The organism is Candidatus Poribacteria bacterium (genome assembly GCA_028820845.1).
GTDB lineage: Bacteria > Poribacteria > WGA-4E > WGA-4E > WGA-3G > WGA-3G.
This window is the reverse complement of sequence record JAPPII010000116.1, coordinates 1-52,659: the sequence shown is the minus strand read 5'-3', so window position 1 is coordinate 52,659 and position 52,659 is coordinate 1. Positions and strand designations below refer to the sequence as shown.

Here is a 52,659-nt window from a genome sequence, read left to right as displayed (position 1 = left end):
AACCGCAGTCGCTATGAAACCGAAGCCCCTACCTTTAGGTAGTGGGTGCTATCACTAAGTGAACAAACAATTGTAGTGTAGACCTTTTGGAGGGGACCCCTCTACATCATTATTTCAGACAAAATCCTCCAAAAATTTATGAAATTCTTTAAGGGAGAAATTTCTGATGGAAACACAAATTTTGATGTCAAAATGTCTTGTGTTAATGTTTATAGGTATTTTAATGAGTTTTGGGATGCAGGGTATGAGTTACGGTGCCCCCAACGGGGTCTGTGAAGTTGGAGATGTGCTGTCCCCAGGTCAGAGTTGCACCTACCCTGATACAGATGTTAAATTTTCAGTTAACAACGACGGAGCCGCGCAAATGAGCAATCCGCCCCAAGGATTGCCCTGGTTTCTCGAATGGCTGTTTGGAGCAAAACTGAATGATTCAGTCAATTTTGAAGCAGACATCAATGGTAAGGCTTATAACTTTGCTGCCAGTAAACGCGTTGATGGGAACTGGGAAATAGAAGCAGTTAGCGGCGAAGGTGGAGAACAACCCGATCCACCTGACGCTCAAAATGACCTCGGCCAGGAAAACAACGAAATAGACGAAGACAAAAACGCTAAGAATGAGCCAATTGAGGTAACAACCGCAACCCCTGTTCCGTTAACAGAAGCCACCTTAGATGGAAGCGTCGTCACACTGACACTCAGTGGGCGGACTTACGCAAGTTCTATCTTTGACATCAGAGATGCCGTTACAGTATCCGGCATTAATGGCGTGACGATGCCTTGGCATCAACCTAAGCGGAAAAGCGACACCGAAATTACAATTGAACTTGAATTTGATGGAAACATCAACACCGATAGTTCACTCACCTTCATTGTTAGCGCAGATGCTATTGCTAACTATGACGGCCCCGCACTGACGGCGCAGATCTCCGTTTCTGCCGGCACAGAAACACTTGAGGTAACAACCGCAACCCCCGTTCCGTTAACAGAAGCCACCTTAGATGGAAGCGTCGTCACACTGACACTCAGTGGGCGGACTTACGCAAGTTCTATCTTTGACATCAGAGATGCCGTTACAGTATCCGGCATTAATGGCGTGACGATGCCTTGGCATCAACCTAAGCGGAAAAGCGACACCGAAATTACAATTGAACTTGAATTTGATGGAAACATCAACACCGATAGTTCACTCACCTTCATTGTTAGCGCAGATGCTATTGCTAACTATGACGGCCCCGCACTGACGGCGCAGATCTCCGTTTCTGCCGGCACAGAAACACCCAAACAACCCAGCAGAGACCCAGGTGGCACCCAACAACCCACAGCATCTAAACAACCTGAAACACCAGAAGAAGATTCTGAACAGGACTATATCCGAGGTCCTTGGCTATGGATGGTTGTTCCTACTCGCCCGGAAATTGGACAGGGTATATCCACAGAGATCGATTCCCTTGCTGATGCAAGCGGTGGGGCAGTTACAGAGGCACATGTTGCCCAAAATGGTGTAAGCGAAGGGGATTCCGTCGGGCAGTTGCGATGGACAAACAGTGAGATTCATTGGCCAGGACATCAATGCAATAAATACAATGTGAAGCGTACACCAAATCCTCTACTACAAATCCTAACCATAGGATTATTACAGGACGAGTGTATTGACCCGACCGTCTGTTGGGCAAATAACATCAGTAATGTCGTTAGTACCCTTGGAATGGATATGGGGCTCGACTCAGGTGCGCGGACAGCGTATGCCTTGATTAACCTCATCTCGCCGAGTGAACAAAGAGATGTCATTTTGAGGGCGAAGAGTGGGGATGCTATCAAAATTTGGCTCAATGGAAACGTGGTTCATAGAGAAGCGGCAGCGAGTCTCGGTTGCCGGAAGGTCAATGTTATTCTAGCTTGCGATCCAGAGGTATGTAGATCAGATCCCGCGGTTCAAGAATCCAAAACGAGTTCCTTCTCCGTGACTCTTAAACCCGGCAATAATCTCCTTTTGGTTAAGGTCCGACAGCATGGTGAATATTGGGATATGCGGGTCGGACTTGCTGCGGATTTCACCACGGCGATCCCAAAAACTGGAACGAATGTGGATTTGCCCCCTTCAACCACGCCAGAAACATCACCCATCGGTAGCACGCTAAGCATCTTACCCGCCTCAGTTGTATCTCCTGGCATCGGAGAACAGTTAGCACTTAATCTGAACATTGAAGGCGGCGAATCAGTCGCAGGTTATCAAGCATCTGTGCGGTTCGATACAACTGCCCTTCGCTTCGTCTCAGGGGTAAATGGTGAATTTCTACCTGCGGGTGGGTTCTTTGTGCAACCAAAGGTGGAGGGAAATCTTGTAAAGCTGAACGCTGCATCTCTCGCTGGAGAAAGCAATGGAGATGGTACACTCGCCACACTTACCTTTGAGGTTATCGCTGTGAAGGCATCCACTTTGACGTTATCTGACGTACTTCTCTCCAACAAGGCAGGAGACAGTTTTGTTCCACAGGTTGAAAATGCTCAGATTACTGAACCAACCGGACTCAAGGAGGATGTAAATAGTGATGGTATTGTAAACATCCAAGATTTAGTGTTGACCGCATCTAGTCTCGGGCAAACGGGGGAAAACAAAACAGATGTAAACAGCGATGGCATTGTAAATATTCAGGACCTTGTCCTCGTCGCTGGTGTATTAGGCACAAGTGCCGCCGCTCCGTCCCTGTTTTCTCAATCTCTATCAACCCTCACCGCTGCAGATGTCAAACTGTGGCTATCTCAAGTACAGCAAGTAGATTTGATAGATACAACGTCTCAAAGAGGTACCCTCTTTTTAGAACAACTCCTAGTAGTGTTAACTCCGAAGGAGACAGCACTGTTAGCAAATTACCCGAATCCGTTCAATCCAGAGACGTGGATACCGTACCAATTGTCCAAACCTGCGGATATCACACTGCACATTTATGCTGCAAACGGACGAGTGGTTCGGACCTTAAGCTTGGGACATCAGCCTGCAGGTATGTATCAGAGTCGCAGCCGCGCCGCCTATTGGGATGGAAAAAATGAGTTCGGTGAACAGGTCGCTAGCGGGCTTTACTTTTACACTCTCACCGCTGGAAACTTCACAGCAACGCGGCGAATGCTCATTTTGAAGTAGAGTCAACTACCTTGACTGATGGAAGTTAATAATTTAACAGGGCTTATGCAAAACCACAGAATTCCGCGTATTCTCCTGCAGTGGGAGGTGGTTTCAAACTGCATCCACAAAGGAATTGCGTAAGTCCTATTTAATTTGAATAGCATGCGGTACTAAATTGTCAGAATCAAGATTTGCTGGCTGAAAGCGTATAAGTGAACTCAACACTTTCTTACGTCCACAACGTTTGGATCGTTGGATTTCGCTATATGTATTTACACGAATGTCTAAAATTTGGGTGATTTCGTTCAAGCAAGAGATCCTTCACCTGACGAAAGTCGTCATTTTCTCACTATAGGCATCTTTGATCCGTTGTACGTGGTTCAAAAGCAGATCTGATTCCTGTATCTCTTGATAGGAGAAATATCCGTATTCGGTTGTTTCGCAACTCAGCCGGAGTTCACCACCCACAATTTCCGCTTCAAAGCATAGTGCCACCAATTGGATTTTATTTCCGTCTCGGTATACAATCAATTCGTGTGGGGTTGTGTAAACGCCAATTAAATGTTTTACGACGACCTGCAAACCCGTCTCTTCTTCGACCTCTCGAACACATGCCTCACTTGCACTTTCATCCGGATCCATCCCCCCACCCGGTAGACACCACTGGTTGTTATCCTCGCGTCTTGTTAGCAGAATTTTTTCGCGATGCTCGTCAAAAATAACAGCCGAACATCCGACGCGAAGTGTGCCGTTTTCTCCAATCCGATGTCCTGTAATAATTTGAGCCATTCCGTTTCTCCATTTGTTGTTAAAAAATATGTGTTTGTGTAATAGGCAGGTTAAAACAGGTCGTTTGCTTCAATGAGAAATACACCTGCTTTCTCCGCTCGCTGTCTGAGTGCATTCGTAAAACCGTTAACGGAAAATAGGATGTATCGCGGGTTACGCTTCCACTGCTCAGGGACTTTTGCGGCATTTTCGATGAGAGAGTTCAGGACATTTTCTCCGACCGGTGCCTCCCACCACTTGCACTCGCCAAACCAGTGGCTTCCATCAACATTTTCTGTCAGGACATCAATTTCGAGATTTGATCCCCAGTGTGCACCGACCCGTCTGGGAGCGACTTTCAATGTCTCTCCCCAATAAAGACTGATATATTGACGACAAATATCTTCAAAAATTGCTCCCATATAGTGTGAAAGGTTCGGCGCAATGATCTGTTGATATACCAAATCTGCATTCCCAAATTCGATGAGACTTCGATTGGGTAGCACGAACCGGAACCAGAATTTGACGTAATTATCGGAGATTTTGTAAAGTCCTTTCCTGCTTTTTTGAGGTGCCCGTTCAGTGACAGGCGTTTCACGTTTGACTAATGCCAATTCCTGAAGCACACTAAGATATTTATTTGTATCTGTCGAACTCAGTTTAACTTGTTGCGCAATTTCGTTTAATCGCGTAGCACCACCAGCAATTGCGTGTAACACGCTTGCGTACGTTTTCGGTTCTCTGAGTTCCATGCGTAAAAGAAAATTGACCTCATCAAACAGGTAGCCTTGCGGCGTAAGCAATTCGTTTTTGATGTGTTGTTCAAATACCTCTTGCGGAATATCCTGTGAGCTGTTCAACGGATGTAACGCGAATCGGTTAAGATACGCTGGAACACCATCAAGGATGCCGTAAGCAGTGAGTTTTTCTTTGGCAGAATACGCTGAGAAAAAATCTCCGCTATCGCGATAGGACAACGGCATTAACTGAAGCTGACCGGTGCGTCGTCCGTATAAGGGTGATCGCTCCGCCAATACCTCTCGCTCCATGAAACTTATCTGTGAGCCACAGAGAATCAAGAAGAGTTTACTATTTTTCCCGTGTAGATCCCAGAAACGTTGGATCAGTGAAGGGAGTGCTGCATTATCCTCACAGAGATATTGAAACTCATCAAGGACCAAAACCAGCCGCTCTTCTTCCGCTTGTTGTGCAAAATAGATGAGTGCGGATTCCCAGTCATCAAAGATGATGCTTTGGAGCAGTGGGTCATTGATAACATGCCTTGCGGTTTCAGTGAGTTGACGGAGGTGATCTCGCTCTTTTAACTGACTGGCGAGGAAATAGATACTTCTTTTGTCTTTGCAGAACTGTAATAAGAGCTCAGTCTTTCCGACCCGTCTTCTGCCATATAACACGAAAAGTTCTGCTGTTTCTGACTGAAACATTCGATCTAAAGCTGCGAGTTCTTGGTGTCGATTGATGAACATAGGTTCCTCTCAAATGTATTTTGAAGTATTATACGCTAAAGTATTATACTCTAAAGTATAATTAAAATCCAATTTTAGAAAAAATGTTGACTTTGGTCAGCAATTTCGGTATAATGTCGGTGGTATGGTGCCGTATAAAAACAAAACTTTCAGGAGGCTTATTATGATGTTAAAGCGAAGTTTGGCATTCAGTTTCGGACTCCTGTTTTTTGGGGTCAATGCGTTTTGTAACGTGTGGTACAGTGAAAATTTTGACAACTTCAAAGATGGGGACATCGCTGGGCAAGATGACTGGAAAACAGTAATGAATCAAAAAACTTGCCAAATTGGAAGCGAGGTGAAGCGCGGGGATACAGGCAAAAGTATTCTGGTCACAGAAAACACAATGGTGGTCAGAAGTTTTGAAGGTACCCATGATGGAATTCAGTACGCTTCATTATTCACGCAGCGGGAAAAGGGCGCAGGCACAATGCTGTTCTATATCGGTGGAGATGCCATCAAATGGGGTGGTGCTGCCGTATTTAATATTTCGCCGGATGGTGCTATCAATGCGCTCGATGGCAACACAGGACAAAAGGTGACACAGGGAAAACTGGGAGAATGGCATCATTTCCGCATCGTGCTTGACTTTAAGGATAAAACTTATGACTTTTACGTCGATGATGAACAGGTTGTTGATGATTTCGGTTTTAGAGGCGAAGGGGGCAAAGGGGGCGTGAATCCGAGTCTCAGTTGGATCTTCTTCGGTTGGGACCACCCTACTGCTCTGACCGCTTATATTGATGACATTGAAATGGGAGACGGTGAGGGCGAAACGGCTGGCAAACCTCAAGCGGTTTCCGCTTCAGACAAACTCACAACTACTTGGGGAAGAATCAAGCAGCGATTGTAGCATTCATTCATGTGCTGGTCAAAGTCTGTAGTTGTGAGAGGGGTCGGGCTTACATCAACATAGCGAGTTGAGAATGGACGGCCAGTCTGGCATTGTCCAGACAGCAAAATGGAGGAAAGGTTCTGTAATGTCACAGACACTGTTATCACATTTAGACGGTTCAATGTACGTTCGCAAAGGTTTTATGAGCCTTATCATATTTCTGCTGGGACTCACTGTCGCACTGCAACCCGCCGACGCTGAAAAACTTCGGTTTGACCGTGATATTCGACCGATATTGTCGGATAAATGTTTCGCGTGCCACGGTCCCGATCCGGCGGTTCGTCAAGCGAATCTGCGACTTGACACAAAACAGGGTGCCTTCTCCACACCGAGTGGTTATCCAATTATCGTGCCGGGTGAACCGGAAAACAGTGAATTAGTTCTACGCATAACACACGAAAATATTGACCAGCGGATGCCACCGCAGATCTCCAATCGTCAGCCGACACAGGAGCAGATCGACACGCTCATCCAGTGGATTGCTGAAGGTGCGGAATGGGAAGAGCATTGGGTCTACAATCTTCCTAAACGCGTTGATCCGCCTCCCGTTAAAGACACGACATGGGTTCGGAACCCGATTGATGCGTTTATACTTGGAAGATTGGAAACAGAAGATCTCACGCCATCACCAGAAGCAGACAAACGGACGCTTATCCGCCGCTTACATTTTGATCTGACTGGGCTACTGCCTACGCCTGCTGAGGTGGAGCACTTCGTGAGGGATGAAACCCCGGATGCATATCAATCCCTTGTCAACAGGCTTCTGTCTGAACCGCAATACGGCGAGCGGATGGCAATGTACTGGCTGGATTTGGTGCGCTATGCGGATACGAGTGGTTACCATGCTGACGAAAATGTGAGTATCTGGCCCTATAGAGACTATGTAATCCAAGCGTTTAATGATAATATGCCTTTTGATCAATTCACAGTGGAAAATCTTGCAGGCGATCTCTTACCGAATACCACGGCTACACAGAAGATAGCTTCTGGTTATAACCGTCTGAATCAGACGACCTCGGAGGGTGGAGCACAGGCGAAAGAATATCTTGCCATCTATGCTGCAGACAGAGTCCGGACAACTGCGTCTGTCTGGTTAGGGGCGACGCTCGGTTGTGCACAGTGCCACGACCATAAGTTCGATCCTTATACCGCGGAAGATTTTTACAGTTTCGCGGCGTTTTTTGCTGATGTTGAGGGACCAGGAGTATATCCCGGTAGAAGTAAGTGGGAACCGACCGTGATGCTACCGACACCCGCGCAGAAATCGGTGCTCCAAGATATTGACGACGAATTGGCGAAATTGCAACAGGTCTTCAAGGCATCATCTCCAGGGTTGGAAGCGGAACAGAGAGAATGGGAGAACGAGGTGCTTTCGCTGCTCGATGCAACAGAAACGACCGATTTCGCGTGGATAGACGATGCCCAAGCAAACGGGGGTAGAACTGAAGGCACATGGGAATTTGTCGGTAAAAATGAGGCACCTGTTTTCAGTAAACGCTTATCGCGTCGGCAAACAGCGACACCTGAACAGATCGTCCAGCACAGTTTCCGCAGTGCAAATCGGACATTTACCTTAGCAGAGGGCGATCGGTTATTCGCTTATGTCTGGCTTGACCCCGAATCACCGCCAGAAACGGTAATGCTCCAGTGGAACGACGGCACTTGGGAGCACCGTGCATTTTGGGGTGAAGACAAAATTAACTTCGGTGAGATTGGGAGTGACACGCCTGCACATAAATCTATGGGACCGCTACCCGGAACAGCGGAATGGGTGCGTCTTGAGGTAGATCCCGCAGTTGTTGGACTGGAACCTGGAAGCGTTCTGAACGGAATGGCATTTGCGCAATTTGGGGGGACGACTTATTGGGACCTCGCTGGCATTGCGACGACTCGCGGCTCGGCGGTAAAACATACGCATACGGAGCAGGTTATTGCTGCTATTCAGGTGAATCCGTCTGTTAGGACGACGAGTCAGCGCGAACAGATTGCGGCGGAGTATCGCCGTATCACACCTGCGCTTGACGGCATTCGGAACCAGATTGCGAATTTACAGAAACAGAAAACTGACCTCGAAGCAGAGATACCCTTCTCGCTCACAACGGTATCTACGCTCCCACGGACGACCCGTGTGTTACCACGAGGCAATTGGATGGACGATTCGGGTGAGATTGTAGAACCAATGATACCGGCTTTCCTTGGGGACTTGAATATCAAAAACCGCCGTCCAAACCGCTTGGAGCTCGCGCGGTGGATAGTGTCGGCAGAAAACCCGTTGACTGCTCGTGCCTTTGTAAACCGTCTTTGGGCACTCTATTTTGGAACAGGATTGTCTCGCGTCTTGGACGACCTCGGGGCCCAAGGTGAACCGCCGATCCATCCTGAACTCCTTGATTGGCTCGCTGTAGAGTTTATGGAGAGTGGGTGGAACGTCAAACATATTGTGAAGCTCATTGTCACCTCAAGTACGTATCGCCAATCCTCGAAATCGAACGAGGTATTGGACGAAAGGGATCCTTACAACCGTCTACTTGCACGCCAATCAAATTGGCGGCTTGATGCGGAGACAGTCCGCGATAACGCCCTGCTCTTGAGTGGGCTCCTTGTTCCCAAAATCGGTGGACCGAGTGTCCGACCTTACCAACCGGTGGGTTATTATTCAAATCTCAATTTCCCTAAGCGGGTCTACGTCCACGATACAGGAGAAGACCAATATCGCCGCGGACTCTATACGCATTGGCAGCGCACGTTCCTGCATCCAAGCATGATGGCGTTTGATGCGCCAAGTCGTCAAGAGTGTACTGCTGAACGCGCCACCTCTAACACACCGATGCAAGCGTTAACACTCCTCAACGACCCAAGTTACGTTGAAGCGGCGCGTGTCTTTGCGGCGCGGATTATCCAAGAGGGCGGTGAATCGGTCACTGATCGCATCAATTGGGCATATCAATGGACGCTATCTCGTCTGCCGGAGCCAAAGGAATTGGAGATTATCACAAATCTCTATGAAAAGCATCAAGCCGAGTATACCGCTGATCTCGAGGATGCTGATGCATTAATTGCGATGGGGGACGCTCCGATAACAGAAGGCGTTGCATCTGATGAATTGGCGGCGTGGACTTCTGTGGCGCGGGTGATATTAAACTTGCACGAGACGATTACGCGATATTAGCATTGGTGTTTGGAGAAAAAATCATGCAAACAAACCTATTCACTTTACCTGTCAGTCTTGAACAGATTGCTGTCTTGATTAAACGAATGGATCCCCAAGACCGGCAACGATTGTTGGCAATGGTCCCGGAGTTAGTTACTGATGCCATCAAGCGAGAGAAGTTGCTTAAAGATGCGGATCAAACTGTTGGGGATCTCAGGCAGGAGCTTTTGGACGAACTCGGCGGACAACCGTTATCGCCTGACGAGCCTTTCTTAGGTGGATTCACACTTGGGCAATACCTTGAATTGTCTGAAGTGGAGCGAGCGAAACTTTGGGATGAATGGGGTGGAATCGATCTTGAAGACATAGAAGAAGTAGAGATTCTTCCAAATATGCTGCTTGATGATGAACAAACGACATGAAAGAACTTTAAATGCTATTTTCGGAACCCCAGTTCCAAAAACGTTGAAGTGGCGGCAGATAGAATCCCTCTTCGTAGCGTGTGGGACAAAATCCATTGAGGGAAGAGGATCGCGGGTGAGATTTGAATTGAATGGCGTTACCGCAACATTTCACCGGCCTCACAATCAAAAAGAGGCGCGTGCTTACCAAGTCAAGGACGCTCGGCGTTTTCTGGAGGAGGCAGGAATAAGTTCATGAAATATAAGGGTTATAGCGCACATATTGAGTATAGTGAAGAAGATAGATGTCTTGTTGGGCATATTGCGGGAATTACCGACATCGTCGGGTTTCATGCGGATACTGTTCCTGAACTTCAAAAGGCTTTTGAAGATGCCGTAGAGGATTATCTAGAAACGTGCGAGCGACTGAATAAACCACCGCAAAAGCCGTATTCTGGAAATCTGAGGTTGCAGATTCCTCCCGACATCCATGTAGCCATCGCAAGGGCTGCTGAAGCCAGTGGAAAGGATCTTGACCAATGGGCAACGGAAACATTCACACACGCTGTTAGTGGTGCGTCGTCTGTTCAATCAAAGACCTGAACTCAATCAGGATAAGTAATGTTTCGGGCATTCACGTTTGTCCAATGCCCCTGTTGAAAAATTACAAAACGACGAATAGGAGGTAGAGGTATCGCTATGAATATTCATGAAGAAACCAATCTGCGTCTTACAAGGCGCACATTTCTGGGGAAGACGGTGCGGGGTGTCGGGTCGCTTGCGCTTGCCTCTCTGTTGTCTCCCTCACTTATCAACGCCGCGGAAATTGAGAAGTGGCAGGGAATTATTACGACACCGCACGTGCCACCGAAGGCGAAATGCATTATTCATCTCTGCATGGCAGGGGGGCCCTCACATTTGGAGACTCTGGATTACAAGCCGAAACTCGCTGAACTCGACGGACAACCGATGCCGAAGTCTTTCACGGAAGGACAACCGATTGCGCAGCTCCAAGGGCAAGCGGATTCCCTCAAATGCCTCGGTCCGACACACGAATTCAAAAAGTTTGGAGAGTCAGGGCAGGAGATGAGTACGGCGTTTCCGCATATCGGAAGCCTCGCTGACGACATCTGTATCGTTCGTTCTCTGAAAACCGAGCAGATTAATCACGATCCAGCACACACCTTTATGAATACTGGTACTGCAATCGCTGGCAGACCGAGCATGGGGGCGTGGTTGCTCTACGGTCTCGGCAGTGAAAACGAAAACCTACCGGGCTACGTCGTGCTTATCTCTTCAGGCGGTGGTCAAGACCAACCCATCGCAACACGGCAGTGGCACAGCGGATTTCTTCCGGGGCAATTCCAAGGCGTTCAGTTCCATTCAACCGGCGATCCGGTCCACTACGTTACCAATCCTGACGGCGTAAACATGGAACAACAGCGGGATGTTGTCGATGCTGTCCAAACCCTAAACGGTATGCTTGATGAGACTGTAGACGATCCCACGATTGCGACGCGCATTAGCCAGTACGAGATGGCGTTCCGAATGCAGACGAGCGTACCAGAGTTGACTGACATCTCGGAAGAACCTCAGCACGTTCTTGATATGTATGGGGCAACGCCGGGAGACGGATCTTATGCATCAAATTGTCTGCTTGCGAGACGATTGGCGGAACGTGGTGTTCGGTTTATCCAACTTTACCATCGCGGTTGGGATCATCACGGTGGTATTGAGGACGCTATCAAGACAACCGCTGGCTATGTTGATAAGGCAACCGCTGCCCTCGTTAACGATTTGAAACAGCGCGGGATGTTAGACGAGACCTTGGTGATTTGGGGTGGCGAATTTGGACGGACCCCGATGGCACAAGGCACTGGACGCGATCACCACATCAAAGGATTCTCAATGTGGATGGCTGGTGGTGGCATTAAAGGCGGCATCAGTTACGGCAACACGGATGAATTAGGTTACAATGCCGTTGAAAATATTGTGCATGTCCACGATTTCCACGCAACAATGCTCCACCTCTTCGGGATTAACCACGAGAAACTCGTCTACCGGTTCCAAGGACGAGACTTCCGTCTCACGGATGTCCACGGACATGTCGTCCGCGATATTTTGGCTTAAGGTAGTAGACACACGCTGTGTACTGTCAACCTTAAAAAAAATAATAGGCACGCTCCGTGGATCTCAAACGGACTAATATGATTGGCATCTTCTTATGCCAATTGCATCCCAGTGGTGGTTTGGATCTCGGAACGAGAATTCGTATCCTCTGCTACCAAGCAATCGTCGATTGAATTAAAACCGTCAACCAGAATTTTAGCACAAACCTTTTATCGAACTCACGTTAGGAAGGAAATTAACCAATATGCCAAGAGAACTCATTGCACCCGCCCAAGAGCAGGTCGCTTTTCGAGAATATGAAAGTCTACCCTTGCAAGCGAATGAAATCCGGGTCAAGAGCCAGTTCGGTGCCGCCAAACACGGTTCGGAGATGGCATCATATAAGGGATATGCCGGTCCACGCGGTGGCTACGACGGCGAATATCAAATCTTTCGCGCAAACGAATCCGGGATGGTACACTATCCTTCAGGACTTGGCAACATGTGTGTTGGCGAGGTAACTGAGGTCGGTTCGGACGTTACCGATGTCAAGGTCGGAGAGAAAGTTTTTCGGCACAGCTCCTTCCGCGAGGAAAATGTTTGGGCTGCACCGGGTGTACGGAAACTTCCCGATGGTGTACCGTGGCAGGCAGCTGTCTGTCTCGACCCGACGGATTTCGCGCTCGGCGCAGTGCGCGACGGTCACGTTCGCATTGGTGATGCCGTGGCAGTCTTTGGAATGGGTGGAATTGGACTCATGGCGTTGCAGCTTGCGAAGTTGGCGGGTGCGTATCCTGTGATTGGTGTCGATCCGCTTGAGTTGCGTCGTAATGTTGCCCTCAAATGTGGTGCGGATGTGGTCATTGATCCCACGACAGAGGATGCTGGGTTGGAGATTAAAAAAGCGACTAACAAGCGTGGTGCCGATGTTTGTATTGAATACAGCGGTCACCATAGCGCGTTACAAGATGCTATCCGCGGGGTGACGTATCTGGGAACGGTTGTCGCTGGAGCGTGGCCGGGTATCTATCCAGCAGGATTGGATCTCGGTGCCGAAGCGCATTTCAACCGACCGACGATTATCTTTTCGCGCGCCTGTAGCGAACCGAATCCTGAGTATCCAAATTGGGATGAAGGCCGGCTCTTTGAAATCAGTTGGCGACTCCTTTGCGATGGCAGCCTGAAATCTGAACCCGTTGTGTGCCCTGTTGTCGATTTTGACGATCTGTTAACCGAATATCCGAAGATCGCGACGCATCCCGGAGAGAATGTAAAGTTAGGCGTTCGATTTGCATAACCAAGATTTTCAGAAAACCTGATTATTTCATCTTTGGACTTTCTATTATTTTCCTGGCGAGGTTTCCAACCTCGCCAGCTATAATGTCAAAATCGTTGCGAAACCTACCATTAATACTGATTGCATTTTAAAAGAAAATCAATATGAATAAAGAATTACCAGGGATATCTCGTCCGGGACCTACAGACACTTTGTGGAGATATTTTAGTTTTGAGAAATTTGCTATCCTCTTATCGAAAAAATCTTTGTATTTTGCAAAAGCCAATCAATTTGAAGATCCTTTTGAAGGCCATGTACCGCTGTTGATAGATAAACTGTACAAACAACACACACAGCGTTTGGGAGAAAAAGGAAGTCGGGCTGTAATAAAATTATGGGAGGAATGGCGTAAATGGGTCATGTGTTCCTGTTGGTATCATGGCGATCACGAATCAATGGCAATGTGGGAAAGGGAAAGATATAGCAGACACAATAGTGGCATAGCCATAAAAACCACCATGCAATCTTTGGAAGACAGTTTCATACATAAAGATGAAGAAGATGTGGATGTATATATAGGCAAAGTCAAGTACATTGATTATCAAAATCTTGATGTCCCTCCAGATATTCTTAATATGAACACGATATATACCCCGTTTTTCTATAAAAGAAAAGCATTTGAATCTGAGAAAGAGGTGCGGGCAATCATAGATGCTTCTCCTTATATAGAAAGGAGATTTTACAGAGTAAAAGAGGGTTTTTCTCTAACGCCTGAAGAATTTGACCTAAGAACTCTCAAAAGAAAAATGAGATATCCGAAAAGCAATGAAGATAAAGGCAAGAATCTATGTGTCTGTCTTGAGACGTTGATTGATGGGATAATTGTAGCACCAGGTGCTCCCTGTTGGATCACGAAAGCGATCAAGTCAATGGTTCAGGATTATGGATTTGATTTTGAGGTTAATCCGTCAACACTTTTAGATGAACCTTCTGAAGTGAGGAAGCGTTAATTTACTTTGTATGAATTTACACAAGAAGTAGTATAAAGAGACTCTCATGTTGAACTTAACCCCCGAAAAAAGACGACACCGCCTCCGTATGCGGCGACTGGATAAAGCATGCAAGAAGGCATCATGGAGGTTCTTTTGGAGAGATTTCAAAGAGGGATGGAAACAAGGATTTAAAGAGGCGAGGGAAAATAGCGAGAAACCACCTTGGGTTCGGAAACTGGAACGTTTTAAACCCGGAAGACCACTTTGGGATCGAAAATTGGAACGTTTTATATTTCCAACGAAAGCAATTTTAGTAGAGAAAAACAGAAACACAACTATCGAAATGGATGTGTTTGTTGAGTTCGATAAACATGATAACATTGAACGTCTTATTGGGGTAGATGACAACATTGACTACACTTATTTACTCGATGAGAAAAAGTATGGGGCATCATTAGTTGAACCCCGAACAGGACACATTATAGCCAATTCGCGCATTGTTGAACCCCGAACAGGTAGAGTTCTTTTCATCTCTTGGACTATTCGTCTTTTAAAAGTATTTATGTTTTTCATCGTCAGCGAAGCGATCTTCCCGATTCTGTGGGCTTACCATTTCTTTAAATCGTATGAAGTATGGGCGGAGGATGAAAGTGGAGGCATTGGTTTCTTGTGGTTCTCTTGGCAATTTCTCAAACTGGGATTGTATCCATTTTTACTTGCCTATTACATTATAAAGGACTGTCGGGACATCCAAGCGGATACCTCGTGGCGGTCGCTCGTTAAACGGTTATTTGAATAAATACGCATTGGCAAGGCAAATATGAAAGGATTTTTTTCAAGTCCAAAACCATTTATTGGGTAAGTTTTAGTGATATGGAAATCATGTTTGGACATACGAGAACACGATAAGAGGGTGTTTTACAAGAATTGTCCAAACCTGAGTATGTGGGTGTATACCTCAAAATTGACCAACACCCGTTTTGTGGAATTGGAAATGAGAGCATAAATTTGGAGAAATAGGAAACCATGACTGCTGGAATCATACTGGTTTTAATGGGGCTTGCATCATCCCAAATTATGGGCAACAACTTAATGGAAAGCATTGAAGTGACACCGAAAATCGAAATAGTAGAGATACCCAGCGAATTTTCTGCTTTCAGACAAATGGGTTGTGACAGATATGTCAACGTTTTCGGCGTTCACATCTTTGCAAGCCCAACGACATCTGAAGATAAACTCTCTCACGCCGCAGGTGTTTTGGCACAATACCTTGATAACGACGAAGACGGCGTTCCTGACGACACATTGGTTCTCTGTCACTTGGTGAGTCGAAATGTCTTCATCATTATGCCCGGAACAGAGGCGGAGATGGGAGAGTTGGAAGTCGATGTAATAGAAGCGGCTGGCTATCGGTTTGGTCAAGACCTATATGGCGAAGAAACCAAACCGGACTTCCTTGTTGATGGCAAAATCAATGCCCCTGATGGTGGGTATTATGACGGTGCATTAGAAGAAATTCTGCATCCTATTACACATTATGGCTATGCCAACGCTTACCCCGAAGTGTTCGGAACGAGACAGGGATCCATTTTGGCGAAGTGCATGGATGCTGCCCGTGGTGGATATTTCGAGCAAGTACCGAAAAGTGGCCCCAAAAGCGGGTATCCAGCAGAAGCTTGGTATCACTATACCGATGAAACCTGTGACTATGGTTGCATGGTCACGGAGTATATCTACTGGGCTTTGACTTCGATATTGGGGACACAGGACTTTCCGGGGCGACACGAGGCACTCGAAGTCGAATGGGAATTGAATACCAGAGAACGGGTTAAAACTGGAGATGCTGCAGTATATAAACTGCTAACAGACCCGCAGTACAGATTCCCGACCAAAGCACCAGATGGAAACTACAAACCATCAGCATTTCCTATTACAGTTGTTCCCATCATCGCCATCAAAGATGAGGATTAATGACGATAGCCAGGACACATTATTGTAGTCCTGCTGCTCGCAGCACTGTTTCTTGAACCGCGAACTCGTGTTCAAGAGAACGGTCCGGGGATTTCTTACCCCGAATGTCAGCAACAAACGCCCGAAGGCTTTCGACGTAACGCGGTCGTGCCTCCACAGGCACTGTCTGCCAACCTTTCGCATACCTGCCCCGTTCTTCATCAAGACACAATCGCAACGCTGGCGGTTCAAGCGGCTCCAGGATTGCGCTCCCGCGTGTCCCATAGACTTCCAGTCGTCTCGACTTACCTGAATCCACTTCCAACGCCGTTGATTCAAGAATCGCCAATGCTTTCGGATATTCAAGCACAGCCGCTGTATTATTCCGATACCATGGCACGTCATGTCCATCGTGCCGCGAAAAGGGTGTCACCCGTGTCGGTCGTCCTAACAGTGCCACGATTATATCGGTAAGATGACAGGCGAGGATGAACATAATACCACCGGAATGTTCACCGAGTGAGTCCCAACGTTGCCAGTGCGCATCGCTTGAAGGTCCTGATGAGATCCGCCCGCGAACGGAAAAAATTTCGCCGAGTTTGCCGGAGTGCACCCAATCAAGGATAAATTGAAAGCCTGCATTGTAGCGGAACATATAGCCGAGTTGCACGAGCAGATTTTTGTCGCGAGCGATCTCTAAGACCTCTCGAAATGCATCAAGATTATCACCCGCAGGTTTATCGAACCAAACGTGTTTGTCGTGTTCAAGAATCTCCCGTGCAAAGGTGAGATTTTGGGACACACGTCCTTGTGCTGCGACCCCAACAATCGTTTCATCTTCGAGTATCTCTTCTTTGGACGTAAACCAGTGAACGCCTTCATAGACAGGGCTTTGACCAAGGGTCTCTCGGACTTCTGAGGACGGTTCAAAGACACCGGCGAACTCAATGTCGTCACTTTCCTTCATCACGCGGGCTTTCCCTGAAGCGTGGTCGTGGGAAATACCGTATTGTGCAAGTCTCAATTTCACGTCTTTTCTCCTTACTAAAGTTTGAACAATAGCTTGTAGCATAGGAAACCGTTAACTTCCTATGCCTCCGTATTTTATCATATAACCCGTATTGAGGCATGTAAAAAGTGCGTGCGATTTTTGGGGACTTATGCTAAACTTTAGCGTATGAATTTCCCAATTCAACTCCAGTTCTACACGAAACCCGATTGCCAGCTCTGCGACGAGGCAAAAATTGTGCTGAAGAGCATTGAAACAAAAATATCTATTGCTATAGAAGAAATCGACATCACTAAAAATCTGGGGTTATTCACAAAATATAAGCATCTAATTCCTGTACTTGAGTTAGATGGGCAACGACTTTTTGTGCATCGTGCTAACTATTGGAAGTTAATAGGGCAGCTCCGGTGGCACCAGTTTCAAAGGTATTTCATCGGTAGGCGGGGTTTGTAATCCCGACACAGATCACAGAATCTAAGGAGATAAGCATGGCTTTTCCGTCTCATGGTATAACACACCGATCCACTGTAACAGGTACACGCGGAATGGCGACGAGTGCGCATCCGCTTGCGAGTCTTGCGGGTGCACGCATGTTGCTTGCTGGCGGTAATGCGTTTGATGCAGCAGTCGCAGTAGCTTCGACACTCAACGTCGTTGAGCCGTATATGTCCGGTATTGCTGGCAATGGGTATATGCTGCTCTATAGTGCAAAAGAAAAAACACACCGCGTGATAGATTATCTGGGGACTGCGCCTTACGCAGCGACGCTGGATGTCTATCCGACGCTCGAAAGCCAGCAGATTGGGGTGCGTGCCGGTATGGTCCCCGGTGGATGCGGTGGTTGGTTGGCTGCGCTGGACCGGTATGGAAGTATGTCTCGCGCAGATGTTTTCGCGCCAGCGATTGAGTTGGCAGAAAATGGATACGCCGTCACCGTCAAAAATGCGGAGTTCATGGCGGGTGCGTACCACTATTTTTCGGAGAGAGCAGCAGAGGTTATCGCTTCAAGAGGTAGAACGCCACATCCCGGTGAGGTCTTGGTGCAGAAGGACCTTGCGCAGACGTTCCGAACGGTTGCCGAAGGCGGGGCAGAAGCGTTCTATCGCGGTGAGATTGCCAAAGAAATTGTCCGTTTTTCCGAAGAGACGGGTGGGTTAATAACCGAAAAGGATTTGACCGACTTTGAGGTGCTGTGGCAGGATCCGATCTCCGTTACTTACAAAGATTACGAAGTTTATTGTCCACCGCCGCCGTGTTCGGGCTTTCAGTATCTGGAGACGCTAAATATCTTGGAGAACGATGCCCTCGGTGAACTCGGACACAATACCCCGGAATACCTCCATCTGTTGATTGAAGCGATTAAACTGGCGAGTGCGGATAGAGCCGAGCACGCACCCCGTCCGAATCCGCCGATTGAACGGTTGTTGTCTAAGGACTATGCCCGCGCGCAACGCGAGCGCATCGGCGAAGAGGCTGCAGTCAGTGGCGGTGAACGCTGGTCAAAAGATAAACTGCCGGGTGAAATCATCGCTAACGACTGGACAACTGAATGTACAACCCACTTTGATACCGCTGATGCCGAAGGCAATATCGTTGCAGTAACGCAGAGCCTTGGGCAGCCATTCGGTTCAGGGGTCATCCTCGGTTCAACGGGAATGTTCCTCAACAATTTCATGAATTGGTTTGATAGAATCCCAGAGAGTCCGAATGCTGTTGGACCGCACAAGCGGATAGAGATGTGCATGTCGCCGTGCCAAGTCTGGAAAAACGGTAACCCGTTTGCTGCGATCGGGACACCGGGAAGCCACGGTATCCTTCAGACAACGCTCCAGATGGTGTTGAATCTCATTGAGCACGGGATGAATGTCCAAGCGGCGATTGAGGCACCGCGCGTTCGGTTGATTAATCCAGGAACGCATGTGAGTGTGGAGGGACGTATCCCCGTCGCTGTCCGTGCAGCGTTGGAGGCACGTGGACATGACGTAGAGGTGCTACCCGATTGGACGGCGACCGTCGGGGGTGGTCACGGTATCGCCTTTGATACCGAAGAAGGCAGTTTTATGGGCGGTGCTGATCCGCGTCGCGATGGCTATGCCATAGGTGTCTGAAAATGGTTCATCCGAAACACATCGTTGCTGTCTCTGGATTGATAAGTCATTCTGACGGTAGAGTCTTGCTCATACGAGGTCCACGCCGTGGGTGGGAGTTTCCAGGTGGTCAAGTCGAAGAAGGCGAAAACCTTATCGAGGCATTACAACGTGAAATCCAAGAAGAAGCTGGTGTTACTACGTCAATTGGAGCACTGGTTGGTATCTACTCAAACATTAAGTTTCCTACTAAATTGGCATTTGGTTTCTTAGTGGACTACGTTTGTGGTGACTTAAGTACAAGTGAGGAGAGTTTAGAAACCGAGTGGGTTGCCCGTGATTCGGTTTTGCAACGTATATCACATCCGGCTATCTATGACCGAATGAAAGATATGCTCAATTTTTCGGGACGAGTCGTTTATCGGGTTTATACCCATAACCCGTATCAGATTTGTGAACAACGTTTTCTGTGAAGTTGTGGGGGATCCATTCATTAACTAAGATATTTTTTCAAATTTTATATCTATCATAGTATGAGTGTTGTATTTGTAGCACAAACTTTTAGTTTGTGGCTTATCATAATGTTTTTTTAAGGAGCAAACATGAAAAATTTAAGTGTTTTGAGCAAATACCTTTTTTTAGCGTTCGGACTACTTTTAATCTGTGGTTGCGACGCAATTCAGGACGTGATCCTTACCGAACCGTCAAGTGAAACAGATGCTACACCGCTTCGCGTAACGATGATATATCCCAGCGATTGCGTTGGTTCCGCGGCTTACTGTGATGCCTTCCATGTCGGTTTAAAGACTGCAGAGGCAGAACTTGGAATTGTGCTGACTGAAGTAAGCGGTAATGAAAACGATCCTGTAGCTACAGAGATGCTCCTAAGAGATGCATCACAAAATTCAGAACTTGTTTTGACAGCAGGTTATCAGATGGGAGACGTACTCGCTCGCGTGGCACCAGAATTTCCTGATATTAAATTTGCAATTTTCGACGTTGTACTTGATATTCCAAATGTGGCTTCTGTGAACTATAAATCTAACGAAGGCTCGTTTCTGGTCGGCGCAATTGCAGGTTTAAAATCGGAAAGTAACAAAATCGGCTATATCGGCGGCGCGGATGTTCCGTTGTTACACGAGTTTGAAGCAGGCTACGTGGCAGGAATTCACGCGGTCAATCCAGACGCTGAAGTCACTGTAGAATATATTAGCAAAGATGCGGCAGGTTTTTATCAACCTGAAAAGGCAAAAGAGCTCGCTTTAGGACAATATGCAAACGGGGTTGATGTGATTTACACCGCTGCCGGTGGAGCCGGTCAAGGTGTACTTGAAGCAGCGCAGGAACAACAAAAGTTCATCATTTGGGTTGACTCCAACGGTAACCATCTCGCACCGGGACTTGTCTTGACGAGTATGACAAAAGAGATTCCGACTTCTGTGCAGCGCATCGTCCAAGAAACCGTTGAAGGCAATTTTACGGCGGGTATCCGCTTATTCGGTATAGCAGATGGTGATGTCAGTTATGCCGTTGACGAACACAATCAACCGCTGCTTTCGGACGACATCGTAGATACTGTCGAATCGCTGAAAGCAAAAATCATTGCTGGCGATATTGTTGTTCCGAACGCCGTTTCGCTGCCCCGCGAATAGTCCTGATGATAACGTGAATTCGATAAAAAGGTCTTATGTGTAGCGCAAACTGTTAGTTTGCACAGGTAATGGAGAATTTTATGCTTAACCAGCATCCGTACCCAGAGTCTGAAGGTCGGCGAAGTATTGTGATTGGGATTTTGCTGACCTTAATCACCTGCAGTATCTATGGACTTTACTGGCAATACAAACAGATGGCAACGCTTAACGCTTGGCTGCGGAGAGATGAGTACTCTTTTTGGCTGTGGCTGCTGCTTTCCTTTATCACTTGCGGGATTTATGGTATCTATTATGAGTACAAAATGGCACGCGGTATCAATCAGGTACAGGCTGACAATGATATGGTATTTGATTCGAGTCTGCCAATCATCTGTGTTTTGTTAGCAATTTTCGGTATTGGTATCGCATCGCTTGCTATTCAACAGCACCAAATTAACAGACTCTACGAAGAACGAAGTTCTAATGTTTAACCGTCCTTTTCTTTCGCGTCTATTTCTTATTGGATTAGGTGTAGTTAGACTCTATACCGCAGGTGCTGAGATAGTACCTGAAGAGGTATCGCTGATTCCGTGTCTATTCCATTTAGTGACCGATGTTCCGTGCCCTGGGTGTGGGATGACGCGGGCGTGCCTTGCCATAACACAGGGACATTTCGAGGACGCGTGGCATTATCACCCATTTTCGTTTTTGATTATTGGATTGGCTATTGGGATGGCTTTTTTCCCGATACGGTTAAAGAATGTTTGGACGCGTTGTTCACCGAGCACGCGAAACTTAATTACCATTGGCGGAATTGTGCTTTGTCTCTCAGTTTGGATCCATAGATTGTGGACATAAAACACGAAGGGATTTTATTTTTATCGTGATGTGGTTAAAAACTCTAATAACTGCGTAGAACGGTTCCCTTCGCGCCAACGATCCAACCCGTATTTTTACGAAGATAAATATCCTGCAAGTTATGCCGTGCCGGTGAAGGATAACGGTGCCATGTCTTACCACTGTCTTCTGTCCGAAGGATTAGCCCTTTCTCGCCGACTGCCCATCCGCTTGTTGCATCGTGAAATGCGACATCTCGTAGGTTTTCGTTGATTGGACTTTTCTGCCGAAGCCATGTTCTTCCGCCATTCGCAGTGTGGAGGATCAGTCCATTTGTACCGACAATCCATCCGCGCGATACGTCTGTGAAATAAACACTAAATAGCGGCTGCTCGGCATGGCTTGTCTGACGCACCCATCGTTTTCCGCCATCTTGGGTATGAAGCACCTCGCCTTCTTCCCCAACAATCCACCCGCGCTCTGGATCGACAAAATGGACACCCCAGAGGTGTTTATCTGAAAGGTCTTGTATGTTTTCCCAACGACCGCCGCCGTTTTCTGTCCAAAGAACGGTTCCTTTTCCGCCAACTGCCCAACCTTCCGTTTTGCTAACGAAGTGAATGTCCAAAATACCCGGCGGTCTACTTTGACTCCGTATTTGGTGTTGGACATTCCATGTAGCCCCGCCGCTCGCGGTATAATGCACTTGTCCAATACTGACGAGCCAACCGTTATTTGGTGTTGTGAAATTAACCTGCGTCAGCGCGTCTTTGGAAATAGATGACGATTGCCAAGTCGTACCACCGTCGGTGGTAGAGAGAACCGTCCCCGCAGTGCCGACTGCCCAACCGCGCTTGGCATCCACAAAATGGACACCGTAGAGATGGGTGTCTGTACCGCTCTCAATCTGCTGCCACTCGAATTGCGCGCCATCTTCGGAGCAACCGAAGTACACGAGGCTTCCACAAAGCATAATCAGTGTGAGGTAGTTCTTTTTCTGCATTTCAGGGTCCTTTTTTCTCAAAAAAATTTTTATTGCATCTAATTGTTGGATCGTGATAAACTATAACTATTATAAGGAATCTGTAGGTGAGTTGTCAAGGGCTTTAGAGGTAGCATATTGGCGTATCATGTACATCATCGGAATTGATGGCGGTGGAACAAAAACCGTTGGCATCCTGGCGACGGAAACAGGACAATGTCTCGCAGAGGTTCAAGCGGGACCTGCAAACTATCACGTGGTTGGTGAAACAGAGACCCAGGCAGTTCTGGAAAACCTTATTGAAGAGCTTTGCGAGAAAGCCAGTGTTTCAAGAACAAGTCCGATTCGGTTTTGTTTGGGTATGGCAGGCTTAGGACGCCCTGCAGATCAAGAAGTCATTGGGCGAATCTGTGATGATCTCGGCATCCAAGACAATCGGATACTCACGCATGATGCACACATTGCTCTCGTTGGGGGAACTGAGAAGCAGGAAGGCGTAATTATTATCTCTGGGACGGGTGCTATCGCTTATGGCATCAATGCTCATGGCAAAGAAGCACGCGCAAGTGGGTGGGGGTATCTCATCGGTGATGAAGGCAGTGGTTACGACATTGCTATAAGAGGGCTTCGGGCTGTTGCTCGTGCTGCTGATGGTAGAGACGCACCAACCGAACTCACAGACCGAATCCTCAATAGGCTTGAACTGAATGAGCCGAGTGAGTTGATTCGTTGGGTACACGCTGCAAGTCGAGATGCTATAGCCCACTTGGCAGAAATTGTGTTTGACGCTGCCCGAGCAGAGGATGGCGTTGCAGGACGGATTATTGACGGTGCTGCAGATGAACTCGTTTGTGCTGCACGACGTGTAATTGAACAATTAGGACTCGGAAAGTCGTTTGATATTGTTCTCAGTGGCGGTAATCTCGTTCAGCAACCGATGTTTGTTGATAGGATCCGCCAACAGTTTGCGGAGATTCAACCAGAGGCAGCGGTGCGACTTCCAAAGCATGAACCTACTTACGGGGCAGTGTTATTGGCACAAATGAAGTTATAGTCAGAGTTGTTGTTGACGAAGGAATGCATGCAATCTACAACAGAGCAGCGGAACCCGAATTCTACCGAAATTGACCTGAAATCAATTTCAGAAATCGTCCAGATTTTCCATGAAGAGGACCGAAAAGCAGTTGCAGCAGTTGCAGCAGAGTCCGACGCAATTTCAGATGCAATTGATTTGTGTGTTACTGCGTTTCGCGCCGGTGGCAGGCTATTCTATATCGGTGCAGGCACGAGTGGTAGACTTGGGGTCTTAGATGCTTCTGAATGCCCACCGACCTTTAGCACACCTTCTGAGATGGTACAAGGGATTATTGCGGGTGGTGATGTCGCCCTGCGTCGCTCTGTGGAAGGCGAAGAAGACAGACCTGAACGTGGCGCACAAGCTATCAGGGAACGTCAACTCACACCGCAAGATGTACTCGTCGGAATTGCAAGTAGTGGACGCACACCTTATGTCATCGGGGCTTTGAAGGAGGCTCACGCTATCGGCGCAACGACGATATTTTTGTGCTGTGTTCAACCGCCTGAGCAACTTAAAAAGTGGGTGACGCATTTCGTTGCACCGATTGTCGGTCCCGAAATCATTACAGGTTCGACGCGTTTGAAAGCAGGGACAGCCACAAAACTCGTCTTGAACATGCTGACGACGGTTTCTATGATAAAGTTAGGCAAAGTCTACGACAATCTGATGATAGATGTCCACGCTTCTAATACCAAGTTAGTTGAACGGAGTATACGGATCGTCCAAGCTGTCACTGGCGTTGATGCTGCGGTAGCTGAAGCGACGTTAGTACAGGCAGGTGGCCGGGCGAAGTTGGCTATTGTAATGCTTGCAGAAGGGGTGAATTCTACAGACGCAGACATCCTATTAGAAAGGCACGCTGGATTTCTCAGAAAAATTGTTGATAAAGAACACTAATCTATTCTTAGCAGACGCTGTGGCGCGCGGCTTGCAAGTGCGTCTAAAGAGGATAAACGCGCAATTTATAAGGAGAACTGTATGGATACGAAGGATACAAAAGTTGGGCTTGCCAAAACCGGTAGGCGACGCGCTAACGTTTTTGAGGCACTCGACAATATACGTGAAGTGCTTACACCGAAAGTCCGTGAACAGGTGCTGTTGAAACCGAATTTTCTCTCCAGTACAAATCAATTGGCTTCGTCGCACCCAGATGCGATACGCGGCGCACTTGATTTCCTACTGAGTACCCCGCAACCCCCGAAAGAGGTGATTATCGCCGAAGGTGCTAATGAGAAATTTTCGGGTGAGGCGTTCCAGATTTTCGGCTATGAAGCACTCCAAGCCGAGTATGATCTCCCAATCCGACTCGTGGATTTACATCAAGAGACCGAGTGGGTAAAAACGAAGGTGTTTCTTGCTGAGCGCAATGAAAATACCGTCCGGATGCCGAAAATCGTACTGGATTGCCCCTGCACAATCTCTGTCGCTATCGCTAAAACGCATGATGCGGGTATTGTGACACTTGCTATGAAGAATATGATTATGGGTACCTTGCACAAGGAAGATCGGATTAAAATGCACGGCTACCACAGTCATGCAGATCGTGTGCTTCCGCGCGAAGCACAGACGCTGAATATCAACCTCCTTCGCCTCTCACGCTACCTTAAGCCTGATATTGCTATCGTTGATGGCACCGTTGGGCTACAAGGCAATGGACCCGGCGGCACCGATTCTGTTCCACTTGGTGTCGCAATTGCGAGTGATGATGTGTTCGCAGCGGACGCTGTCACAACGAAGGCAATGGGGTTTGAACCATTAGAGATTGGACTCTTTCATTACGCTAATGAAATGGGATACGGCGTTGCGGATTTGAGCAAAATTGATGTCGTTGGACCTGCAGTTGAAACGGTCGCGACATCTTTTAAGCCCCATGAAACCGCTGAACTTCAGTTCCAGTGGCAGGAAACGAATCCTGCAGAATATCTCGCTGCAGACTAACCAGTCCGCAAACTGTTCGTTTGTGCAGTTTTATCGGTAATGGTAGCCTGCAACAACGGCGCAGGCGGATATACGTCGATTAACGTTATTTAACCAATTCACCTGAACGAACCGCAAGGTAAACTTAAAAAATGAAACGCTTCTATAATGTACTTATTCTGTTTTCAATGCTCCTCACTACACCTGCATGGGCATGGTGGGGCGGCGGGCACGATATCCTCACACAGGCGGCTGTCAAGGCGGTTCCAGAAGAGATGCCTGAATTCTTTCGAGCTGCCGAAAAAATGATTGCCCACTGCGCCTATGATCCTGATATATCAAAAGAGCGTGGCACACCGCACGCACGACAGGCTGAATACGGCGAACACTATGTGGATATAGAACTGTTCGGAGAGCACCCGATTCCTGACGGACGTGAGGCGCATATTAAGTTGTGCGCAGAACTCGGGCTTGCGCCACGAGCGGTCGGCACACTGCCTTATGCATTGGCGGAATGGACAGAACGGCTCGCCGTCGCTTTCGCGGAGTATCGTAAATGGCCCGATAATCCGATGATTCAGAACAAATGTTTCCTCTATGCCGGGTTCCTTTCACACTATGCACAGGATATGTGTCAGCCGTTGCACCTGACAATTCATTTCAACGGTATTGTTCAGGAAGACGGGACACGCTTGCATGCGGGTATCCATGAGAAGGTTGATTCGGCAGTTGAGATGTTGAAACTCGATCCCACAGAACTGGCGAAAGCACAAGAGGTTGAAGCGGTTGGCGACTTAATGCCAGCCATAATAGAACAGATTAAAGCAGGACACGGTTTGGTTGATAGCGTTTATGCACTCGCGGCAGACTTTCAGAACCTGAAGAATCCATCACCTCCGGTGGTTGATTTCACCAATGAACGGGCACGCGAGGCTGTACGCTGGACCGCATCGCTCTATTTAACTGCGTGGAAACTTTCTGAGAACATTAAACTGCCCGGTTGGCTTGACCGTGCACAAAATGCTGAAGAATAGGCTAATCGTCAGTTATTCTAAGCGCCTCTTTGGTAATAAACTGTCCAAACGTGCAGCATCCTAAGATGTCGCTGCTTGTTAAAGAGATCCTCTTTATCTGACTACTGACAACCGACAACTGATAACTACCAAAAAAGGAGAAATAACTTTGTTACAACAGTGGAAACCTGATCCGACTTTTTACCCATCACCCAAAATGGCGATTGAGGCACCCACGGAAGAACTCGCTTATGTCGCTGCACCGCGGGACGATGGTAAACCCGATACTATGTGCGTTGTTGATCTCAACGAGGCATCTGGTACCTATGGTCAGATTATCAATAAATTAGAGCTCGGCGTTCGGGACGAGATCCACCACTTTGGCTGGAACGCATGTAGTGCAGCACTCTGTCCCTACGCGCCACACCCTTATGTAGAACGCCGCTATCTCGTCGTGCCAGCACTACGGGGTTCTCATATCTATATCCTTGATGTGAAAGAGGATCCGAAGTCCCCGAAACTCATTAAGACTTTGACAGCTGACGAAGTTGAAGAACGATCTGGATATACGCGTCCGCATACGGTACATTGTGGACCCGAAGGTATCTATATTAGTGCTCTCGCTTCGGCAGGCTCTGAAGAGGGACCCGGCGGCATCTTCCTCATGGATCACTACAACTTCAATATCCTTGGACAATGGGAAGTTGAACGCGGCTCCCAATCCCTCTCTTACGATTTCTGGTGGCACTTGGGGTATGACATCGCTGTTACCAGTGAGTGGGGATATCCGGCAATGATTGAAAATGGTGTGAGCCTTGAAGATTTAGGCGCACGCAAGTTCGGACATAAAATCCATATCTGGGATATTCGACACCGTAAGAACATCCAAACCTTGGATTTAGGCGACGACTACCAGATGATCTTGGAACTGCGTCCTGCGCACGATCCAACCAAAGCTTATGGGTTTGTCAATGCCGTGTTGAATATGAATGACCTCTCCAGCTCGATCTGGACCTGGTATAAAGATGGCGACGATTGGGGCATTCAAAAGATTATTGATATTCCCGCACAAGCCCCTGAAAATCCTGATGATTTACCGCCAGCCTTAAAGGATATCGGAATGATTCCGCCACTGGTTACGGATCATATCCTTTCGTTGGACGATCGGTTCCTGTATGTCTCTTGTTGGGGCACCGGGGAGTTATTGCAATACGATGTCTCTGATCCGTTCAACCCGAAGCATACCGGCACCGTCGAAATAGGGGGTATTACAAAATCTCATCCGCATCCGGCAGCTGGACCTGTCAGCGGCGGACCACAGATGGTTGAGTTGAGTCGCGATGGCAAACGCCTCTATTTCACGAATTCGCTTTACGTCGCCTGGGACAATCAGTTCTACCCAGATGGCGCAAATGGATGGATGGTAAAGGCGGATATAAACCCCGACGGCGGCCTTGAATTAGATCCTAACTTCTTTGTAGGTTTCGGCGATAGTCGCGCCCATCAGATTCGCTTGCAAGGTGGCGATAGCTCATCTGATACCTTCTGTTATTCGTAAGGATTAATGGTATTTCCGAAGAGGCATGCCGCTGGCGTGGTTTTCGACTTCGCGTTCAAAGCGCGCATGCCATTACTATGCTGTTCTGAAAGAGGGTGTGCAGGTTCTCTTGCAGCACCCTCATATTATCGGTAGAAAGATATTTTATGGACGCTATTTCATGGGTAGGCTACATTAGCCTCGGTGTATTTCACGGTATTAATCCGGGGATGGGATGGCTTTTTGCGGTTGCACTCGGTATGCAGGAGAAACGAAGAAGCGCTGTTATCGGTGCACTTTTCCCAATGGCACTCGGACACGCGGTTTCGATCGGGGTCGTGGTACTGATAATCGCTTTGGCACAGCAGCAAATACCGGAGAAGGTGCTTGGCACCGCTTGTGCGGTTGTACTGTTCGGTTTTGGGCTATATAAGTTGTTCCGGGCAAGGCATCCGAAATGGGTCGGGATGCGTGTTAACTTCAAGGACTTAACAATCTGGTCTTTCCTAATGGCTTCGGCGCACGGCGCAGGTTTGATGCTCGCACCGCTTTTGTTAAGGATGCCGATGGCATCGGCACATTCTGGACATACCCACCACGCATCGGCAACTATGACGGATAGTGCTACGCTGTTATTATCCGCTGTCGGCGTGCATACCCTCAGTTTTTTCGTTGTGACGGGAATTGTGGCGGTTGTCGTTTACGAGGTAGTAGGTTTGGCACTGCTTCGTAAGGCATGGTTTAATCTTGATATGTTGTGGTCTATTGCTTTGATGATTGCGGGTATTGTCACGGCTGGCATGCTTTACTGGGGGCATTAGGCAAGTGTGGATTTGAATTATCCTTAATCTGCTCAGGGAGCAATTCAACACTGAATTTATCGTGTAATGCTTGCATATCGGCGAAATCTGTGTCTTGCAATGGATATCCGGTGTGCGAGCGGACTTGATAATCTACTGAGAGGCATCGTGCCTCCCGTCCTCCAATGTAACCCACAGCATTCAACTCCAATTCAGAAATAATCCAGTCGATTTCCCCAGGACCGTAGACTGCTCCACCGTCTTCGGTCCGTTCAACTACATGAAAGTCAATCATTCCATGTGTTTGATGCCCCATCACGAAGTTTCGATCCGTGCGATCATCCGTGTGGATGTCAACAAAGCCGTGCGCGAAGAGTGCTTCGGTCAGGACTGCTGAATCTTCCCATGGGATGATAATGTCCAAATCTTGGTGATTTCGAGTCTGTGCACCTAATAAAGCATCGACACCCCATCCCCCATCAATCCAGACTTGGATACCGAGTTCATCAAAAAGATTGAGGAACCAATGAACCTTGTCAACGGTCATAGTCAGATTTTCATCAAGCAACACGCGCATCTGCAACCTCTAATGTCAGAGCATCTCCAGCGCAGCTTCATATCTGTCTCTGACCAACTCTTGAACGTCCGATCGTAGTTTCTGCCAACTTCGTTGCAGTTTTGCCTTGACCCACGCGCTACCTTCATCAATTCCCATTCCATTATGAACATAAGCCAGGTATAGCAGCGAAGGAACACCCTGAATATGGGACATCGCATCGGCATTTGCAAGACATGCTCCCTCTGCACTTCGATGTTCCGTTATGACACTCCCCCGGTGTGTCGCGATAGCCTCTTTGACGGATCCTATTTTTTCTTCTGGATAGCCGAAACCTTTAAGGAGTTTCTCGGCTTCAATGGGACCTTGGATATGGTGATCGGCGTAGAGTGCTTCATCCTTTATGCTGGCGTAATCGTGGAGTAACGCCGCGAATTCCACAATTTCGGGATCAGCATCAAAACGTGGGGCAAGTTGTTTCGCGTTTTCAATGACTTGTAGGATATGGTGGGTCCAAATGTCGTAACCAAAGATATTTGTATCGGCAGCACACGCTTGTTCGACAATCTGATCAATTTCGTTTTTCAAAGTTTCAATCATGTCATGTCAAGAGTTTCTGTTTTCTTTTCACCTATATTTAATAGACCTTGCTGCGGTGCCTAATTCGGGACACATTAATTACCTTGGTCCGCCTATCAAAAGTATAGAGAATACGATAATGTTTGGCAACCTTTAAACTGAACTTTCCTTTATGTTCACCTCGGAGTGCTTTGTGTGGTCGCTGATCGCACGTTTCACATAGCTGAGTCAAGTGATTACGGACCCGCCTGCGGATTGCCGCATCCAGATGGCGCAAATCCGATCTTGCGTCTGCACTGAGTTCTAATGTGTACACAACTATTCTCCCTCAAACTCTTTAAAAACCTCCTCAAGTGAATATGTTTTACCGCCTGCTTTGAGATATTCATCCACCTTGTTTAATTCTGCTGCGCACGCTGGGTTTATCTCTAACCCCTCATCCGGGTCGTAATGATAATCTTCCAAGGCGAGTTCCAAGAGTTCATAAGCCACGAAAAACTCCCGAAATGCAGCATCCAATTGTGCTGTTGAAGTATCCTTTTTAAGCAACGCTGCAAGTCGACCCCGCGAGGCGAAAATATCTTGAGTGACAAGCAGGTGTAACAGTTCGCGAAATTCAGCCGGAGGCAACTCGACAATTTTCTTCTTTGGCAAAGGATCGCTATCTAAGTAGATTCCCATCCGTCTGAAGATGCGCTGTTCAAGCGTTGTTTTGCGATTAGCAAGGATATATTCGCGCTGTCGCTTTAGTTTTTTGGCAAGTAGCGTGTGTGGATCTAATCCGTTGAGGGGATCTTCTTCGTATTCTTCAAACCAAAACCCCAAATCTTCAGTATCACCGTGGAAATGAAAGAATTCTGCTTTTAGTGCCTCCTGAGAACTATTTTTCACCAATAGCGCAGCGAGCCGTTCTCTCGATTTGAAGAGTTCCTCGTTGACGAGTATGCGTAGAAACTCGCGGAACTCAATAGAGTTCATCTCTGTAATTTTTTTTATGGTCATTCTTTCCTATTCCTATATTAATGTGGAATTGCATAATGAATTCAACTCGTTTCCAATAGTATTAAGAATACCACATAACTGGAGTTGCGACAACGCAAAAATTAGATTGCGAGCGATATGAGACGTTTTTGATATCCCAAAACTCAAAACGAAAAATTTGCCTTTTTTCTCCACCTGTGCTATAATTGCTTTTCAGTAATACAGAAAATTTTGATCCAACTTCTCAATATGGGCTTAAAAGGAATGTCCCTACATCAAAAGACTCGCGCTGGACTAAGAAGGAGAACCTTAATTTGATAAATCTATATGGAGCAACGTATGACAGAATACAACTACTTCGCCATGTTGGAGATGTGTCGCAAATCGCCCACGCCAAGACATATCAACTGACGGATGGCAATGAAAAGGGTGTAGAGGCGATTGACTTCCGAACCGGAAGCGGTCTCAATTTTACTGTGCTGCCGAGCCGTGGGTTAGACATCTCTTACGCCGACTATCAAGGTGTTCCACTCTGTTGGCGTTCAAGTACGGGTGATGTCAATCCTGCATATTACGAACCTGAGGGGATCGGTTGGTTGCGCAGTTTCTACGGCGGTCTACTGACAACCTGTGGGATGCGGCAAGTCGGCGTGCCGGGTGAGGATGACGAGGAAGCGTTAGGACTTCACGGTAGAGTTTCCAATATCCCGGCGAAAAACGTTTGGGTTGACAGCCGATGGGAAGGACACCGTTATATGTTGTGGGCGCAAGGCAAGGTTAAAGAGACCGCAGCTTTGGGCGAACATCTCTCCCGCACACGTAGAATCTGGACCGAACTCGGCTCCCATACGTTGCATATTGAGGATATTGTTGAAAACTTGGGATACCAAGATTCGCCGCACATGTATCTCTTCCATATTAACATTGGGTTTCCGATCCTCACCCAAGACAGCGAACTAATTGCCCCGTCCTCGCAGGTCACACCGCGAGATGAAACGGCGGCTGCAGACTTGAATAACTATAACCTCTGTGAACCCCCAACTGTTGACTTTCAAGAACAGGCTTTCTATCACGAAATGGAACCCGACGTTGATAATCACATCCGTGTTGCTCTCGTGAATCGCAGTTTTAACAATGGACAAGGTATCGGTGTATCGGTACGTTATCATAAAACACAATTTCCAAACTTCGTTCAGTGGAAAATGTGTGGTGAAGGCACCTATGTTATGGGCTTAGAACCCTCAAACTGTGGGGTAGAAGGTCGAGCAAAGGAGCGCGAACGCGGGACCCTACAGTATATTGAACCCGGTGGACGGAGACACTATGAAGTCGAAATCGGCGTGCTAACTTCCAACGAAGAAATTGATGAGTTCCAAGAGAAAATCGCAAAAACTCAAAATTAACGCTACTCATTTTCAATGGAAACGACAATGTAAAAGGAAAAATCAATGAAAAACTATTTGCCCTTACACATAATAGCATTGCTATTACTGACAACGTTCGCGTTCATCGGTTGTAGCGCGAAAGAGACGGCACCGCCGGACACCGCGGAGATACCTTTGACCCAGGAACCTGTGGAGACAGAGGAATCGCTCTCTCCTGAGGCGGAGATGACAGAGAAACCGCAAGCCCCTGAAGCTGATGCGGATGACGAATCACATTCTCCTGAAGCAGAGATGGCAGAGAAACCGCAGGCACCGGAACAAGAAACACTGCAAGAAACTGAACCTGAAGAGACAATGCCAACAGTGGAGATTCCAAGTGACAGTGTCCTGCATCTGATCCCGGAGTCCACTTTAGGAGTCATTTATTGTCCCAGCCTGACTGAATTGGATAATCGGATTAACATGTTAGCAACCGACTTGCTGCCCACGGCGGAGCCACCAGAGGTCCTCGCCGGAATTTTGGCGGACGTTTTCGGTGCTGGATTTGAAAATCTTGCTGAATTAGAGCAAATTGGGTTGGATCTGAACCAAGACTTTGCAATCTTCATGACTTCTTTAAAACCGCCGGATCTCTCTGCAACCGTACATCTCACGGATCCTGCTGCCATGAAGCAGGTGATTGATGCAGAGAGCGAAGGAACCGCGCCCATAAAATATAACGGTGTAACCTATTGGAATGCAGCCGGTGGCGGCGGGAGTTTCGCTATCATAGATAATGTCCTCGTTTTTACCCGATCCCCTGATGTCTGTGAAAGCGTGATTGATGCCTATAAGAAAACAAATCCCTCTATTACAACCAAGCCAAATTACAATTCATTCCTCACCGATGTTGCCGAAGGGGGCGCGCAACTCGCGATCCATTTTGATCTTGAATCAGTTATACCGGGTGTAACGGCTTCGCTTAACGCAGGATTGGAATCCGCGATAGATGATCTGGAGAGCGATCCTTCTGTAATGGCAGCCATCCCATTTTTTAACCTCATGTTCGACGCTGCTATAGATGTACTGAGCCAATTACAATCTCTAAGCGCGACGCTTGAAGTGGAAGGCACTGATGTGCAAATCGATCAGCTCCTGAAATTCAAAACGGGTAGTAAGATTCAAAACACACTCAAAGAGATGGATCCTCACCAATTAGCACTTCTTGACAGGCTTCCAAAGCAAGCCTTTGTGAATGGAGGGTTTCAAAGTAACCCCGAATTCCTGGCTGAAATGGGGATATTCTGGTTACGAATGCTCGCAGCAGATGCCGCTGAACAGTCGGAGTTACTCAAGACGGTTATTGAACAAATTGAGGGCTTTTACGATGCTCTCGCCGACGAATGGGCTTTTACCATGAATTATAGCGATAGTCTCCTTCCGGATTATCTGATTATCTACGAACTGAAGAATGAACAGCAGGCGAGAACCTATATGGAAAAGACTTTCCTTGAACAACTCCAAAATACAGTGAAACTTATACAAGACACAGTCGGCGATATGCCGCAATTGAATATGTATGACGGTGCGCATTTGGATACACCGATGACGCATAACGGCATTGAGATTAAGACGTTCGTCTTCCCTAATTTCAACACTGTTTTTGAGGACATACCAGCCCCTACTTCCAGCATGATGCCGCAGGAATGGAAATGGTCCTATGCATTTCATGAGAACCACCTCCTTCTTGCCATCGGAGGACCTGAACTCATTAAGACAGCATTGGATCGGCAGACGGGTGAGACACTGGCTGAAAATCTAAGTTATCAGAAACTCATTGGAATGTTGGGTACTGACAATAACCTACTTTTAGCAGTTTCGCCAATGACTGCTGCTAAAAGTTTCTTACCCATCCTGGCGAAAGCGGATCCCGATGCTGCTGCGCCGATGCAAATGTTGTCCGGAATGCTTATGAATATGCCCGAGACTTATAGTATTGGGTTTTCTGCTAAAGCCGAGGCGCATGGCATTGACACCAAACTCTTACTCACTCTTGGCGACTTTAAGCAACTCATCCAAATGATGGCAATGGTAATGCAGAGCACTGGACAGATGCAGTAAGTCCCTTTCTAACTCGCCACAAAGTTTGTGGCGAATTTTTTATTGCATTTTTTTTCTTTAATGCTATTATCAGTATAATGTGGGCAATTCATCAAGCTGACAACTTAGAATATCACAGTGGATAGATTATGTTGTCAACCAATTGAACAAAAGGATTTCGTGCCTTAGGGCATGGGAGGTTATGAAAGTGTTTACGAACAACTATAAATATCGGCATTCAATCTGCTTCAGCATTATGTTCTTACTAATTTTCTCCTTATTCGTGAATGCTGATACTACTGAAGAGACAGCAGAAGTTGCTGAGGTGTTGGAACCGAAAAAAAGTCCTATAAAAATTGGCGGCGCAATGCGCGTTAATTACGCCTACGGTGCCTATGGTGATGAAGAAAATCCTCACCCCCGCGGTGAGAAAATCGGTGATGTGGATCTCGAAATATTCCGACTCAATGCTGATTTGGACTATAATAACATCACTGGCCGGCTTGAATACCGATGGTATGATGGTTACAGCATGATACACACCGGATGGCTGGGGTATAACCTGGGCAATGCAGGAACAGTGAAAGCAGGCGTTGTGCGGGTCCCTTTCGGTCCGACAGCCTACGGGATTTCTACGAGTTGGTTTTTTGACCAGCATTTTTATGTAGGGCTCGCCGACGACATGGATTTAGGCATCACGTGGAGTGATACCTTTGATAAACTAACACTTGATGTCGGTTACTTTTTGATGCCCGAACCTCAACTGGTATCGTATGGCAGTTTAGCGAGTTCACGATACAGTTATGATATCGTGAAGTGGGAGGAAAACGCCGATGCAAAGGGGACTGTCGAATGGGGCGCGGGTGAAAATGGATTCGATGAGCAACATCAAGTCAACCTCCGCGCAATCTACGCAATGGAGAATATAGGAGATTTCGGTGTCTCCCTCCAATACGGGTTGTTGAGTGGAACAAATGTCGGGGATGACGATAGTGGAAACCATTATGCACTCTCCGCACATGCGAAAAACACGTTCGCCGATTTTACCCTCTTTTCGCAATTTTCTTATTACGCGCATAATATTGCCGATGAAACGCCTTGGGGCACCGGGGACCTGATTCCGATGGGGGCTTACAATTTCGCCTGGCCCATCGCTGCTAAAGGGTTGATACCTGGACTCTCACTTCGGTACGGCGGGATAGATACTTCGGGTATCTCATGGATTGATAGTGTCACACCTTATGCGGAATGGAGCACTATCCTCAAAACCGTAGATGACTATAACGCCAGTACCCTTGTGACACTCGGTGCAAGCTGGACGATCTTAGGCGCGCTCTATGTGTATAGTGATCTCGCACTTTCTGATGGTAACTTCTTCGTTGGGAACGTGGGAGATGACTACGGAAATATCCTTACAGGGGTTAATCACGTGGGTGCCAACGGAAATAATAGTTGGCATTGGCGACTTAATTTCAACTTTGGTTATTATTTCTAATCGGCTACGACGCTACTTTCCACTGTAGGTGTGCTGTTTCAGCGCACTTTACACCGTGCGCGGTTGAAAACCGCCAAATCAACTCTAATAATAAGGAGAATTTGAAAATGCACGAAGATGGACAACAATTCCAGAGCAACACCAAGCTATTTGGGCTAACCCCGGTATTTCTCGTTTCCGCAATCACCATCGTCATTTTTGTCCTCGGGTCCCTCATATTCCGAGAAGGAGCAACAAGCCTTTTCGGAGCGACTCGCACATGGCTCACGACAAACTTTGATTGGTGGTTCATGGACATCGTCAACCTGCTTGTGATATTCTGTCTATTCCTGGTTGTGTCCCCGCTCGGCAAGGTGCGTATCGGTGGGCGCGAGGCTGTCCCCGAATACTCTAATCTCACATGGTTCGCCATGCTCTTCGCAGCCGGTATTGGTATCGGTCTCCTATTCTTCGGGGTCTTGGAGCCTGTTCAACACTTTATGAGCCCACCGCTCGGAGGTGAAGCGAAAACCGACGCTGCGCTCGGTATCGCTGCGACGACCTTTCACTGGGGCGTACACGGTTGGGCAGTCTACGGAATCGTCGGACTTGCCCTGGCATTTTTCGCCTACAACCGGGGGTTGCCATTGACTATCCGGTCGGCGTTCTACCCCCTCCTCGGGGATCGGATATGGGGTTGGCCGGGACATGTCATAGACACACTCGCTGTTTTCGCAAGTTTGTTCGGTCTCGCAACCTCGCTCGGCTTAGGTGCACAGCAGGTGACCGCTGGCCTCAACTACCTCTTTGAAATTCCTGCGACCAACACCACCATGGTCGTGCTGATAGTCGTCATAACTGGCGGTGCACTCGTCTCCGTGTTGACAGGGTTGGATGTCGGCATCAAACGCCTCAGCCAGTTCAACGTGATCCTCGCGTTTTTTCTTCTGCTCTTCGTCCTTCTTGTTGGTCCGAAAATCGCCATCCTCAAAGGTATATTCACCGGCCTCACTGAATATATTTCCAAGGTAAGACCGCTCAGCAATTGGCTCGGCCGCGAAGACACGGGATTTCTGCACGGTTGGACAACGTTCTATTGGGCGTGGTGGATCGCCTGGGCACCCTTTGTAGGCACCTTCATCGCCCGAATTTCAAAGGGACGGACGGTTCGCGAGTTCGTCATCGGTGTGCTGCTCCTACCAACACTGTTATGCTTAGTGTGGTTCAGTGTCTTTGGCGGCACTGCTATTGATCAGTTCACGAGCGATGGCTACACGGGTGTGACGGAAACTGTTGAAGCGTATAAACCGGAACTCTCATTGTTCAAAATGCTTGACCGATTGCCAATGACAACCTTAGTGTCTTCTATCGCGATGCTGTTGACAATCATCTTCTTTGTTACTTCGTCCGATTCTGGTTCTCTCGTCATTGATACCATTACGGCGGGTGGTAAGTTTGACGCACCTGTCTCTCACCGAGTGTTCTGGTGCTCGGCGGAGGGTGCTGTTGCCATCGTGCTGTTACTTGGTGGAGGTCTGAGCTCGTTGCAGGCAGCCTCCCTCGTGACAGGCTTTCCGTTCGCTATTGTCTTATTGGGCATGGCAGCTTGTGTGTGGATGGGACTCCGTGACGAAGTGCGACAGTCTGAATAGCAATTGACTGTTCGCAGCGGGCAGTCGGAAGAAGGGCATCGGTAGTCGGTTCAGAGGTTTTGATTCAGTCAAATATCTCTGAGCCAACTGCCGACAGCCGAAAGCCAATAGATATGAACACAGCAGAACTTGAATTTGAAAGACCATTCATCGAATTGGAACGGCACCTCACACAATTGGAAGTCTTCGCAGAAACACATCCTGAGTTAGACCTGAAAGAGGGGATGGATGCGCTAAAGCAGAATGCGGATACGCTTACAAAGCGAACGTTCCAAAAATTGAGCCGATGGGATAAAGTGCGCTTGGCGCGCCATGCACAACGCCCGCAAGCTCCTTTCTATATCGACGCACTTCTTGATGAACCTACCGAACTTCATAGCGATAAATTATACGGCGACGACCGCGCCCTCATCGGCGGATTGGCATGGTTCGATGGACAACCGCTTGTTTATCTTGCACAGCAGAAGGGGACGAACCTTGAAGAGCGCCAGGAGATGAATTTCGGTTACACACACCCGGAAGGCTATCGCAAGGCGAGACGGTTAATGCAGCTGGCGAATAAGTTCAACCGGCCCTTACTCTGTTTTGTGGATACACCGGGAGCACACTTTGATCTCCGTTCCGAGGAATACGGGCAAGCAATGGCGATCGCTGAAAATCTCGCTGAGATGATGGCACTGCGCGTTCCGATTCTCGTCGTTATTATCGGTGAAGGTGGCAGTGGTGGTGCGCTCGCAATTGCGGTCGGCAATCGCGTATTGATGATGGAGTACGCCGTCTACTGTGTCGCGCCCCCTGAAGCCTGTAGCGGTATCGTATGGAAAGACAAAGGTGAACGCGCACCAGAAGCGACCGAGGGCTATAAACCGACTGCCCCGGATCTGCTCAAGTTAGGTATCATTGACCAAGTTATCCGTGAACCCCTCGGTGGGGCACACAGGGATCCCGAAGCCGCGGCGCGCAGCGTTAGGCGCGCTATACGTAGGCATCTCACCGAATTGATGCAGATGACACCCCAACAACTCATCCAACAGAGACATGAACGTTATCGCCACATCGGGCTTTATGGCGAAGATTCTGCTTGAGGAATGAATGCAAGCGACATGAAGATCCGAACAATTACGACAGGCATTCCGCTCCCTTTTGCGCCGTATCAACTCGAGCGCGCTGCGAAGTTTAACGCCGCCGCCCAAACCTATTTTGAAGCGAACGGTTACGAGGTACAAACAACACGTGTCAGTTCCCAAATCTGGGATGAGGCGCGGGATATAGATGCAATTCTTAGATTAGATATCCAAGCCCAAGCGTTCGGAATTGACTTCCTTAACTTGGGGACAATCCTGCCCGGAAAACGATCCACAAAAACGCATCTTGACCATGTTGCCGATGTGATTATCCAAAGTGAGGTCCTCTTTGCGACTGTTACCCTCACAACACAATCCGGAGATGTCGCATCGGAGATCACTGAAAGCACAGCAGACATCATTCAACAGATAGCACACCAAACCAACGCTGGCTACGGGAACCTCCGCTTTGCAGCGTTGATGAACTGCCCACCGAATACCCCCTTCTTTCCAGCAGCATATTGGCAAGACACTCGAACGAACTTCGGCATCGGATGGCAGGCGGCGGATTTAGTCAATCAAGCGTTCACGGGTGCCCAAAATTTAGAGACGGCACTGCAAAGCCTGAAAATTCTAATGGAAATGGAAGGTCAAAAAATCGTCGCGCTCGCAGAAACGCTTGCACAGGAGTGGGGCATAAAGTTTGTCGGTATAGATGTTTCCCCTGCCCCGATGGGTGATGAAAGCATCGCTTATGCAATGGAGCAACAACTCCGTGGTTATTTCGGTGAACGCGGTACGCTAACGGTCGCTGCTGGTTTGACACGGACACTCCGATCCCTCGACCTACCTCTCTGCGGTTATTCTGGGTTAATGCTCCCCGTCCTTGAAGATGTCGGATTGGGAGCGCGCAGCGAATCAGGCTATTTTAACCTCGACAGTCTCCTCCTCTATTCTACTGTTTGCGGCACGGGATTGGATACAATTCCTATACCCGGGGACGCTTCAAACGCTCAGCTTGCCGCCATCCTCACTGATGTTGCGACCCTCTCTATTCAACTCGCTAAGCCTTTATCCGTTCGTCTTTTTCCGGTTCCGGGACGTAAGGCGGGTGACATGACCCACTTCCAGTCTCCATATCTGACAAATACGAAAGTAATGCAAATATAGCGGTAAATCCGCTGTTCTGATTTTTTCGTTGCCAATTGTAACAGCTTTTGATAAGATGATGCGAACAGAAATCCCTCAAGACTTTTTATTTCGCACGGTATAATCGGTAAAAGGAACAACTATGTCTGACAAACCCCATGTGCTTTTAATTTCAACAGACCATTGGCCCAACTCGCTGTTGGGTGTCAGTGGACACCCCGCTATCCAAACACCGACGTTGGACACGCTCGCTCGCGCTGGCACGCGTTTTACACGTGGGTACAGCGAATGTCCTGTCTGTGTTCCAGCGCGAAAGACGTTAATGACGGGAACAACGCCGCGGACCCACAAAGATCGGGTCTTTAACGATCAACAAGGGCTAAATGGACTCCCGACTATTGCCCAAACCTTTCGGGATGCCGGGTATCAGGCGTATGCTGTTGGCAAACTCCATGTCTACCCGCAACGCGATCGGATCGGGTTCGACGATGTGATATTGGGTGAGGAGGGTAGACTCCAATACGGTGCAATTGACGATTATGAGTTGTTCCTTGGCGATAGGGGTTATGCCGGTCAGCAATTCGCACACGGTATGTGTAACAACGATTATCTTAACCGACCTTGGCACTTGCCTGAGGATTGCCACGTCACGAACTGGAGTACACGGCAGATGGTGCGGATGATTAAACGCCGCGATCCAACTCGTCCCGGATTCTGGTACCTCTCGTATTGCCATCCACATCCGCCACTGGCACCGCTCCAATGCTACATGGATATGTATCGCGATATTGACGTAGACATGCCCTATTACGGCGACTGGGCGAAGCAGACTGAGGGGCTGCCCTTACCCATAAAAGGACGGCAGAAACAGGACGAACACTTTACAGAAGATCAGATCCGTTCGGCACGCCAAGCGTTTTATGCCCTCTGTACGCATATTGACCATCAGCTTCGTGTTGTTATCGGGACTTTGCGAGAAGAAGGTCTGTTGAACAACACGATTTTGCTCTTCACGTCCGACCACGGCGATATGCTCGGAAATCATCGGATGTGGGCAAAACGGCTCTACTATGAAGACTCCGCTAACGTTCCCATGATTCTCGTCGGCACCGCGGGCGATGAACGCGTCGGACACCACAGAGTGGACGATCGGCTCGTTGGATGGCAGGATGTCATGCCAACCTTACTCCACTTAGCAGGCATCGACATTCCAGATACGGTTGAAGGCATACCGATGGTAGGCGATCAAAAACGCGAGTGGTTGTACGGTGAGATTGGTGTAGGCGGGAGTGCGACTCGGATGGTCCATGAAGGACGCTTTAAGCTTATCTATTATGCCACTGGGAACTACCGACAACTCTTCGATTTGGAAGAAGACCCAAGGGAATTAAACGACCTCGCCAATTCATCAGCGCACGCTGAAGTCCGTGAGCGACTGACAAATCATTTGATTGGCGAACTCTATGGAGACGATGAGAAATGGTTGCAAGATGGCAAACTCGTCGGTTTACCAGATCGGGAGTATCGACCATCTCCTAACCGCGCCTTGTCGGGCCAACGCGGACTTCACTGGCCACCACAGCCATCTACGGGACGCTAAGTCGCCTCTCCAAAAGCGGTAGGTGCGGTTTCCAACCGCACCGTTCAACTCCCTCTAAGCTATTCGCGTAACTCCATAATTCTGACAATCAACGCTTACATTTCCGAATTAAAACCGTTGAATTTCTACGCCAAATGTAGTATTATTTTAACGAAGTTAGTTCATCATTTGTAGCTCTTTGTAGCGCAAACTGTTAGTTTGCGTGCCTCCTAACACAATACAATATACCGCCAATTGTGAGCAAGAGTGGTGATTAGCGTATGTTGCTCATTATAATATCTCCTATAAACAGGATTCTCTGAAAAAGATGGCTAAAAAGAAATCAGACACAAATTCCAATAAAAACGGCGCAACCCTCGGCTTTGAAGCAACCTTATATCAAGCAGCCGACAAACTCCGAAACAACATGGATGCTGCCGAATACAAACACGTCGTGTTAGGGTTGATCTTCCTCAAGTACATCTCCGATACTTTTGAGGAGAAACACAATTCTCTGCTCCAAGAATTTGCCAATCCACATAGCGATGACTACATCAAAGAAGAATCTATCCGTTATGAAGTAGTAGAGGACAGAGACGAATACTTAGCCGAAAATATCTTCTATGTCCCTAAGGAGGCGCGCTGGTCATATCTACAAGCAAAAGCTAAGCAACCCGAAATTGGAACGCTGATTGATAACGCAATGCATGCGATTGAACAAGAAAATCTGCGTCTGAAAGGCGTTCTACCGAAAAATTATGCGCGTCCGATGCTTGACAAGCAACGCCTCGGTGAACTCGTTGACCTCATCAGCACAATCGGTTTAGGAGAAGAAGAAAATCGCTCAAAAGACATATTAGGCAGAGTCTATGAATACTTCCTTTCGCAATTCGCCAGTGCTGAAGGGAAGAGAGGCGGACAGTTCTACACCCCGCGCTGTGTTGTGCAGCTCCTCGTTGAGATGCTCGCGCCGTACAAAGGACGGGTTTACGATCCATGCTGTGGCTCAGGCGGGATGTTTGTCCAGAGCGAAGCATTCGTCGAAGCACATGGTGGACAACGCGACGACATCTCCATTTTCGGGCAAGAATCAAACCCAACCACACGCCAATTGGCGTTGATGAATCTCGCGATTCGAGGCATTGAGGCGAATTTCGGTCAGGAACACGCCGATAGTTTTCACAACGATCTGCATCCAGACCTAAAAGCCGACTATATCCTCGCCAATCCTCCGTTTAATAGCAGCGATTGGGGTGGATCCCGATTGCGTGAAGACAGGCGTTGGGCTTACGGTGCGCCACCACCTGGCAACGCCAACTTTGCTTGGGTGCAGCATTTTATCTCTCACCTCGCCCCAAACGGCATTGCTGGCTTTGTATTAGCAAACGGTTCGATGAGTAGCAATACCTCAACCGAAGGTGAAATCCGCAAGAAAATTATTGAAGCCGATTTAGTAGACTGCATGGTGGCATTGCCGGGGCAACTTTTCTATTCAACATCAATTCCCGTTTGTCTCTGGTTTATCGCGAGAAATAAAGAAAATCATCGCTTTCGTAAGCGAACCGGCGAAACACTTTTCATAGATGCCCGCAGGTTGGGGAGGATGATAGACCGCGTACACCGCGAGCTAACGCATTCGGAAATGACGCGAATTGCCGAAACCTATCACGCATGGCGCGGCGATGAGGGCGCGGGTGAATATGCCGATGTACCCGGATTCTGTAAAAGCACAACGCTTGCAGAAGTCGAAGAAAATGGTAACGTCCTAACGCCTGGACGTTACGTCGGTGCAGAAGTGCAAGAGGAAGACAGCGAACCGTTTGAAGACACAATGGCACATTTGACCAAGAAATTAACCGATCAGATGGCAGAAGCGAGGCGATTGGATAAGGCTATTGCTAAGAATCTGGAGATATTCGGATTCGGAGAGGATTCATGAATTTCAGCGATGCAGAAATCAAACGTCAAATGCGCTTAGGTGAAGACAGTCACTGGGAATTCAAAGAAATCGTGTTCGCAGGAGATATTCCAAAGAGTCCTCGTCGTGACGATCTTGCAGATGAGATCGCTGCCTTTGCCAATACCGATGGCGGCGTGCTACTCTGCGGTGTAACCGATGCCAGCGATGTTCAAGGCATGTCGCGCGAGCAGATGGATGCGATCGAACGTGTCTTGACTGAAATTTGCATGGACAGGATTAAACCCTCAATTCGTCCCACTATTCTTCGCAGAGAAATAGAGGAAGGAAAGCCATTCTTGCTGGTTCAGATTCCACGCGGTGATGCCCAATACGATAGTCCTGGCGGCAGTTACCATCGAGTTGGTAGCTCAAAACGCAAGATGACAAGTGATGAGCGATTGCGGCTAGCACAGCAGCGTGGGCAGGCACGTTTCCTCTGGTTTGACAAACAGCCAGTTCCAGAGACCGGCTTCGGATCTTTAGATGAGTCTCTCTGGAAACCATTGCTAAGTACTGAGGGTGCCGCTGCTCCTGAATTGGCGTTGGAGAAAATGGGACTTCTGACCAGCGACGAAAACGGGACAACGCGTGCTACTGTGGCTGGGGTCCTGTTGTGCTGTCGTTTTCCAGAGGAGTGGTTACCTAATGCCTGTATCTCCGCAACCTGTTACCGTGGTAAGGACCGCGCGTCAGGCCAGATAGATGCCCAGATAATTACAGGTCCTCTGAACCAACAAATTATTGAAGCGATTACCTTTGCTGTTCGTAACATGCGCGTCGGCGCCTACAAAAACCCAGCGCGCACCAACCTGCCCCAATATAGTGAAAGGGCACTTTTTGAAGCAATTGTTAACGCCGTTGTCCACCGCGACTATGCGATTCACAATAGTAGGATTCGCCTTTCAATGTTCGCTGACCGTATAGAAATAAACTCCCCTGGAGGTTTACCAAACAACCTCACGATTGATAGTATGGATGTCCGACAATCAACGCGAAACGAAGCCCTTGCCTCAATGCTCGGACGGATACCTGTTGGAGATATCCATGGCTCCGGTGAGCGGCAATTCTTCATGGAACGGCGGGGCGATGGAGTACCAACGATTTTTCGTGAAACAGAGGCTTTGAGCGGAAAGAAGCCGAAGTATAATCTCATTGACAATTCAGATCTTTTTCTCACAATCCCTGCAGCCGATACAGTTCTTACACCTGCAACCGCTGGTATTCTTGCTCACTACGATGGGAATCCGCTGCTTGGAGTTGAATTATTAGTGCTATTTCCGAATAAGACCTGGAAACGTGCAACTACTGATGAGAGTGGCGAGGCAGAAATCGATCTGCATACGACTCACCTCCCGATGACGGTATACGCAGCCGCTCCCGGATTTGCTGCACGCCTCGTACACGATTGGATACCAGCGGAGAGAGGACTGACCCTTGAAATGCAAAGCCTTCCAGAGAGTGGATCGGTAATCTTTCCAGAAGCAACAGGGAACATTCCAGGCTTGTCCGGGCGTTTGAATCCTATTCGTGATACAAGCGACCGGACCTATCTCTACGCCTCCAATATCGCTATAAATGAAGGACAGCAGCAACCGGTTACTTTCGTCCCGGGGGAAGATTTACGCCTCACCGATGCTGATGGAAAGGAAATGTTGGTGCGAATCGTTTCAATCATTGGTAGGTCGGTGTTGATAGAGTATCGTCCTTATGACAAAGGAGAAGCAAAATGACAGTAAAAGAATTAGTAGAATTTCTCGAAAAATATCCTGATGATTTACGCGTCGTTGTCAACGGCTATGAGGATGGCTATGACGACATCTCACCAAATCGGATTTTCACCAGAAAAATAGAGTTGAACGCTGGAAAACATGACTGGGAAGGCGAACACGGTGATCCGCCCTATGAGAGTGAAGAAACAGCTGATGATACCAAAATTGTAGAGGCTTTGGTTTTCCACCGCGCTCCGTATTATTAAAATTGAAAAGGATCAAGTATGAAAAGTGAGCGAGTTACAACCAACCTTGGCAGCTTGTTATCCCTCTCCAATGGTAAATCCAGTCCTGAACGCTCCAGCAACTTACCATACCCTGTTTATGGTGGTAATGGGATTATAGGATTCTCCAATGAGGCGAATTCCAGCCCTGGTACTATTATTATCGGGCGTGTTGGTAGTTATTGCGGATCTGTACATTTTAGTAATAGTTCTTGTTGGGTGACCGATAACGCTATTAGGGCTAAGGCAATGAACGGAAACGATCCAAGATTTCTTTTTTACATGCTTCATACGCTTCGCTTGAATGATTTTCAGACGGGTTCGGGACAACCGTTGCTTAATCAGACTATTCTTTCGCAGATACCTGCGACTATCCCAGGGCTTTCTGAACAACGCCGTATCGCTCACATCCTCAGCACGCTTGACGACAAAATTGAACTCAACCGACAGATGAATGAGACGTTGGAAGCGACCGCACGAGCAATTTTCAAGTCGTGGTTTGTGGACTTTGATCCCGTAAAGGCAAAGATGGATGGCCGCAGACCCAAATGCATGGATACTGAAACTGCTGCCCTATTCCCATCAGCGTTTCAGGATTCTCCCTTGCGGAGGATTCCGAAGGGATGGCAGGTTGGGACGATTGATGAAGATTTCAATCTTACAATGGGACAATCACCGCCCGGATCCACGTACAACGAGGATGAAAAAGGGGTGCCATTTTATCAAGGAAGCAAAGATTTTGGTTTTAGGTATCCAGCGCGACGCGTCTATTGTACCACACCAAAACGATTTGCTGAAAAAGGTGATACTCTCGTCAGTGTTCGCGCACCTGTGGGAGATATTAATATGGCTTCGGAAAAGTGCAATATAGGTCGTGGCGTGGCAGCGGTCCGACATAAAACAGGGAGCCGATCCTATACCTACTACACTATGCAGTTTTTGCAGGATGTCTTTTCTCGCTACGAAGCAGAGGGAACGGTTTTTGGATCAATCAACAAAACAGATTTCCAAACGCTTGCCCATCTTAGACCACCCAACGAAATTATTGAAGTATTTGAACGTTTGGTTCACCCTTTAGATCAAACTATTGAGAATAACGAAAATGAATCTCGCGCACTTGCCCAAACCCGAGATACACTGTTACCAAAGTTATTGTCCGGTGAAATTCGTATAGACGATGCAAATGAGATATTGGAGGAAAATGATGGCGGAAAATCCTAAAGTCTTCATTTCATATTCTCACGATTCTCCAGAGCACAAACGGTGGGTATCCGAACTCGCTGCACGACTTCGTCACAACGGAATTGATGCAATACTCGACCAGTGGGACCTTGGATTAGGTGATGATATAACACGATTCATGGAACGTGGCATTGTGGATGCTGATAGAGTGCTGGTTATATGCACAGGCAAATACGTAAACAAAGCAAACGCTGGCGAAGGTGGTGTTGGCTACGAGCGAATGATTGTAAACGCCGAACTTGTTCAGAATTTAGGGACAGACAAATTTATTCCTATCATTCGTCAGGCATCAGGAAAGGAAAAAACACCAACATTTTTAGGAACACGCGTTTATGCTGACTTTACAAGGGACAGTCAATTCGACGCGGAATGTGAAAAATTAATTCGTGAGCTCCACGAAATGCCAATTATAGAAAAACCTCCTTTGGGAAAAAGTCCGTTCCCTCCTGTAGAATCTGACACGCAACTCACTGAAATATCGGACGAGGTTAAATCTCCATCGTTAGTTTACACAACAGCGTCTAAACTCGTACGTACAGGGGATACACTTGGATGGAGGCAACTTGTCAAACAAGTTCGACCAAACGTATTCAAATCCTTAATCCAATGGCGGCAAGATGAATTAGATGGACAAGAACCTAAAAGCGAAGAATCTTTTCAAGCTGTGGATAAAGCAGTTGAAATTATTTCACCTCTAATGGTTGTCGCATTAGCCGGAGTTGAATCGGGTAGGGAGGAATTTAGAAATCAAAAATCTTTTCTTGATGATTTGTTAAACATTGCCGGATGGAGTCCGGTCGGGGACACAGTTTCGGTCCACATCCCTGAAGCCTTGGGATATGTTTACCACAGTCTTCACGGGGGGCTCAGTCTAAGTACAAATCAGATAGACCTTGCCCTTGGTCTCGCATCGGTTAAAATTCCTGATAGATATAATAGAAAAGAACTCATTCATGCTTGGAAGATGCCTGAGTTTGTGGGATGGGCAGACTCCTTTGGACCAGATTGCACAAAAGGGTGGGAATATTTAGCCAATGCGTATGAAAGATGCCAGTGGCTATCTCTCATATTTGAAGATAACGTAGAATATCAAAGTTCATTAGTGGCATATTACATGCTACTGAATATCCATGAATTAGCAATATTAATCGCTTCAAACTGGCAGGATAGGTTAATAAACAGAAGTTACAGTAGTACATTTGACTTTGATGTCCCCCTGACTTTTATGACTGAAGATCAGGATATATATAGACGAGCAAAAACTCTTTTACTTCGTGATCCAGATTCAGTGTCGGAGTTATGGACGAAATTAAATGTGACACATGAACAAATGCAGAATTTATGGAGAAATTGGGTTCACTTATTTAAAAGTTGGTTGGGTAATGTCTATAGATCCTCATCTGTCAACGTTAATAGGCAAATTTATAGTAGCAACATTATTGATCATCAGGATTTCTTGGAGATATTGTAAACTTCTTGGACAATACTGAAATAGTGGAGATGAAAATGGCTGGAAATCCTAAAGTGTTCATTTCATATTCTCACGATTCTCCAGTACACATGCGATGGATATCTGAACTTGCTGCAAAACTCCGAAAAAATGAAGTTCAGCTAATATTCGATCAGTGGCATCTTAGTTCGGATAACAACCAAAAACAATTCATGGAATTTGGTGTTAAGAATTCCGATTGGATTCTGGTTATTTGCACAGATAGTTACGTGAGCAAGGCAAATGATGGTGAAGATAGCATTGGATACGAATCGATGATTATAACCCAAAAACTTGTTGAAGATTTGGGAACTAACAAATTTATTCCCATAATTCGCCAGACGGAATGGGAAGATAAAACACCAGAATTTTTGAAAGAACGAGCTTATATTGATTTTACGGCCGACGACCAATTTGAGGAGAAATTTGAGGAGCTGCTGTATAAACGGCTCTTGCTACCCCCTCTACAAAAACCATTGATCCCATACATTGAGTCCCTGCATATAAAAAACTACCGGGGACTACAGGATATAGAATTGAAACAACTCAAACCGCTGTCTGTTTTTTTAGGTCCAAATGGCAGTGGAAAATCAACACTATTTGATGTATTTGCGTTCCTTGCTGAATGTTTCACGGATGGGCTGCGCCGTGCTTTGGACAAAAGAGAAGGTTTCAAGGAACTGAGGACACGCGGCTGTGATGGCCCGATTGCATTTGAGTTGAAATATCGAGAAGAACCCGGAACACCGGTTATCACTTATCATCTTTCCATCAATGAAAATGCGGAAGGTCCTTTTGTTGAAACCGAATGGCTGCAGTGGCGGCGCGGAAGTCGAGGAAAACATGTGCGTTTCCTCAATTTTCATTACGGAAAGGGTAGCGTAATCCCTGGGGAAACACCGGATAAAACGGATGAACCTATCGATGAGCACCTGGATGATCTGACAACGATCGCAGCAAGTATGTTTGGTCAATCCACACATCACCCACGCGTTAGTGCCTTTCGACGTTTTATTACAGATTGGTATCTCTCCGACCTTTCTGCCGATGCCGCGCGCCAAGCAACCAACGATGGACCGCAAAAGCGATTGTCCGCAACAGGCGACAACTTGCCCAATGTTATCCAGTATCTGCAGGAAAGATACCCAGAACGTTTGGAAAAAATTATCGCTTCTCTATCAAATCAGGTGCCTCGCTTAGAAAAAGTTGACACGGAATTGAGGATGAGTGGTCGCCGCCAGCTAAAGATTAAAGATGCCCCATTTGACCAACCCATCTTGGCAAAGTTCGCCTCCGATGGCACGTTGAAGCTGCTATCTTATTTAACATTGTTTCATAGCCCACAACCGCCGCAATTAATCGGTATTGAGGAACCTGAGAACTACCTACACCCACGCTTGTTGACCGGTTTGGTCGGGGAGTTTCTTGAGGTGTTAATGTTCTCTCAACTCATAATTACCACGCACTCACCGCGGCTCGTCAATGAACTTCGCGCTGAGGAAGTGTGGGTACTGTATCGGGATGAAGAAGGCTTCACGGTCTGCAAACACGCATCAGAGATGTTAGGAATCAAAGAATTTATGGAAAGTGAGGCGAAGTTGGGAGAACTCTGGATGGAAGGTTACTTTGAATTTGGTGATCCATTGACCAATGCAGGCGGTCCAAAGCGAGGTGGACGTGTATCTTGAATTTCTGTTGGAAGAGCCTTCCGCAGAAGCGGTATTAAGAACTATCTTACCAAAGATTCTTTCAGGCAATATCAGTTACGATTTTTTCGTTTTTAAAGGTAAAGAACATCTGCTTAAGAGTTTACCGGAGCGATTGAAAACCTATCGCCAATGGATATCCGACGATTGGCGAATTATTGTGCTTATTGATGAAGACCGGGAAGACTGTCACGAACTAAAAGCAAAGTTAGAACAAGCAGCACACGAAGCGGGTTTGGTCACGAAATCCAGTGCAGCCCCAAATGAGGATTTTCAAGTCGTCAATCGGTTGGCAATTGAGGAATTAGAGGCATGGTTCTTTGGAGACATTGAGGCTTTGCATACGGCTTATCCAAGAATTCCGAAAACCCTCCAATATCAGAGAAAATATCGAAATCCTGATGCAATTCAGGGTGGGACTTATGAGGCTTTGGAACGTTTGCTGATACGACAAAACTACTTTAGAGAACGGATACCTAAACCTACAGTAGCGCAGAACATTGCACAATACATGGAACCGAGTCGGAACAGATCGAAAAGTTTTCAGGTGTTCGTTGAAGGGCTCAAAGCATGCATCGGAGAAGAATTGTTGGTGTAGGGACATTGGATACTAATATGAATCGCAGCAAGATTTACGAATCAGATATAGAAGAAACCTCTCTCAACTGGCTTGCTGACTTAGGCTATACCGTTTTACACGGTCCCGACATCGCCCCCGACACGCCCGATGCTGAACGTTTCTCTTATAACAAAGTCATCTTGACACATCGTTTACAAGATGCTGTTGCCCACCTCAATCCAAACATACCTCCCAATACACAAGAAGAAGCAATCCGCAAAGTACGAAACCCAGATTCTCACACCTTGGTTCAGAATAACCGCACATTTCATCTGATGTTGATTGAGGGTATAGAAGTTGAATATCGTCAGCCAGACGGCACAGTCCGCGGTGAGCGAGTGCGATTGGTCGATTTTGATACACCTGAAAACAACGATTGGCTTGCGGTGAATCAATTTACAGTGGTGGGAGCAAGCGAACGCCGCCCGGACATCGTACTGTTTATCAACGGACTCCCTTTAGCCGTAATTGAACTTAAGAACCCAACCGATGAAAAAGCCACTGTCTTAACAGCATTTCGTCAAATCCAAACCTACAAACAGGAAATTCCTACCCTATTCACCTACAACGAAGGGATCGTCATTTCTGATGGATCAGAGGCGCGTATCGGATCTTTAACCGCCGATACAGAATGGTTCTTGCCGTGGCGAACAATTGAAGGGGAAGACGAAGCACCATCAACGGAAGTAGAGCTGGAAATATTGATTAAGGGCGCATTTGAGAAACAACGATTTCTGCGTTATCTCAAACATTTCATCGTTTTTGAAGAAACCGAAGGTGGGACAATTGCCAAAAAAATCGCGGGTTATCACCAATTCCATGCCGTCCAAATAGCAGTGGAGACAACACTAAAGGCATCACATATAGAAGGAGACAAGCAGTGCGGTGTGATCTGGCATACACAAGGTTCTGGCAAGAGTTTGACGATGGCTTTTTATGCTGGCAGCATCGTCCAACACCCCCAGATGGAAAATCCAACCCTCGTTGTTATCACTGACACGAACGACTTAGATGACCAACTGTTCGGAACATTCGCTCGATGTCACCAACTTCTACGGCAGACACCGGCGCAAGCCCAAAATAGACGACACTTACGCGAACTCCTGCAAGTTGCCTCTGGTGGTGTGGTCTTTACCACAGTTCAAAAGTTCTTTCCCGAAGGTGAGGAAACCCGTTTTCCACAACTGTCTGATCGCCGAAACATCGTGCTAATCGCTGACGAAGCGCATCGTAGCCAATACGGCTTTATTGACGGATTTGCCCGCCACATGCGCGACGCACTTCCCAACGCCTCTTTTATCGGTTTTACCGGTACACCAATTGAACTAACAGACCGCAACACCCGCGCCGTCTTTGGAAATTACATCAGCATCTACGACATCCAACAGGCAGTTGATGACGGAGCCACTGTTCCAATCTACTACGAAAGTCGCCTCGCCAAAATCGAACTTGACGAGAACGAAAGACCTCGCATCGACCCAGAATTTGAGGAAGTGACGGAAGCAGAGGAGGTAGCACAGAAGGAAAGACTCAAGACCAAATGGGCGCAACTTGAGGCGTTAGTAGGTGCCGCAGAACGACTGGGACTCATCGCCGATGACATAATCGCCCATTTTGAAGAACGGTTGGAGACAATAGAAGGTAAGGGGATGGTTGTCTGTATGAGCCGCCGCATCTGCGTTGACCTCTACAATGCGATTGTCAAACGTCGTCCAGAGTGGCACGACAATGACGACAAGAGTAGCGTAATAAAAATCGTGATGACAGGCTCTGCTTCTGATGATGTATCATGGCAGCCGCATATCCAAAACAAGGCGTGGCGCGAGGCAATGGCAACTCGGTTCAAAAATCCCAACGACCCGTTAAAACTCGTCATTGTCCGCGATATGTGGCTCACCGGATTTGACGCGCCGAGTCTCCACACCATGTATGTAGACAAACCGATGCGTGGACACGGACTGATGCAGGCGATTGCTCGCGTCAATCGTGTATACCGCGACAAACCCGGCGGTTTGATTGTAGGTAGTGTTTACATTGTGTAAGTTATTGACATTTTTGTTAGGTTTTGGTAG

General features: G+C 47.5%; 44 protein-coding genes and 2 pseudogenes. 39 read left to right on the top strand and 7 right to left on the bottom strand.

Going from position 1 to position 52,659, the window contains the following annotated elements:
- Positions 1–166: 166 nt before the first annotated feature.
- A complete protein-coding gene (locus OXN25_22145; protein ID MDE0427564.1) occupies positions 167–3,139 on the top strand; it encodes a cohesin domain-containing protein in 2,973 nt (990 codons plus the stop codon).
- A 303-nt stretch (positions 3,140–3,442) separates the two neighbouring features.
- Here OXN25_22145 and OXN25_22140 read toward each other — a convergent pair whose 3' ends face one another.
- Positions 3,443–3,910, bottom strand: a complete 468-nt coding sequence (locus OXN25_22140; GenBank protein MDE0427563.1) for an NUDIX domain-containing protein — start codon at positions 3,908–3,910, stop codon at positions 3,443–3,445.
- Between the two features lie 50 nt (positions 3,911–3,960).
- The gene (locus OXN25_22135) at positions 3,961–5,376 is read right to left on the bottom strand and encodes an ATP-binding protein (protein MDE0427562.1); all 1,416 of its coding nucleotides are present in this window, start codon (positions 5,374–5,376) and stop codon (positions 3,961–3,963) included.
- A 163-nt stretch (positions 5,377–5,539) separates the two neighbouring features.
- Here OXN25_22135 and OXN25_22130 point away from each other — a divergent pair, with 163 nt between their 5' ends.
- The 10 genes from OXN25_22130 (at position 5,540) to OXN25_22085 (ending at position 16,210) form a co-directional block, all read left to right on the top strand.
- Positions 5,540–6,268, top strand: coding sequence for a hypothetical protein (locus OXN25_22130; GenBank protein ID MDE0427561.1), 729 nt, complete (start codon positions 5,540–5,542; stop codon positions 6,266–6,268).
- 127 nt (positions 6,269–6,395) lie between these two features.
- Complete coding sequence (locus OXN25_22125; GenBank protein MDE0427560.1) at positions 6,396–9,479, top strand: PSD1 and planctomycete cytochrome C domain-containing protein; 3,084 nt, start codon at positions 6,396–6,398, stop codon at positions 9,477–9,479.
- A gap of 23 nt (positions 9,480–9,502) precedes the next feature.
- Positions 9,503–9,883: a hypothetical protein gene (locus OXN25_22120; protein MDE0427559.1), complete on the top strand. Its 381-nt coding sequence runs from the start codon at positions 9,503–9,505 to the stop codon at positions 9,881–9,883.
- Positions 9,867–10,121, top strand: a complete 255-nt coding sequence (locus OXN25_22115) for a type II toxin-antitoxin system HicA family toxin (GenBank protein ID MDE0427558.1) — start codon at positions 9,867–9,869, stop codon at positions 10,119–10,121. Before OXN25_22120 ends, OXN25_22115 begins: the two co-directional genes overlap by 17 nt.
- Positions 10,118–10,465 (top strand): type II toxin-antitoxin system HicB family antitoxin, encoded by a 348-nt coding sequence (locus OXN25_22110; GenBank protein MDE0427557.1) that lies wholly within the window; start codon positions 10,118–10,120, stop codon positions 10,463–10,465. Before OXN25_22115 ends, OXN25_22110 begins: the two co-directional genes overlap by 4 nt.
- 96 nt (positions 10,466–10,561) lie before the next feature.
- Positions 10,562–11,992 (top strand): DUF1501 domain-containing protein, encoded by a 1,431-nt coding sequence (locus OXN25_22105; GenBank protein MDE0427556.1) that lies wholly within the window; start codon positions 10,562–10,564, stop codon positions 11,990–11,992.
- A gap of 244 nt (positions 11,993–12,236) precedes the next feature.
- Positions 12,237–13,268: a zinc-binding alcohol dehydrogenase gene (locus tag OXN25_22100; protein ID MDE0427555.1), complete on the top strand. Its 1,032-nt coding sequence runs from the start codon at positions 12,237–12,239 to the stop codon at positions 13,266–13,268.
- A 143-nt stretch (positions 13,269–13,411) separates the two neighbouring features.
- Positions 13,412–14,257: a hypothetical protein gene (locus OXN25_22095; protein ID MDE0427554.1), complete on the top strand. Its 846-nt coding sequence runs from the start codon at positions 13,412–13,414 to the stop codon at positions 14,255–14,257.
- Positions 14,258–14,303: 46 nt separating this feature from the next.
- Positions 14,304–15,038, top strand: a complete 735-nt coding sequence (locus OXN25_22090; protein ID MDE0427553.1) for a hypothetical protein — start codon at positions 14,304–14,306, stop codon at positions 15,036–15,038.
- A gap of 227 nt (positions 15,039–15,265) precedes the next feature.
- Complete coding sequence (locus OXN25_22085) at positions 15,266–16,210, top strand: hypothetical protein (GenBank protein MDE0427552.1); 945 nt, start codon at positions 15,266–15,268, stop codon at positions 16,208–16,210.
- 19 nt (positions 16,211–16,229) lie between these two features.
- Here OXN25_22085 and OXN25_22080 read toward each other — a convergent pair whose 3' ends face one another.
- On the bottom strand, positions 16,230–17,219 hold the full coding sequence (locus OXN25_22080) for a Gfo/Idh/MocA family oxidoreductase (protein MDE0427551.1): 990 nt from the start codon (positions 17,217–17,219) through the stop codon (positions 16,230–16,232).
- 147 nt (positions 17,220–17,366) lie between these two features.
- On the opposite strand from OXN25_22080, the gene OXN25_22075 reads away from it, so the two are divergent.
- The 6 genes from OXN25_22075 to OXN25_22050 all read left to right on the top strand — a co-directional run bounded on the left by OXN25_22075 (position 17,367) and on the right by OXN25_22050 (position 21,774).
- Complete coding sequence (locus OXN25_22075; protein MDE0427550.1) at positions 17,367–17,651, top strand: glutaredoxin family protein; 285 nt, start codon at positions 17,367–17,369, stop codon at positions 17,649–17,651.
- Between the two features lie 35 nt (positions 17,652–17,686).
- Positions 17,687–19,306 carry a gamma-glutamyltransferase gene (ggt, locus tag OXN25_22070; protein ID MDE0427549.1) on the top strand — a complete coding sequence of 540 codons (1,620 nt, stop codon included), beginning with the start codon at positions 17,687–17,689 and terminating at the stop codon, positions 19,304–19,306.
- A 2-nt stretch (positions 19,307–19,308) separates the two neighbouring features.
- Positions 19,309–19,758 (top strand): NUDIX hydrolase, encoded by a 450-nt coding sequence (locus OXN25_22065; protein MDE0427548.1) that lies wholly within the window; start codon positions 19,309–19,311, stop codon positions 19,756–19,758.
- A 129-nt stretch (positions 19,759–19,887) separates the two neighbouring features.
- The gene (locus tag OXN25_22060; protein MDE0427547.1) at positions 19,888–20,937 is read left to right on the top strand and encodes a BMP family ABC transporter substrate-binding protein; all 1,050 of its coding nucleotides are present in this window, start codon (positions 19,888–19,890) and stop codon (positions 20,935–20,937) included.
- An 80-nt stretch (positions 20,938–21,017) separates the two neighbouring features.
- A complete protein-coding gene (locus OXN25_22055; GenBank protein MDE0427546.1) occupies positions 21,018–21,407 on the top strand; it encodes a DUF4234 domain-containing protein in 390 nt (129 codons plus the stop codon).
- Positions 21,400–21,774, top strand: coding sequence for a DUF2752 domain-containing protein (locus OXN25_22050; protein MDE0427545.1), 375 nt, complete (start codon positions 21,400–21,402; stop codon positions 21,772–21,774). The genes OXN25_22055 and OXN25_22050 overlap by 8 nt, the downstream gene beginning before the upstream one ends.
- A 43-nt stretch (positions 21,775–21,817) precedes the next feature.
- Here the strand turns inward: OXN25_22050 and OXN25_22045 are convergent, their stop codons facing one another.
- Positions 21,818–22,756: a YCF48-related protein gene (locus tag OXN25_22045; protein ID MDE0427544.1), complete on the bottom strand. Its 939-nt coding sequence runs from the start codon at positions 22,754–22,756 to the stop codon at positions 21,818–21,820.
- Between the two features lie 91 nt (positions 22,757–22,847).
- Here OXN25_22045 and OXN25_22040 point away from each other — a divergent pair, with 91 nt between their 5' ends.
- The 6 genes from OXN25_22040 (at position 22,848) to OXN25_22015 (ending at position 29,101) form a co-directional block, all read left to right on the top strand.
- Positions 22,848–23,789, top strand: a complete 942-nt coding sequence (locus OXN25_22040; GenBank protein ID MDE0427543.1) for an ATPase — start codon at positions 22,848–22,850, stop codon at positions 23,787–23,789.
- Positions 23,790–23,816: 27 nt separating this feature from the next.
- Positions 23,817–24,710: an N-acetylmuramic acid 6-phosphate etherase gene (gene murQ, locus OXN25_22035; protein ID MDE0427542.1), complete on the top strand. Its 894-nt coding sequence runs from the start codon at positions 23,817–23,819 to the stop codon at positions 24,708–24,710.
- 81 nt (positions 24,711–24,791) lie between these two features.
- Complete coding sequence (locus tag OXN25_22030) at positions 24,792–25,751, top strand: DUF362 domain-containing protein (GenBank protein MDE0427541.1); 960 nt, start codon at positions 24,792–24,794, stop codon at positions 25,749–25,751.
- A 131-nt stretch (positions 25,752–25,882) separates the two neighbouring features.
- The gene (locus OXN25_22025; protein ID MDE0427540.1) at positions 25,883–26,764 is read left to right on the top strand and encodes a hypothetical protein; all 882 of its coding nucleotides are present in this window, start codon (positions 25,883–25,885) and stop codon (positions 26,762–26,764) included.
- A 148-nt stretch (positions 26,765–26,912) separates the two neighbouring features.
- Entirely contained in the window at positions 26,913–28,301 is a 1,389-nt protein-coding gene (locus tag OXN25_22020; protein ID MDE0427539.1) for a selenium-binding protein, read from the top strand.
- A 146-nt stretch (positions 28,302–28,447) separates the two neighbouring features.
- Complete coding sequence (locus tag OXN25_22015; protein ID MDE0427538.1) at positions 28,448–29,101, top strand: hypothetical protein; 654 nt, start codon at positions 28,448–28,450, stop codon at positions 29,099–29,101.
- On the opposite strand, the gene OXN25_22010 is transcribed toward OXN25_22015, so the two are convergent.
- From OXN25_22010 to OXN25_22000, 3 genes are all read right to left on the bottom strand, one after another.
- Positions 29,070–29,657 carry a hypothetical protein gene (locus OXN25_22010; protein ID MDE0427537.1) on the bottom strand — a complete coding sequence of 196 codons (588 nt, stop codon included), beginning with the start codon at positions 29,655–29,657 and terminating at the stop codon, positions 29,070–29,072. The two genes, OXN25_22015 and OXN25_22010, sit on opposite strands and share 32 nt — an antisense overlap.
- Before the next feature lie 15 nt (positions 29,658–29,672).
- Positions 29,673–30,224: an HD domain-containing protein gene (locus OXN25_22005; protein MDE0427536.1), complete on the bottom strand. Its 552-nt coding sequence runs from the start codon at positions 30,222–30,224 to the stop codon at positions 29,673–29,675.
- A 309-nt stretch (positions 30,225–30,533) separates the two neighbouring features.
- A complete protein-coding gene (locus tag OXN25_22000; GenBank protein ID MDE0427535.1) occupies positions 30,534–31,217 on the bottom strand; it encodes a hypothetical protein in 684 nt (227 codons plus the stop codon).
- A 293-nt stretch (positions 31,218–31,510) separates the two neighbouring features.
- On the opposite strand from OXN25_22000, the gene OXN25_21995 reads away from it, so the two are divergent.
- The 16 genes and pseudogenes from OXN25_21995 to OXN25_21920 all read left to right on the top strand — a co-directional run bounded on the left by OXN25_21995 (position 31,511) and on the right by OXN25_21920 (position 52,608).
- A complete protein-coding gene (locus OXN25_21995) occupies positions 31,511–32,599 on the top strand; it encodes an aldose 1-epimerase family protein (GenBank protein ID MDE0427534.1) in 1,089 nt (362 codons plus the stop codon).
- Positions 32,600–32,644: 45 nt separating this feature from the next.
- Positions 32,645–34,681: a DUF3352 domain-containing protein gene (locus OXN25_21990; protein MDE0427533.1), complete on the top strand. Its 2,037-nt coding sequence runs from the start codon at positions 32,645–32,647 to the stop codon at positions 34,679–34,681.
- A 181-nt stretch (positions 34,682–34,862) separates the two neighbouring features.
- A complete protein-coding gene (locus tag OXN25_21985) occupies positions 34,863–36,155 on the top strand; it encodes a hypothetical protein (protein MDE0427532.1) in 1,293 nt (430 codons plus the stop codon).
- A gap of 107 nt (positions 36,156–36,262) precedes the next feature.
- Positions 36,263–37,786: a BCCT family transporter gene (locus OXN25_21980; GenBank protein ID MDE0427531.1), complete on the top strand. Its 1,524-nt coding sequence runs from the start codon at positions 36,263–36,265 to the stop codon at positions 37,784–37,786.
- A gap of 113 nt (positions 37,787–37,899) precedes the next feature.
- Positions 37,900–38,871 carry an acetyl-CoA carboxylase carboxyltransferase subunit alpha gene (locus OXN25_21975; GenBank protein MDE0427530.1) on the top strand — a complete coding sequence of 324 codons (972 nt, stop codon included), beginning with the start codon at positions 37,900–37,902 and terminating at the stop codon, positions 38,869–38,871.
- Positions 38,872–38,889: 18 nt separating this feature from the next.
- On the top strand, positions 38,890–40,020 hold the full coding sequence (locus OXN25_21970) for a DUF711 family protein (protein ID MDE0427529.1): 1,131 nt from the start codon (positions 38,890–38,892) through the stop codon (positions 40,018–40,020).
- A 121-nt stretch (positions 40,021–40,141) separates the two neighbouring features.
- Positions 40,142–41,599, top strand: a complete 1,458-nt coding sequence (locus OXN25_21965) for a sulfatase-like hydrolase/transferase (GenBank protein ID MDE0427528.1) — start codon at positions 40,142–40,144, stop codon at positions 41,597–41,599.
- A gap of 307 nt (positions 41,600–41,906) precedes the next feature.
- Positions 41,907–43,517, top strand: a complete 1,611-nt coding sequence (locus tag OXN25_21960) for a class I SAM-dependent DNA methyltransferase (protein MDE0427527.1) — start codon at positions 41,907–41,909, stop codon at positions 43,515–43,517.
- Positions 43,514–45,268, top strand: coding sequence for a putative DNA binding domain-containing protein (locus OXN25_21955; protein ID MDE0427526.1), 1,755 nt, complete (start codon positions 43,514–43,516; stop codon positions 45,266–45,268). Before OXN25_21960 ends, OXN25_21955 begins: the two co-directional genes overlap by 4 nt.
- Entirely contained in the window at positions 45,265–45,513 is a 249-nt protein-coding gene (locus tag OXN25_21950) for a hypothetical protein (GenBank protein MDE0427525.1), read from the top strand. Before OXN25_21955 ends, OXN25_21950 begins: the two co-directional genes overlap by 4 nt.
- Before the next feature lie 18 nt (positions 45,514–45,531).
- Entirely contained in the window at positions 45,532–46,752 is a 1,221-nt protein-coding gene (locus tag OXN25_21945) for a restriction endonuclease subunit S (GenBank protein ID MDE0427524.1), read from the top strand.
- Entirely contained in the window at positions 46,733–48,244 is a 1,512-nt protein-coding gene (locus tag OXN25_21940) for a toll/interleukin-1 receptor domain-containing protein (GenBank protein MDE0427523.1), read from the top strand. Before OXN25_21945 ends, OXN25_21940 begins: the two co-directional genes overlap by 20 nt.
- A 35-nt stretch (positions 48,245–48,279) precedes the next feature.
- A pseudogene (locus tag OXN25_21935) lies at positions 48,280–48,690 on the top strand (toll/interleukin-1 receptor domain-containing protein).
- Between the two features lie 24 nt (positions 48,691–48,714).
- Complete coding sequence (locus OXN25_21930; GenBank protein ID MDE0427522.1) at positions 48,715–49,950, top strand: AAA family ATPase; 1,236 nt, start codon at positions 48,715–48,717, stop codon at positions 49,948–49,950.
- Entirely contained in the window at positions 49,940–50,566 is a 627-nt protein-coding gene (locus OXN25_21925; GenBank protein ID MDE0427521.1) for a DUF4276 family protein, read from the top strand. The genes OXN25_21930 and OXN25_21925 overlap by 11 nt, the downstream gene beginning before the upstream one ends.
- A gap of 17 nt (positions 50,567–50,583) precedes the next feature.
- Positions 50,584–52,608: pseudogene (locus OXN25_21920) on the top strand (type I restriction endonuclease subunit R).
- Positions 52,609–52,659 lie beyond the last annotated feature (51 nt).

Bases quoted from the DNA above. Each gene is read 5' to 3' on its own strand.
- OXN25_22145 (MDE0427564.1), top strand. From the start codon at position 167: ATGGAAACACAAATTTTGATGTCAAAATGTCTTGTGTTAATGTTTATA.
- OXN25_22140 (MDE0427563.1), bottom strand. From the start codon at position 3,910: ATGGCTCAAATTATTACAGGACATCGGATTGGAGAAAACGGCACACTT.
- OXN25_22135 (MDE0427562.1), bottom strand. From the start codon at position 5,376: ATGTTCATCAATCGACACCAAGAACTCGCAGCTTTAGATCGAATGTTT.
- OXN25_22130 (MDE0427561.1), top strand. From the start codon at position 5,540: ATGATGTTAAAGCGAAGTTTGGCATTCAGTTTCGGACTCCTGTTTTTT.
- OXN25_22125 (MDE0427560.1), top strand. From the start codon at position 6,396: ATGTCACAGACACTGTTATCACATTTAGACGGTTCAATGTACGTTCGC.
- OXN25_22120 (MDE0427559.1), top strand. From the start codon at position 9,503: ATGCAAACAAACCTATTCACTTTACCTGTCAGTCTTGAACAGATTGCT.
- OXN25_22115 (MDE0427558.1), top strand. From the start codon at position 9,867: ATGAACAAACGACATGAAAGAACTTTAAATGCTATTTTCGGAACCCCA.
- OXN25_22110 (MDE0427557.1), top strand. From the start codon at position 10,118: ATGAAATATAAGGGTTATAGCGCACATATTGAGTATAGTGAAGAAGAT.
- OXN25_22105 (MDE0427556.1), top strand. From the start codon at position 10,562: ATGAATATTCATGAAGAAACCAATCTGCGTCTTACAAGGCGCACATTT.
- OXN25_22100 (MDE0427555.1), top strand. From the start codon at position 12,237: ATGCCAAGAGAACTCATTGCACCCGCCCAAGAGCAGGTCGCTTTTCGA.
- OXN25_22095 (MDE0427554.1), top strand. From the start codon at position 13,412: ATGAATAAAGAATTACCAGGGATATCTCGTCCGGGACCTACAGACACT.
- OXN25_22090 (MDE0427553.1), top strand. From the start codon at position 14,304: ATGTTGAACTTAACCCCCGAAAAAAGACGACACCGCCTCCGTATGCGG.
- OXN25_22085 (MDE0427552.1), top strand. From the start codon at position 15,266: ATGACTGCTGGAATCATACTGGTTTTAATGGGGCTTGCATCATCCCAA.
- OXN25_22075 (MDE0427550.1), top strand. From the start codon at position 17,367: ATGAATTTCCCAATTCAACTCCAGTTCTACACGAAACCCGATTGCCAG.
- ggt (MDE0427549.1), top strand. From the start codon at position 17,687: ATGGCTTTTCCGTCTCATGGTATAACACACCGATCCACTGTAACAGGT.
- OXN25_22065 (MDE0427548.1), top strand. From the start codon at position 19,309: ATGGTTCATCCGAAACACATCGTTGCTGTCTCTGGATTGATAAGTCAT.
- OXN25_22060 (MDE0427547.1), top strand. From the start codon at position 19,888: ATGAAAAATTTAAGTGTTTTGAGCAAATACCTTTTTTTAGCGTTCGGA.
- OXN25_22055 (MDE0427546.1), top strand. From the start codon at position 21,018: ATGCTTAACCAGCATCCGTACCCAGAGTCTGAAGGTCGGCGAAGTATT.
- OXN25_22050 (MDE0427545.1), top strand. From the start codon at position 21,400: ATGTTTAACCGTCCTTTTCTTTCGCGTCTATTTCTTATTGGATTAGGT.
- OXN25_22045 (MDE0427544.1), bottom strand. From the start codon at position 22,756: ATGCAGAAAAAGAACTACCTCACACTGATTATGCTTTGTGGAAGCCTC.
- murQ (MDE0427542.1), top strand. From the start codon at position 23,817: ATGCAATCTACAACAGAGCAGCGGAACCCGAATTCTACCGAAATTGAC.
- OXN25_22030 (MDE0427541.1), top strand. From the start codon at position 24,792: ATGGATACGAAGGATACAAAAGTTGGGCTTGCCAAAACCGGTAGGCGA.
- OXN25_22025 (MDE0427540.1), top strand. From the start codon at position 25,883: ATGAAACGCTTCTATAATGTACTTATTCTGTTTTCAATGCTCCTCACT.
- OXN25_22015 (MDE0427538.1), top strand. From the start codon at position 28,448: ATGGACGCTATTTCATGGGTAGGCTACATTAGCCTCGGTGTATTTCAC.
- OXN25_22010 (MDE0427537.1), bottom strand. From the start codon at position 29,657: ATGCGCGTGTTGCTTGATGAAAATCTGACTATGACCGTTGACAAGGTT.
- OXN25_22000 (MDE0427535.1), bottom strand. From the start codon at position 31,217: ATGACCATAAAAAAAATTACAGAGATGAACTCTATTGAGTTCCGCGAG.
- OXN25_21990 (MDE0427533.1), top strand. From the start codon at position 32,645: ATGAAAAACTATTTGCCCTTACACATAATAGCATTGCTATTACTGACA.
- OXN25_21985 (MDE0427532.1), top strand. From the start codon at position 34,863: ATGAAAGTGTTTACGAACAACTATAAATATCGGCATTCAATCTGCTTC.
- OXN25_21980 (MDE0427531.1), top strand. From the start codon at position 36,263: ATGCACGAAGATGGACAACAATTCCAGAGCAACACCAAGCTATTTGGG.
- OXN25_21975 (MDE0427530.1), top strand. From the start codon at position 37,900: ATGAACACAGCAGAACTTGAATTTGAAAGACCATTCATCGAATTGGAA.
- OXN25_21970 (MDE0427529.1), top strand. From the start codon at position 38,890: ATGAAGATCCGAACAATTACGACAGGCATTCCGCTCCCTTTTGCGCCG.
- OXN25_21965 (MDE0427528.1), top strand. From the start codon at position 40,142: ATGTCTGACAAACCCCATGTGCTTTTAATTTCAACAGACCATTGGCCC.
- OXN25_21960 (MDE0427527.1), top strand. From the start codon at position 41,907: ATGGCTAAAAAGAAATCAGACACAAATTCCAATAAAAACGGCGCAACC.
- OXN25_21955 (MDE0427526.1), top strand. From the start codon at position 43,514: ATGAATTTCAGCGATGCAGAAATCAAACGTCAAATGCGCTTAGGTGAA.
- OXN25_21950 (MDE0427525.1), top strand. From the start codon at position 45,265: ATGACAGTAAAAGAATTAGTAGAATTTCTCGAAAAATATCCTGATGAT.
- OXN25_21945 (MDE0427524.1), top strand. From the start codon at position 45,532: ATGAAAAGTGAGCGAGTTACAACCAACCTTGGCAGCTTGTTATCCCTC.
- OXN25_21940 (MDE0427523.1), top strand. From the start codon at position 46,733: ATGATGGCGGAAAATCCTAAAGTCTTCATTTCATATTCTCACGATTCT.